This is a genomic window from Vreelandella titanicae BH1, assembly GCF_000336575.1.
In the GTDB taxonomy this organism is placed as follows: Bacteria; Pseudomonadota; Gammaproteobacteria; order Pseudomonadales; family Halomonadaceae; genus Vreelandella; species Vreelandella titanicae.
In genome coordinates this window covers 1-57,671 of sequence record NZ_AOPO01000001.1, presented here as the reverse complement: position 1 = coordinate 57,671, position 57,671 = coordinate 1, and the positions used below count along the sequence as shown (strand labels likewise).

General features: G+C 54.9%; 43 protein-coding genes (1 of these 43 running past the window's edge). 16 read left to right on the top strand and 27 right to left on the bottom strand.

The genetic code is table 11. From position 1 onward, the window contains the following. The 7 genes from HALTITAN_RS00215 to moaB all read left to right on the top strand — a co-directional run. Nucleotides 1-522: the 3' portion of a TorD/DmsD family molecular chaperone gene (locus tag HALTITAN_RS00215; protein WP_009285877.1), read on the top strand. 93 nt of this gene lie to the left of the window's left edge; 522 of the gene's 615 nt are visible here — the last part of the coding sequence; its start codon lies off the left edge, out of view; the stop codon is at nucleotides 520-522. Between the two features lie 66 nt (nucleotides 523-588). Beyond that, nucleotides 589-789 (top strand): twin-arginine translocation signal domain-containing protein, encoded by a 201-nt coding sequence (locus tag HALTITAN_RS00210; RefSeq protein WP_022521831.1) that lies wholly within the window; start codon nucleotides 589-591, stop codon nucleotides 787-789. 24 nt (nucleotides 790-813) lie between these two features. Then, the gene (locus HALTITAN_RS00205) at nucleotides 814-3,666 is read left to right on the top strand and encodes a molybdopterin-dependent oxidoreductase (RefSeq protein WP_009285876.1); all 2,853 of its coding nucleotides are present in this window, start codon (nucleotides 814-816) and stop codon (nucleotides 3,664-3,666) included. Between the two features lie 64 nt (nucleotides 3,667-3,730). Beyond that, nucleotides 3,731-4,345 carry a formate dehydrogenase FDH3 subunit beta gene (gene fdh3B, locus HALTITAN_RS00200; protein WP_022521832.1) on the top strand — a complete coding sequence of 205 codons (615 nt, stop codon included), beginning with the start codon at nucleotides 3,731-3,733 and terminating at the stop codon, nucleotides 4,343-4,345. Nucleotides 4,346-4,356: 11 nt separating this feature from the next. Next, nucleotides 4,357-5,457 (top strand): formate dehydrogenase subunit gamma, encoded by a 1,101-nt coding sequence (locus tag HALTITAN_RS00195; protein ID WP_009285875.1) that lies wholly within the window; start codon nucleotides 4,357-4,359, stop codon nucleotides 5,455-5,457. 103 nt (nucleotides 5,458-5,560) lie between these two features. Continuing rightward, the gene (locus HALTITAN_RS00190; RefSeq protein ID WP_022521834.1) at nucleotides 5,561-5,893 is read left to right on the top strand and encodes a DUF1244 domain-containing protein; all 333 of its coding nucleotides are present in this window, start codon (nucleotides 5,561-5,563) and stop codon (nucleotides 5,891-5,893) included. Nucleotides 5,894-5,898: 5 nt separating this feature from the next. Next, the gene (gene moaB / locus HALTITAN_RS00185) at nucleotides 5,899-6,420 is read left to right on the top strand and encodes a molybdenum cofactor biosynthesis protein B (protein WP_039857287.1); all 522 of its coding nucleotides are present in this window, start codon (nucleotides 5,899-5,901) and stop codon (nucleotides 6,418-6,420) included. 131 nt (nucleotides 6,421-6,551) lie between these two features. Here the strand turns inward: moaB and HALTITAN_RS00180 are convergent, their stop codons facing one another. Continuing rightward, nucleotides 6,552-7,934: an aminotransferase-like domain-containing protein gene (locus HALTITAN_RS00180; RefSeq protein ID WP_035538766.1), complete on the bottom strand. Its 1,383-nt coding sequence runs from the start codon at nucleotides 7,932-7,934 to the stop codon at nucleotides 6,552-6,554. A 187-nt stretch (nucleotides 7,935-8,121) separates the two neighbouring features. Between HALTITAN_RS00180 and dctP (HALTITAN_RS00175) the strand changes: the two genes are divergently transcribed. The 5 genes from dctP (HALTITAN_RS00175) to HALTITAN_RS00155 all read left to right on the top strand — a co-directional run bounded on the left by dctP (HALTITAN_RS00175) (nucleotide 8,122) and on the right by HALTITAN_RS00155 (nucleotide 13,788). Next, the gene (gene dctP, locus HALTITAN_RS00175; RefSeq protein ID WP_022521837.1) at nucleotides 8,122-9,177 is read left to right on the top strand and encodes a TRAP transporter substrate-binding protein DctP; all 1,056 of its coding nucleotides are present in this window, start codon (nucleotides 8,122-8,124) and stop codon (nucleotides 9,175-9,177) included. A gap of 72 nt (nucleotides 9,178-9,249) precedes the next feature. Continuing rightward, complete coding sequence (locus HALTITAN_RS00170) at nucleotides 9,250-9,762, top strand: TRAP transporter small permease subunit (RefSeq protein ID WP_039857284.1); 513 nt, start codon at nucleotides 9,250-9,252, stop codon at nucleotides 9,760-9,762. After that, a complete protein-coding gene (locus tag HALTITAN_RS00165) occupies nucleotides 9,759-11,081 on the top strand; it encodes a TRAP transporter large permease (protein WP_009285872.1) in 1,323 nt (440 codons plus the stop codon). The genes HALTITAN_RS00170 and HALTITAN_RS00165 overlap by 4 nt, the downstream gene beginning before the upstream one ends. An 8-nt stretch (nucleotides 11,082-11,089) precedes the next feature. Further along, on the top strand, nucleotides 11,090-12,367 hold the full coding sequence (locus tag HALTITAN_RS00160; RefSeq protein ID WP_268871410.1) for a hydroxymethylglutaryl-CoA reductase, degradative: 1,278 nt from the start codon (nucleotides 11,090-11,092) through the stop codon (nucleotides 12,365-12,367). Between the two features lie 215 nt (nucleotides 12,368-12,582). Further along, the gene (locus HALTITAN_RS00155; protein ID WP_039857282.1) at nucleotides 12,583-13,788 is read left to right on the top strand and encodes a molybdopterin molybdotransferase MoeA; all 1,206 of its coding nucleotides are present in this window, start codon (nucleotides 12,583-12,585) and stop codon (nucleotides 13,786-13,788) included. Nucleotides 13,789-13,806: 18 nt separating this feature from the next. Here HALTITAN_RS00155 and HALTITAN_RS00150 read toward each other — a convergent pair whose 3' ends face one another. From HALTITAN_RS00150 to dctP (HALTITAN_RS00060), 19 genes are all read right to left on the bottom strand, one after another. Beyond that, on the bottom strand, nucleotides 13,807-14,214 hold the full coding sequence (locus tag HALTITAN_RS00150; protein WP_027957015.1) for a hypothetical protein: 408 nt from the start codon (nucleotides 14,212-14,214) through the stop codon (nucleotides 13,807-13,809). A 1-nt stretch (nucleotide 14,215) separates the two neighbouring features. Then, the gene (locus HALTITAN_RS00145) at nucleotides 14,216-14,776 is read right to left on the bottom strand and encodes a chemotaxis protein CheW (RefSeq protein ID WP_009285870.1); all 561 of its coding nucleotides are present in this window, start codon (nucleotides 14,774-14,776) and stop codon (nucleotides 14,216-14,218) included. Continuing rightward, nucleotides 14,766-16,445 (bottom strand): diguanylate cyclase, encoded by a 1,680-nt coding sequence (locus HALTITAN_RS00140; protein WP_039857280.1) that lies wholly within the window; start codon nucleotides 16,443-16,445, stop codon nucleotides 14,766-14,768. The genes HALTITAN_RS00145 and HALTITAN_RS00140 overlap by 11 nt, the downstream gene beginning before the upstream one ends. 69 nt (nucleotides 16,446-16,514) lie before the next feature. Further along, the gene (locus tag HALTITAN_RS00135; RefSeq protein ID WP_027957013.1) at nucleotides 16,515-16,871 is read right to left on the bottom strand and encodes a response regulator; all 357 of its coding nucleotides are present in this window, start codon (nucleotides 16,869-16,871) and stop codon (nucleotides 16,515-16,517) included. Nucleotides 16,872-16,940: 69 nt separating this feature from the next. Further along, on the bottom strand, nucleotides 16,941-19,070 hold the full coding sequence (locus HALTITAN_RS00130; RefSeq protein ID WP_009285868.1) for a hybrid sensor histidine kinase/response regulator: 2,130 nt from the start codon (nucleotides 19,068-19,070) through the stop codon (nucleotides 16,941-16,943). Between the two features lie 2 nt (nucleotides 19,071-19,072). Then, the gene (locus HALTITAN_RS00125) at nucleotides 19,073-20,515 is read right to left on the bottom strand and encodes a CheR family methyltransferase (protein ID WP_009285867.1); all 1,443 of its coding nucleotides are present in this window, start codon (nucleotides 20,513-20,515) and stop codon (nucleotides 19,073-19,075) included. Beyond that, nucleotides 20,512-21,579, bottom strand: a complete 1,068-nt coding sequence (cheB, locus tag HALTITAN_RS00120; RefSeq protein ID WP_009285866.1) for a chemotaxis-specific protein-glutamate methyltransferase CheB — start codon at nucleotides 21,577-21,579, stop codon at nucleotides 20,512-20,514. Before cheB ends, HALTITAN_RS00125 begins: the two co-directional genes overlap by 4 nt. Nucleotides 21,580-21,591: 12 nt before the next feature. Then, nucleotides 21,592-23,634: a methyl-accepting chemotaxis protein gene (locus tag HALTITAN_RS00115; protein WP_039857278.1), complete on the bottom strand. Its 2,043-nt coding sequence runs from the start codon at nucleotides 23,632-23,634 to the stop codon at nucleotides 21,592-21,594. Nucleotides 23,635-23,801: 167 nt separating this feature from the next. Beyond that, nucleotides 23,802-24,968 carry a glutathionylspermidine synthase family protein gene (locus HALTITAN_RS00110; protein ID WP_039857276.1) on the bottom strand — a complete coding sequence of 389 codons (1,167 nt, stop codon included), beginning with the start codon at nucleotides 24,966-24,968 and terminating at the stop codon, nucleotides 23,802-23,804. A gap of 19 nt (nucleotides 24,969-24,987) precedes the next feature. Then, nucleotides 24,988-25,611, bottom strand: coding sequence for a DUF1190 domain-containing protein (locus HALTITAN_RS00105; RefSeq protein WP_027957008.1), 624 nt, complete (start codon nucleotides 25,609-25,611; stop codon nucleotides 24,988-24,990). 26 nt (nucleotides 25,612-25,637) lie between these two features. Next, nucleotides 25,638-26,051: a DUF350 domain-containing protein gene (locus tag HALTITAN_RS00100; protein ID WP_022521852.1), complete on the bottom strand. Its 414-nt coding sequence runs from the start codon at nucleotides 26,049-26,051 to the stop codon at nucleotides 25,638-25,640. Nucleotides 26,052-26,094: 43 nt separating this feature from the next. Continuing rightward, on the bottom strand, nucleotides 26,095-26,817 hold the full coding sequence (locus HALTITAN_RS00095) for a DUF2491 family protein (RefSeq protein WP_009285864.1): 723 nt from the start codon (nucleotides 26,815-26,817) through the stop codon (nucleotides 26,095-26,097). A gap of 45 nt (nucleotides 26,818-26,862) precedes the next feature. Continuing rightward, entirely contained in the window at nucleotides 26,863-27,558 is a 696-nt protein-coding gene (locus HALTITAN_RS00090; RefSeq protein WP_009285863.1) for a PspA/IM30 family protein, read from the bottom strand. 107 nt (nucleotides 27,559-27,665) lie between these two features. Beyond that, nucleotides 27,666-28,124: a DUF2170 family protein gene (locus HALTITAN_RS00085; RefSeq protein WP_230803468.1), complete on the bottom strand. Its 459-nt coding sequence runs from the start codon at nucleotides 28,122-28,124 to the stop codon at nucleotides 27,666-27,668. Nucleotides 28,125-28,282: 158 nt separating this feature from the next. Beyond that, nucleotides 28,283-29,821 (bottom strand): malonate--CoA ligase, encoded by a 1,539-nt coding sequence (locus HALTITAN_RS00080; RefSeq protein WP_009285862.1) that lies wholly within the window; start codon nucleotides 29,819-29,821, stop codon nucleotides 28,283-28,285. Then, the gene (locus HALTITAN_RS00075; protein ID WP_009285861.1) at nucleotides 29,818-31,209 is read right to left on the bottom strand and encodes a malonyl-CoA decarboxylase; all 1,392 of its coding nucleotides are present in this window, start codon (nucleotides 31,207-31,209) and stop codon (nucleotides 29,818-29,820) included. The genes HALTITAN_RS00080 and HALTITAN_RS00075 overlap by 4 nt, the downstream gene beginning before the upstream one ends. An 11-nt stretch (nucleotides 31,210-31,220) precedes the next feature. Continuing rightward, nucleotides 31,221-32,555, bottom strand: coding sequence for a TRAP transporter large permease (locus tag HALTITAN_RS00070; RefSeq protein WP_009285860.1), 1,335 nt, complete (start codon nucleotides 32,553-32,555; stop codon nucleotides 31,221-31,223). A gap of 2 nt (nucleotides 32,556-32,557) precedes the next feature. Further along, nucleotides 32,558-33,079: a TRAP transporter small permease subunit gene (locus HALTITAN_RS00065; RefSeq protein WP_027957005.1), complete on the bottom strand. Its 522-nt coding sequence runs from the start codon at nucleotides 33,077-33,079 to the stop codon at nucleotides 32,558-32,560. A 100-nt stretch (nucleotides 33,080-33,179) separates the two neighbouring features. After that, entirely contained in the window at nucleotides 33,180-34,175 is a 996-nt protein-coding gene (dctP, locus tag HALTITAN_RS00060; protein WP_009285859.1) for a TRAP transporter substrate-binding protein DctP, read from the bottom strand. 156 nt (nucleotides 34,176-34,331) lie between these two features. Between dctP (HALTITAN_RS00060) and HALTITAN_RS00055 the strand changes: the two genes are divergently transcribed. Further along, nucleotides 34,332-35,015: a GntR family transcriptional regulator gene (locus HALTITAN_RS00055; protein ID WP_039857271.1), complete on the top strand. Its 684-nt coding sequence runs from the start codon at nucleotides 34,332-34,334 to the stop codon at nucleotides 35,013-35,015. A gap of 78 nt (nucleotides 35,016-35,093) precedes the next feature. Here HALTITAN_RS00055 and HALTITAN_RS00050 read toward each other — a convergent pair whose 3' ends face one another. The 5 genes from HALTITAN_RS00050 to HALTITAN_RS00030 all read right to left on the bottom strand — a co-directional run bounded on the left by HALTITAN_RS00050 (nucleotide 35,094) and on the right by HALTITAN_RS00030 (nucleotide 52,126). Then, on the bottom strand, nucleotides 35,094-45,854 hold the full coding sequence (locus HALTITAN_RS00050) for a LysM peptidoglycan-binding domain-containing protein (protein ID WP_039857269.1): 10,761 nt from the start codon (nucleotides 45,852-45,854) through the stop codon (nucleotides 35,094-35,096). Nucleotides 45,855-45,864: 10 nt separating this feature from the next. Next, a complete protein-coding gene (locus HALTITAN_RS00045) occupies nucleotides 45,865-47,283 on the bottom strand; it encodes a hypothetical protein (RefSeq protein WP_039857268.1) in 1,419 nt (472 codons plus the stop codon). Continuing rightward, nucleotides 47,280-50,876: a hypothetical protein gene (locus HALTITAN_RS00040; RefSeq protein WP_009285858.1), complete on the bottom strand. Its 3,597-nt coding sequence runs from the start codon at nucleotides 50,874-50,876 to the stop codon at nucleotides 47,280-47,282. The genes HALTITAN_RS00045 and HALTITAN_RS00040 overlap by 4 nt, the downstream gene beginning before the upstream one ends. Beyond that, complete coding sequence (locus tag HALTITAN_RS00035) at nucleotides 50,869-51,639, bottom strand: hypothetical protein (protein ID WP_039857263.1); 771 nt, start codon at nucleotides 51,637-51,639, stop codon at nucleotides 50,869-50,871. Before HALTITAN_RS00035 ends, HALTITAN_RS00040 begins: the two co-directional genes overlap by 8 nt. A gap of 118 nt (nucleotides 51,640-51,757) precedes the next feature. Then, a complete protein-coding gene (locus HALTITAN_RS00030) occupies nucleotides 51,758-52,126 on the bottom strand; it encodes a hypothetical protein (RefSeq protein ID WP_039857262.1) in 369 nt (122 codons plus the stop codon). A gap of 462 nt (nucleotides 52,127-52,588) precedes the next feature. On the opposite strand from HALTITAN_RS00030, the gene HALTITAN_RS00025 reads away from it, so the two are divergent. Beyond that, a complete protein-coding gene (locus HALTITAN_RS00025) occupies nucleotides 52,589-53,089 on the top strand; it encodes a GNAT family N-acetyltransferase (RefSeq protein WP_039857261.1) in 501 nt (166 codons plus the stop codon). Between the two features lie 23 nt (nucleotides 53,090-53,112). Here HALTITAN_RS00025 and HALTITAN_RS00020 read toward each other — a convergent pair whose 3' ends face one another. Both HALTITAN_RS00020 and HALTITAN_RS00015 read right to left on the bottom strand, forming a co-directional pair. Continuing rightward, nucleotides 53,113-53,433: a DUF6916 family protein gene (locus tag HALTITAN_RS00020; protein ID WP_039857260.1), complete on the bottom strand. Its 321-nt coding sequence runs from the start codon at nucleotides 53,431-53,433 to the stop codon at nucleotides 53,113-53,115. A 63-nt stretch (nucleotides 53,434-53,496) separates the two neighbouring features. Continuing rightward, on the bottom strand, nucleotides 53,497-54,042 hold the full coding sequence (locus HALTITAN_RS00015; RefSeq protein WP_039857258.1) for a phage tail protein: 546 nt from the start codon (nucleotides 54,040-54,042) through the stop codon (nucleotides 53,497-53,499). Between the two features lie 899 nt (nucleotides 54,043-54,941). Here HALTITAN_RS00015 and HALTITAN_RS00010 point away from each other — a divergent pair. Further along, on the top strand, nucleotides 54,942-56,177 hold the full coding sequence (locus HALTITAN_RS00010; protein WP_039857257.1) for a DUF4347 domain-containing protein: 1,236 nt from the start codon (nucleotides 54,942-54,944) through the stop codon (nucleotides 56,175-56,177). Between the two features lie 93 nt (nucleotides 56,178-56,270). Further along, a partial coding sequence (locus HALTITAN_RS00005) for a cadherin domain-containing protein (protein WP_161609170.1) occupies nucleotides 56,271-57,671 on the top strand: 1,401 nt, incomplete at its 3' end.

Here is a 57,671-nt window from a genome sequence, read left to right as displayed (position 1 = left end):
CCAGAACTACTCGACTGGTTGGCTGAGCTAACTATCGAGCAAGATGGTAGCCGCCTGGCAGAGTGCTGGCAGTCGTTGGCGGTAGCGGCCAACGGTGCGGATGCTGAGAGACTGCAGCGAGCTCACTTTCGCCACTTGGTCGGTGTGATTCAAGGTGAGGTGGTGCCCTACGCCTCCTGGTACCGCAACGGCGAATTGATGGAGGCGTCGCTGGTGGCGCTGCGCCAAGACCTAAAAGTGCTTGGCTTTGAACGCAGTGAGCATACCCGGGATCCGGAAGATCATCTGGCTGCCCTGTGTGAAGTGATGGCGATGCTGATCGACGCCGAAAGCTCTGAACAGGGTTATTTCTTTAGCCAACATTTAGCCCCCTGGGCGGCCAGCTGTTTTGCCGACCTGGGGCAGGTAGACACCGCTTTCTATGCAGCGTTGGGGCAGTTGGGTAGCGCTTTTATGGAGAGCGAACAGGCTCGCTTGAGGGTTGATGCGGGCCATACGCCAGTGCGTATTCTTGAGCCTTAACGCAGGCTTCATAAAAGAAACAGCAAAAAAAGACCCGCATAAAAAAGCATGCAAGAGGAGAAACCCATGCAACCGTCACACAACGCTGAGCGCCGTCGGTTTATGAAAACCGTTGGGTTGGGAACCGCCGCTGCTGGCGCCGCGGCGGCAGTCGGTCATGTCACTCTGGCACAGGCTGACACTGCCCCGGTGAAAAACGAAAAACCAACGGTTAACTACCGTGAGACTGATCACGTCCGTGCTTATTACGCCTCGCTGCGTGACTGACGGCGGAATGCCAGGAGATTTGCCATGCGCTTAACTCGCAAAACAGACACCCCCAAGGCCTCAGGGCTGGGTATTTCCCGTCGCCAGTTCCTCAAACGCAGCGGTGCAGCCACTGGCGGTATGGCCGCCGTTGGCTTTATGAGTGCGCCCATGATGCAGCGCTCAGAAGCAGCCGATAAAACCCCCGTGCTGGACTCGCCGGTCGAGACCAAACGCACCATCTGCTCCCACTGTTCAGTAGGTTGTGGCGTGTATGCCGAAGTTCAAGAGGGCATTTGGACTAAGCAGGAACCCGCTTTTGATCACCCTATCAACCGTGGCGCGCACTGTGCGAAAGGTGCTTCGCTGCGCCAGCACGGCCACTCCACGCGGCGTCTCAAGTACCCAATGAAGTTAGTCGCGGGTGAGTGGGAGCGTATGAGCTGGGATGACGCCATTAACGAGATTGGCGACAAACTGCTTGAGCTGCGCGAAGAGCACGGCCCGGACAGCGTTTACTGGTTGGGCTCGGCTAAGTTCAGCAACGAGCAGGCGTATTTAATGCGCAAGCTTGCCTCGCTGTGGGGCACCAACAATACCGACCACCAGGCGCGTATCTGCCACTCCACCACCGTGGCCGGCGTGGCGAATACCTGGGGTTATGGAGCGATGACCAACTCGCTCAACGACATGCATAACAGCAAGGCGATTCTGTTCATTGGCTCCAACCCCAGTGAAGCGCACCCGGTGGCGATGCAGCATATCCTGATCGCTAAAGAGCGCAACAATTGCGACATTATCGTCGCTGACCCTCGCTTTACCCGTACTGCCGCCAAGGCCAACAAATACGTGCGTCTACGTCCCGGTTCGGACGTCGCCTATATTTGGGGCTTGTTATGGCACATTTTTGAAAATGGCTGGGAAGACAACGAGTACATCAATCAGCGCGTTTACGGTATGGATGAAGTGCGCGCTGAAGTCGCCAACTTCCCGCCCAGCGTTGTAGAAGAAGTCACCGGTGTCCCCGAAGCCGAGATGTACGATGTCGCTAAACGCCTCTCCGACAACCGGCCTGGCTGTGTGGTCTGGTGTATGGGCGGCACCCAGCACACCACCGGCAACAACAATACCCGCGCTTACTGCATTCTTGAGCTGGCGCTGGGGAATATCGGTGTGGCGGGCGGCGGCGCTAACATCCTGCGTGGCCATGATAACGTACAGGGGGCGACCGACCTGGGCCTTGGCTGCGATTCATTGCCTGGTTACTACGGTTTGGCGGAAGGTGCCTGGCAGCACTGGGCGCAGGTGTGGGATCTCGACTACGAGTGGCTTAAAGGCCGCTATGACGATACCGAGTATGCCGATGGTAAGCCCATGTACACTGCCGGTATTACCGTATCGCGCTGGGTCGATGGCGTGCTCGAAGAGGACGAGAATATCTCCCAGCGTACCGCGCTGAAAGCAATGTTCTACTGGGGCCACGCGGTTAACTCCCAGACTCGCGGCGTCGAGATGCAAAAAGCGATGCAGAAGCTTGAGATGATGGTCATCGTTGACCCTTATCCTACCGTTGCTTCGGTTATGCATGATCGCAGCGACGGCGTGTATCTGCTGCCAGCGGCCACCCAGTTCGAAACCACAGGCAGTGTCACCGCGACTAACCGCTCGATTCAGTGGCGTGACCGCGTGATTGAGCCGCTGTTTGAGTCCAAGCCCGACCACGAAATCATGTACCTGTTTGCTCGTAAGCTGGGCTTCGGTAATGAGTTGGTCAAGAACTACCAGATGAACGGCGACGAGCCGCTCATCGATGACATTCTGCGCGAAATCAACAGCGGTATGTGGACGGTCGGTTACACCGGGCAAAGCCCCGAACGCCTCAAAGAGCACCAGAAAAACTGGCACACGTTCAGCTTCGAGAATCTGCGCGCAGAGGGCGGCCCGGCGGACGGTGATTACTACGGCTTGCCGTGGCCCTGCTGGGGCACGCCAGAGTTCGGCCACCCAGGCTCGCCTAACCTTTACGACACCAGCGTGCCGGTGATGGAAGGTGGCATGGGCTTCCGTGCCCGTTTTGGTATCGAGCGTGACGGCGTCAACCTTCTGGCGGAAGGTTCAGCGCCGGTAGGTGGCGATATCGACGACGGCTATCCAGAGTTCAACGACCAACTGCTCAAAGACCTAGGCTGGTGGGACGACCTGACCGCCGAAGAGAAACAGGCGGCGGAAGGCAAAAACTGGAAAACCGACCTCTCTGGCGGTATCCAGCGTGTCACCATTGAGCATGGCTGCGCGCCTTACGGCAACGCCAAGGCACGCGCTGTGGTCTGGACTTTCCCCGACCAAGTGCCGAAGCACCGTGAGCCGCTCTACACCACGCGTCGCGATTTGGTTGAACGCTTCCCTACTTGGGACGACTTCGACTCCATCATGCGCCTGCCGACCATGTACAAAACCATTCAGGATCGCGACAACACTGGCGAGTATCCAATGATTCTCACCTCTGGGCGCCTGGTTGAGTATGAAGGTGGCGGTGAAGAGACGCGCTCCATGTCGTGGCTTGCCGAGCTGCAGCAGGAGATGTTTGTCGAAATTAACCCGGCGGACGCCAACGACCTCAGCATCAAAGATGGTGACGATGTTTGGGTAGAAGGGGCAGAAGGGGGCCGTGTGAAGGTCAAAGCCCTGGTCACTCCTCGCGTCGATCGTAACGTAGCGTTTATGCCGTTCCACTTTGGCGGCATGTTCCAGGGCGAAAGCCTGCGTGACCGTTACCCGGATGGGTCTGATCCGTACATCATTGGTGAGGCGGCCAATACCGCCACCACCTACGGCTATGACCCGGTGACACTGATGCAAGAGACCAAGTGCACCATCTGCCGCATTGAGCGGGCTTAAGCTTCGACCGACCTGACAGCACGGCGGTGCGGGAGCCATCCCGCACCGGCATGAGGAGAACACCATGGCTCAAATGAAATTTATGTGTGACGCCGAACGCTGCATTGAGTGCAACGGCTGCGTCACCGCCTGTAAAAATGCCAACGATGTCGAGTGGGGCATTCAGCGCCGTCGCGTGGTCACGCTCAACGACGGTGAAGCGGATGAAATGTCCATCTCCGTCGCCTGCATGCACTGTGACGACGCCCCTTGCATGGCGGTGTGCCCCACCGACTGCTTCTACAAAACCGATGACGGCATCGTGCTGCACGACAAAGACCTCTGCATCGGCTGTGGTTACTGCCTCTACGCCTGCCCGTTTGGCGCCCCGCAGTTTCCCCAGCAGGATGCCTTTGGTGAGCGCGGCAAGATGGACAAATGTACCTTCTGCGCGGGCGGCCCGGCCGAAAGCAAAGAAGAGGAGTACGAGAAGTACGGTTCCAACCGTATTGCCGAAGGTAAACTGCCGCTGTGTGCTGAGATGTGCTCCACCAAAGCGCTGCTTGCCGGTGATGCCCAAGACGTGGCCGATATCTTCCGTCAGCGTGTTGTCCATCGCGGGCACAAAGATGGCGCCTGGTCTAATAACCCTCAGGCCAGTGCCGACAACCTAGCCTATGATGCTGCCCATAAAGGGTAAGGAGGCGTGTCATGAACCTGTTGACTGCACAGGCATCCGGTGGGGTGCCACGCTCAGGTAAAGGGCTCGCCCTGGGTATTTGGCGCTTTATGTTGGTGGCGTTTGCTCTGGTGCTTAGCCTCGGCTTCACGCAAGTGGCGTTGGCTCAAGCGGATCCTGACCGTGAAATGAACACCGCTGCCCCCGGCATTACCGCCGACCAGTGGCGTCAGGTACGCAGTGGAGAGACCGGGCCTAACTACCGTGACTCGCGTTATGAAAGCGACTACAGCTTGATCAATGCAAGCGGTGAAACCTGGCGGCAGATTCGCAACCGCTGGGTGTCGCCGTTTGGTTTGATTGCGGTATTTGGCATGGCGGCGCTGATCGCGCTGTTCTACTTCATTGTCGGGCGTAAAGAGCTTGAGGCGCCGCGCACGGGGCGTCTACTTTTGCGTTGGACGCTGATGAAACGCGCGCTGCACTGGACGGTAGCAACGCTGTTTATCATTCTGGCGCTGACCGGGATGACGCTGCTGTTCGGTAAATTCGTGTTCCGCCCACTGTTTGGCGATGGGATTTGGGCCTGGATGATTGCGGCGACAAAAGTGCTGCATAACTACCTGGGGCCGATCTTTGGCATTCTGCTGGTGATCCTGCTGGTCAGCTTGATCAAAGACAATATTCCCAAAAAGCACGACTGGGTATGGTTCAAGAAAGGCGGCGGTATGATTGGCAAAAAGCATGTGGATGCTGGTTTTGCCAACGGTGGTGAAAAAGCCTGGTACTGGCTGTTAGCGACGGTGGGAATCTTAGTGGTTGCCAGTGGCTTCGTGCTCGACTTCCCCAACTTCGACCAGGGCCGTGACACCATGCAGTGGGCCAATATTATCCACGCAGTGGGCGCATTGGGGCTTACGGCGGTTTCCCTCGGCCATATCTATATCGGCACGTTGGGTACCGAAGGCGCGCTAGAAGGTATGACCACGGGCTATGTGGATGAGACCTGGGCCAAAGAGCACCATAATCTTTGGTACGAAGAGGTCAAAGACCAAACGCTATCGGAACAAGAGGTGGCGGCCCGCAAGTCATCTGGCGGCAGCAGTGAACCGTCGGCAACGCGAACCAGTTAATAAGCATTTAATGGTCGCTAAGACACCGCCTTTCGGCGGTGTCTTTTGTTATGCTTCACCTTAAGTTATTAAATAACCCAAGCCATGTATGAGAGGAACGGTTATGTCAGCGTTTGATGAGTTAGACCCAACCACGCGCACCGAGCTTGAAGCCGCCGCGTTTCGCCGCTTGCTACAGCATCTGGACGATAACAAAGATGTCCAGAATATCGACCTGATGATCCTGGCGGACTTTTGCCGCAACTGCTTATCGAAATGGCTGGTTAGCGCCGCGGAAGCGCGGGATGAAAGCCTCAGTTACGAAGAGGCACGTGAGTACGTTTACGGTATGCCTTACAGCGAGTGGAAGGAGCTTTACCAGCCGCCCGCTACGCCTGAGCAAATGGCGGCCTGGGAAGCTCACCACGCCAAAAAGAAAGCAGCCAAACAAGGGTGACGTCAATGAGTGAGCCAATGGTGCCCCTCAACATAGCCGTACTCACGGTCTCGGATACCCGCACGGAAGAGATGGATCGGAGCGGTCAAGCCTTGGTCGAGCGGCTAACCAACGCCGGTCATACTCTCGTTGAAAAGCGCATAGTGCCTGACGATGTCTATCGTATTCGTGCGGTGGTCGCGAACTGGATCGCCGAGGCGGATGTGCAGGTAGTCATCACCACCGGAGGCACTGGCTTCACTGGGCGTGACTCTACCCCTGAAGCCATCTCGGTGCTGCTGGATAAGCGCATCGAAGGCTTTGGAGAACGCTTTCGTCAGCTAAGTGGTGAGGAAATTGGCAGTTCCACCATCCAGAGCCGCTGCCTCGGCGGCTTAGCCAACGCCACGGTAGTGTTCTGCCTGCCTGGCTCAACCGGCGCCTGCCGCACCGGCTGGGACGGCATTCTGGCAGAGCAATTGGATAGCCGCCACAAACCCTGCAACTTCGCTAATCTGGTCATCCCAGGTCGAGGCCAGCATGGTTGAATGAGTGGCATATTTTCCAGGCTGCCGCTTGCTGTAGCAACAAGTTTGCGTGGCGACTTGTATTGGGGTTGCGCTGTCGTCGCGCTCTTAAAAGTTAGTGTCAATGCAATAGCTGCATTGGTTTTAACCGGCTAGCTCAGTGCTTCTTCCTTTAGAAAGTTTAGTAATAAAGGGTGATTCGCTAGAGCAATATTGATTCGAAGAGCTGACCCTGACTCGTCATTGCCTAAAGTAAACAAATTTCCAGGTGCTAGGAAAATCCCCTGTGCAGAGGCTTTTTTTGCTAGCTCAAGGCCGTCTACGCTTTTTGGTAAAGGGCACCAAATGTAGTAACTCCCGGTGGGTGGCTGAATTTGCTTGAAACCAATATTTTTCAACGAGGAGATCGCTGCTGCGCTAGCCTTGGCCACTCTCTCGCGTAAACGAGTCATTTGGCGACGATAGCGACCATGAATGATCATTTCATGGATCATCCTTTCAATAATGCTTGAACTGGTAACCACCGTGAGCATTTTAATATCAATCAGTGACCGAACCAGCGTCTGATTAGCTGCAATGTAGCCACAACGCATACTGGCAGATAGCGTTTTGGAAAAAGTGCCAACGTATATGACTCGGTTAAGGCCATCGAGCGAAGCAAGGTGAGGCGTTGATCGGGGGAGAATATCACCAAAAGGATCGTCTTCAATGATGGTTAAATCATGCTGTTCAGCGATACGTAATAAGGCATGCATATTCTGGAGAGACATGGATGTGCCGGTAGGGTTGTGAGCCATAGGCTGAACAAACAAAAGCCTTGGCCGGTATTCCCGGATACTCTGTTCCAGCATATCGAGATCCAGCCCTTGAGGTCCTCTAGTGATGCCGATGGTTTTGGCACGCTGTAGGCGTAATTTACCAAACATTGGGTAATAACCAGGGCTTTCAACTAGCACCACTTCACCGGGCTCTACAAAATGCCTAACAATCAGGTCGAGTGCATGGTTGGCGCCGAACGTCATCAAGATTTGATTTGGATGAACGCTAATTGCACGATCGTTTAGCGTTCTGGCGATATCTTCTCGCAGGCCGATCAATCCCTGAGGGTTGCCGTATTCGAACTCATCTCTGGCGTCATGATCCTGATTGCTGCGTTTGAAATAGCGGCGTATGTCCGAGCTTTCCATCCAACTTGCCGGCAGGCGTCCATCTCCGGCTCTGACTTCATAATGCTGATTCAATTGTTCTCTTAATAGAGAAACCAAGTCGACCGCTTCAGTAAAATGTTCAGGCTTGATAGCTGGGTGAGCTGGTCTGGTTGCTTCCACATAAAAGCCAGAACCGCGCCGAGGGCTGATATATCCAGTCGCGACTAAGCGGTCATAAGCATCAATTATAGTATTTTTTGAAACCCCAAAGCTCAGGGTTGCATTGCGAATGGAGGGTAATCTTGTCCCCGCCGTTAGCTGTCCCTGCTCAATGCGCTCAATAACTGTATTGGCGACTTGTTGTGCTCGAGGTGGTTTTTGCTTCATAAAAGGCTCAATTGTACCCATTAAGGAAAGGGTACAGTACATGGGTCAATTTTGAATATTGTACCTTGTCCAGCTTTCTCTATCACCCTAACTTAAGATAAGAGTATGTTTTATTTCTAACAATAATCGGTGATGCAGCGGTCTCTAGTTCGCGCTAATAGCACTGCCATTCACCATGGAGAACATCGTGAACTTAACAACCATAAATAAAAGCTGGTTCTTTTTAAAAACGGTCGCAGCTGTGTCCACTGTGACAGCCTGTGTGGCTCCTTCTATTGCTATTGCCGAGGATCTGCCCAGCGTAAACTGGCGAATGCAGGCGCTTTGGGATGCGGGGACGACGCCCTATGAATACGAAGAAAAATTTGTAGAGCGGGTGTCCGAATTAACTGATGGGAAGTTTGAAATTCGATTGTTTGCCGGTGGACAATTAGTGCCAGCGGCCCAAGCATTTGAAGCTGTACGTGCAGGTGCCTTCCAGATGATGAAGACATTTGACGGCTATGAAGCAGGTTCTATACCTGCTTTCGCGTTCACCAGCACAGTACCGTTTGGTTTTCCTGAATCTGACCAGTACGAAGCTTGGTTCTATGAGAAAGGGGGAATTGAGCTGGCTCGTCAGGCCTATGCGTCAGCTGGTCTCTATTACATTGCACCTACGGTTTATGGGCAAGAACCCATCCATTCTAAATTTCCTATCGAATCTCTGGATGATCTGGATGGCAAAAAAGGCCGTTTCGTTGGCTTGGCCAGCACGGTGATGAGCGAATTTGGTGTGTCTACGACAGGGTTGCCTACGGCAGAGGTGTATCAAGCACTTGAAAAAGGGGTCATTGATCTTGCCGATCGCGGCGACCTGACCGCTAATTTTGAAGCAGGCTTGGGAGAAGTGGCCGGATATATAGCTGTACCTGGCTTTCACCAACCCACGACAGCTACCAGTTATGTAGCGAACCAAGCGGCTTACGATAGTTTACCTGACTCTTACAAAGCGGCCTTGGAAGTGGCTGCCCGTGAGATTTCGTCTTCTTTACGGCAGCACATCCTTGCCCAGGATACTGTTGCTCTCGAAGAGTTCGAAGCGCAAGGCGTACAGATCACCCATTTGAGCCCCGACCTCATTGCAGAAGGGCGCCCGACCGCGATGAATGCATGGAGGAGAGCGGCTGGAGATGACGAATTGGCTAACGAAATTCTCAATAGCCAAATCGAATTCATGCAAGAACTTGGCTTGATTGACTGAGTTCCTACCTTACGGTTCCGCGCGCTGGCAATCCGGTAATAGGCCGGATTGCCTTCCCATCGAGGTTCAATTATGGTTGTTCTTCTTGGCTACTGCCGCCTTATAACGGCTCTTAACCGTTGGGTGGCCACGGTTGTATCGGCTTTTGTCTTCATTATGGTGGCCGTCATCAGCTACGAAGTAGTGTCCCGCTATTTTTTCAATGCACCCACTACCTGGGCTATGGAGCTTGCGACACTATTATTTGGCCCTTACTTCTTACTGGCTGGCCCTTATATTCTACATACTGCTGGACACGTCAACGTTGACATACTTTACCGTAAACTGCCGTTTAAGTTGGCAGGCTTAGTAGACTGTCTAACATATGCGCTGATTGTTGTAGTAACGGTGATTTTTATAGATCAGAGCCTACCTATAGCGCTGAATGCCTACGCAAGTGGTGAAACTTCATTTACCTCTTGGAATCCCCCCGTCTGGCCGGTGAAAGCGCTTATTCCGATCGCTTTTTTATTGCTTCTCATGCAAGCGCTGGCTGAAATTATTTGGGCAGTTAAGCGTATTCAAGGTCAAGAGGTGAAAGCATGAGTTCTACTCTTGTCCTTTCAATGATGTTTGTCTCACTGTTGGTATTGTTGCTCAGCGGGATGCCTTTAGCATTTGTACTGGCATTTTTGGCAATTTTATTCACAGTCATACTGTGGGGAGCTGATGCACTAGTGCTGACCGTTCTCCAAACCTTTGATGCAATGACATCAGACATCTTGCTGGCTATCCCACTCTATGTGCTGATGGCAAGCGTGCTTCAGCGCTCAGGTATTATTGAAGCGTTATATCGTGCAATGGAGCTCTGGTTCCGACGTTTGCCGGGAGGATTGGCCGTCGGTACCGTGGCGATCTGTACGGTGATGGCGGCGATGACCGGCATTGTTGGGGCGGCTGTTGCGGCAATGGGCATCCTCGCATTGCCATCTATGCTACAGCGCGGTTATGACCAGCGATTAGCACTGGGCACAATCTGTGCAGGAGGTACATTAGGCATTCTGATTCCTCCCTCAATTATTACGATTGTATATGCTTCTACTGCCCAGATATCAGTTGGCAAAATGTTTGCTGCCGGTATTGTTCCAGGAATAATACTGGCAGGACTGTATATTTTTTATATTATTCTGAGAGCAATTATCCAGCCAAACCTAGCTCCTCGGCAGTCTGGAGAGCAGACAAACCTAGGGGAGATGTTGAGTTCTCTTAAAGCTCTGATACTACCAGTACTGATTGTTTTATCCGTGCTGGGTAGTATCTATGCAGGTATTGCCACGCCCACCGAGGCAGCAGCAGTGGGTGTTGTTGGGGCGTTGATTTCAGCGGCCTTTCAGAAGCAGCTGACATTTAAAAACTTATCTGCTGCATCTATGGATACCTTGCGTGTGACCACTATGATTATGTGGATCACGATTGGGGCGAAGATATTTGTATCCATCTTCACCGGCACTGGCGGGGCGGACTCGCTTCTACAATTCATTCAAGACCTTGAAATGAATCGCTGGTTAGTACTGCTTTCCATGATGCTGGTTTTAGTCTTCCTTGGGTTATTCCTGGATGAAATTGGCATCATCCTTTTATGTGTGCCTGTCTTCTTACCTATCATAAACGCCTTTCAATTTGATCCGGTCTGGTTCGGAGTGCTTTTCCTTATTACTGCTCAGATGGGTTATATCACCCCTCCTTTTGGCTACACGCTTTTTTACATAAAGGGAGTACTGCCACCTGATATTGGTATGGGAACTGTATACCGGGCCATCGTACCCTTCTTAGTTTTGCAGCTCATTGCATTAATTTTATTTATGCTTTTTCCCGAAATCGTTACTTGGCTGCCTGAACAACTTTCACAGAAAGTACGCTCTTAAAAAAGGAGATAAAAACAATGACTACAACGACTTCTCGTATTCCAGGGTTGCACAAAATGTCACCTGAAGAGCGGCTACAAAAGGTAGTGGAAGTCACTGGGTTGAGCGAGGATGTTGTCAGGCACCTGGGTAACACGGGCAACCTGGATTCAGCCACAGCCGACTCCATGATCGAGAATGTCATTGGCACCATGAACATTCCTTTGGGTGTGGCGACCAATATGCTGGTAGATGGGCATGATGTCCTAGTGCCCATGGCGACAGAGGAGTCTTCGGTGGTAGCTGCTGTCTGTAACGCAGCCCGTCAGTGCCGTTCAACCGGCGGTTTTAAGACAGACATGTCGAATTCTCACATGATTGCCCAGGTTCAGTTGCTGGGTGTTCCGAATCCTGAATTCGCTCGTTTGCAGATACTAGAGCATAAGTCGGACGTTCAGTTGATATGTGATGAAACAGATCCGGTCTTGCTTAAACACGGCGGCGGGTTCCGTGATATGGAGGTGCGTGTTCTGAAAGGACGCACTGGGCCAATGGTGGTCACCCATCTGATTGTCGATACTCGTGATGCAATGGGCGCTAACGCAGTGAATTCCATGGCGGAAGCCGTAGCCCCCCATATTGCAAAATGGACGGGAGGGAAGACCTATCTGCGTATTTTGTCCAACTTGGCGGATCGTCGGTTAGCGAGAGCACGGGCTACTTGGGCTTTGGACGAAATTGGTGGTGCAGAGGTTCGTGATGGCATATTGGCCGCCTATGACTTCGCCGATATTGACCCTTATCGCGCAGCCACGCATAACAAAGGCATCATGAATGGGGTAAGTGCTGTGGTACTGGCAACTGGAAATGATTGTCGGGCCGTAGAGGCGGGAGCCCATGCTTATGCTGCCCGTACAGGGCAGTACAGCTCATTAACACGATGGGAAGCCGATGCTGACGGAAACCTGACCGGCACTATTGAAATGCCTTTGGCGGTAGGCTTAATTGGTGGAGCCACGCGCTCTCACCCTACAGCGCGTATTGCGCTGGATATAATGAACATAACGACTGCCGAACGGCTTGCCTGCACTATTGCTGCAGTCGGTTTGGCTCAGAACTTCGCTGCACTCAAAGCACTAGCGACGACGGGCATCCAAAAGGGTCATATGGCACTCCATGCGAAAAATATTGCGGTCATGGCAGGTGCGGTTGGTGACGAGATTGAGAAAGTAGCCGACGCGTTGGTGAAGCTTGGTAAGGTAAGGGTCGATGTAGCAGAAGAAATTCTCAACGAGGTGCGACAGTAACGCCTTAGCCAGCTTATATAGAACTGACTAGTCGTCTAGCTAGATGTAACCACTACGGGCTGTTTCTGAACGTTGATCGTGGCATTCTATCTACAGCGCTAATCTACTCTTTAAGGTTAACGACCCCGATTTTTCTGTTTTAGAGACGACTATGCCATCACTTCATAATACCCAGTTCATGCTCGCCAACCTGGTCATCCCTGGCCGAGGTCAGCATGAGTGACTTGCAGCCAATATCAGCCGCGCTTGAGGCGCTACTGGCAGACGTCAGCGTAATAGGCGTCGAGAGTGTTCCGCTGGAAGCCGCTGCCGGGCGTGTGTTGGCCCAAGCCGTCACCGCACAGCTGGATGTACCACCCTTCGATAATAGCGCGATGGATGGCTACGCCTTGCGCGCTGCTGATGCGGGGCAGTGGCTGCCGGTGAGTCAACGCATTGCCGCCGGCACACAGGCGAAAGCGCTTGCGCCAGGAAGCTGCGCACGTATTTTTACCGGCGGTGAGATTCCTCCCGGTGCCGACTGCGTGGTGATGCAGGAGCGCGTACAAGTTGACGGTGATCGTGCGCTGATGCCTGCGGATATTCCCGCAGGTGATAATGTCCGCCGCCAAGGGCGTGACGTGCGCCAGGGCAGCGTACTGTTAGACGCTGGTGAGCGGCTCGAAGCAGCGGCCCTTGGCCACTTGGCAGGTCAGGGGATTACTCAGGTCAGCGTGCGCCGGCGCCCCTGTGTGGCGCTGCTTTCGACGGGCGATGAGATTATTGATCCGGGTACGCCACTAAAGCCGGGGCAGCTTTACAACTCAAACCGGCCGATGCTTAGGCGCCTGTTAGAGAACTTTGGCGCCGAGGTGGTGAGTACCGTTAGTGTTCCGGATGACTATGCCCGCACTGTGGCACTGTTAACGGCCGCCGCTGCTGAGGCAGACCTGGTGGTCACCACTGGCGGCGTCAGCGTCGGCGAAGAGGATCATGTCAAAGCTGCGCTGGAAGCGATTGGCCAGCTCGATATGTGGAAGCTGGCGATCCGCCCCGGTAAGCCGCTAGCACTGGGTCGTTTGCCTCGCGATGACGGCAGCCAGGTGCGGTTTGTCGGTTTGCCAGGCAATCCGGTCTCGGGGTTTGTTGGTGCCTGGTTGTTTTTGCGTCCCTTACTGGGCGCAATGCTTGGTTGTCCAGCGCTAACATCGCTGCCAGCGGTGACCGCGAAAGCGGGGTTTGCTACCTCCACCGGCCCACGTGAGCACTATATGCGTGTAACGCTTGAGTTCACGCCAAGCGGGGTGACGGCGACGGCCTTTGAGGATCAGAATTCCGGGGTGCTTTCATCCTGTATTAACGCCGATGCTTTTGCAGTGATTCCGGCCAATAGCGACATAGCCGAGGGCGATGCCATTAGCTGTTTGTGGTTGGCTGGCTAAGAGCAGGGGCTGAGAAAGCTAAGGATTAAGCTTGCGGGCATCCAGTAGCAGTACTAGCTGTTGCTGGACGAAGGTTAACCCGCATAGCGCCGTGGAAAATCGGCGGGAAAGCAGCAGTTTAGGCAGCGGGTAGAGGGTGTTGGCCGGCAGTTGCTGAAGCGTTATGTCACCGCTCACGCCCAGTTGCCAAGTGCTGTTGTTGTCGCTGGCTGCTTGAGCGTCGCGTAGGGTGAGCCAGCGGTTAGGTGGGGAGCCATGGTCACCACCTTCATAAAGCAACGTTTGAGCATTGGCAGTGCGCGGTGCCGTGGGGTGATCGGTCATGGCCAGCACATGGCGCGCTTCCAAGGCGGTACGGTAAGGCCCTACGCAAAACAGCACCAAGGCAACCTGGGCCTGTTCATGATGGCCGCGATGCAAGGGCACTTTAACCGAGCCCCTGCTGGTAGGCGTCGAAGAGCGCCTCTGGGTCAAGCAGGGCAAGCGCTTCTTGCTCATCTATCTGCCATAGCGCGCTGACATAAGGGCGCAACGTGCCGGAAAGCGTCTCTGGCGGCGCTTGCAGCATACTTTGAGTGACCTCGCACACATCATCAAGCTGTTCAATACGCACACCGCTAGTAATCCCTGCCGCGCTCACTAACAGAATCATCCCCTTACTGTTACCTTCCGGTGCAGGTAAACCGAGTAGTCGATGCAGGCTAATGACGGACTCGATTGTGCCCCGCAGGTGCAGCACACCTTCGGTAGAGGAAGGCAGTCCCGGCACGTAATAGACGGGTTGGTCGCTGGATAGAATTTCACTCACCGCGCTGCCGGGTAGTGCAAAAGGCTGGCCGTTGAGCCGGAAGAGCACTAGCTGTTGGGTAGGCTCATCAATATCTACCGCCGCCTCAGCATCGCCGTGTGCTGCTAATGCCTCGTCAAGGGTTTGGGTAGCGGGCGGCTGGTCATTTGCCTCGCCGTTGCGGGGAAATTCAGCGGTCATCGGCCAGCTCCGGCGATATCACTACCTGATTGCGACCTTGGTGTTTGGCGCGGTAGAGCGCTTGGTCGGCGCTTAAACGCAGCGGCTCGGTAGAAGGTTGTGAGGGGAAGCTGCTAATGCCTGCACTGAAGGTGCAGCGAAAGCGAACCTCACCGGTGTGAAAATCAATCAGTGCAAAATCCTCGCGCAGGCTATCGATCAATGTGGCGGCTTTCTCGGCATTAATGCCCTTTAGCAGCACAACAAACTCTTCTCCGCCGTAGCGGCCGATAATATCGGAGAGACGCAGGCGACTCTTTAATAGTCTTGCCAGGGTGATAATTACCTGGTCACCCGCCAAATGACCGTGGGTGTCGTTGACGTGCTTGAAGTGATCAATGTCGATCATCGCCATGGCGTGCTGGCTATTATCACGGTGCGCCTGAGCGAGGTTTTTATTGATCAGTTCAGTGGTGGTGCTGTGGTTATACAGCCCGGTCATGCTGTCGCGGGTCATTAATGAGCGCAGCAGACGCAGGCGTTCGGCGCGCAGTTGCACGGCAGAGACCAGCTCTTCGGGCTGAACGGGTTTGGTGAGAAAGGCTTCAACCCCCGCAGACATAGCGGATATCTGCTTTTGGCTGTCGGTTTCACTGGAGAGATAGATAATCGGTAGACCCAGGTGTTCCGGCTGCTGGCGAATAATCGATGCCAGCTCTTCCCCAGAACACACCGGCATATACACATCGACCAACAGTAAATCGGGGCTAAAGCGCTCCATTACCGTGAGCGCATCGGCGGGATGGTGAACCTGATGAGTCAGCATTCCGCTCTCTTCAAGCAACAGAGCGTGGTAAGCGGCTGCTTCGGGCTCATCATCCACCACTAGCACCTTGAGTGGCTCTTCTGCCGCCGGAGCGGTCAGTTCATCCACTGCCAGCATCAGATCCAGCGGTTTTACCGGTTTGGTAAAGTAGCCGCCGCAGCCTGCACGAACGGCACTCAGGCGCGAATGAAAGTCGCTGTGGGCCGACAAAACGATGGCAGGAAGCGGTTGGCCTGTCAGCTTGTTCAAGCTGGTCAGGGTTTCAGTGCCTGCCGTCTGGCCTTGGGGGAACTGCACATCCATGATGACCGCGTCAGGGCGACGAGTGAGCACAGCGTTAAAGAATGTGTCTGTATCGATAAACTGAACGACTTCGTGACCAAAGCAGCGTAGGTGATGGATTAATTGATCGACCTGCTCGGGCTCATCGTCGCACAGATAAATTAACCGCTGGCGCTTATTGCGCAGTGGCTCAACCTGGCTGGAAAGCTCGAAGCTGTTTACGGCCGCCAGCGCTTGCTGTTGACCCTGGTGGGAGCGCAGGTGCTGCTGCTCGTGACCCATCAGGAGAAGCAATTGACTGATAAACGTATCGATATCGGCGCGGGCGGGAGAGGTAGTGAGCGCCTCCTGCGCCTGATCCGCCAGCTGGGCAAGCCGCTCAAATCCCAGCGACCTCCCGGTTCCTTTCAAACTATGAAAGAAACGGTGCAGCTCTGGCGCGAGTCGCGCCTGTTCTTCGCTCGTCGTGCGACTCTGCTGCCACAGCTCGGCGGTTTGCGCTAAGCGGGACGGAAGCTGCTCAATAAAACGCTCACGCAGCTGGTTCAGCTTATCGTGCAGCGAAGGGGCGGGCTTAGACATCAAACTACCTACGTAAGTGAACGAAAGCGGCGATCCATTCCATCAGTGATCCATTCCCTCTAGCGATGGTTACTCATCAAGCGCCTGTTTTACTGCGGCTTCCAGGTTGGATGCCAGCTCGGCATCTTTACGCAAACAGGCATCCAGGCCTGGTGTTTGCTGAAGCGTTATGTCCGGCGTGTCTCCGGTGAGTAAAATAAACGGTAGGTGATTAGCCTGCTCGCGCAGCATCGCCAGCAGTGCTACCCCACTGATGAGGGGCATGTGCATATCGCTGATAATCAGCTTGATATCGCTGCGATTATCTAGCTGCTCAACGGCTTCCATCGCGTCAATGGCCAGCAGCGTCTCATGGCCCTGATGCTCAAGCAGTGCCGCCGTCATTTCCCCGGCAAGCGGATCGTCGTCTACGACCAGGATAGGCATTCCATGACCTCATGGTAGTTGTGTCTTTAATGGCTATGTCATTAACCGTCGTGTCAGTATCACTCGTGATTAACCCAGTAGGGCCTGGAGTGTCTCAACTAAATTGTTTTGGTCAAAGCTACCTTTGACGATATAAGCGTCAGCACCGACTTCAATACCGCGTCGCCGATCAGCCTCCTTTTCCCGCGAGGTGATAATAATAATTGGCCGATAACGATAAACCTCATTTTCGCGCAGTCGGGCAGTCAGCGCAAAGCCATCCATTACCGGCATTTCAACATCGGTAAGTACGGCATCAAACGGCTCTGCCAGTGCTTTGGCTAATCCGTCGCGACCATTTTCGGCCAGGGTAACGTGGTAGCCCCACGCTTCGAGTACATCTTTCTCTATTTCGCGGGTATTCAGTGAGTCGTCGACCACCAAAATGCGTTTCGCGAGAGCGGAGGATGCACGCTCTTCGTTAGCACGTTGGGCACTGTGTCGGGTGACTTCCAGTAAAGCGGGTACGTGGAGTAGGCTTACCAGCGCATTGCGTCCCATGGAAACCATGCCCGAGACCAGCGGTAAATAACGCAGATGTACGGGCAGTGGCTTGATGATCATATCGCGTTCATCAATCAGGGAGTCAATAATCAGAGCAAGCTTCTGGTGCCGCTGGTGGACGACCAGCAGTAGGGTGGTATCAGTACCGGACTCCGTCTCTGGTAGCTCAAGCAGTTGGGCTAGCGATACCACCGGCACAAATTCATTGCGTAAAATCAGCGTGCGCTGACCCGCAGCATCAATAAATGATTGTGATGAGCACTCTACCAACTCTGATACGTAAGGCGCCGTTACCCCTAGGTTGACGCCGCCGACGCTGACCAGCAGTACCCGCATCATCGCCAACGAGAGTGGCAGGCGCAGAGTAAAGCGGGTGCCGTTACCGCGTTCGCTGGCAAGCTGCAGGTCGCCGTTAAGCTCATCCACCACGGTGCGCTTGACCACATCCATGCCCACACCGCGGCCAGAAAAGTCGGTAATCATGCTCTTGGTAGAGAAGCCCGGCAGGAATATAAGCTCTAGCGTTTCCTGTTCGCTCAGTGCATGGAGCTGCTCTTCGCTCACCAACTGCTTGGCGAGCGCTTTTTGACGTACCGCTTCAAGCGAAATACCCGCGCCGTCGTCACGCATCTCTACCACCACCCAGCCAGCATCCTGCCAGGCTTCGATAATCAACTGCCCACGGGGAGGTTTACCCGCTACCTGGCGCTCGGCAGGCAGCTCTAAGCCGTGATCCAAGGCATTGCGCAGCAGGTGAATAAGCGGATCCGACAGGCGATCAATCATCTGGCGATCAAGTTCGATTTCGCTGCCTCGCACCCGGCAGTCGACCTGTTTGCCGAGTGACTGGGCCAATTCCCGGGACATATGCGCGAGTGGATCAAACACCACGCTTAGCGGCAGCATGCGCATTTGCAGTGCGCGGTCGTGTAGGTCGCTCATCAGCGAATCGTGGCTTAACACGCTATCTTTCAGCTCACGGTGAAAGGCGTGAAAAGGCCCCTGCTGTTCGGCAGGAGGTGTGATGCTTAGCTCACGGGCTTGGTCAACCAGGGTATGTAAATGATGATGGCCGGAAAGCACTTCGCCCATCAAACGAATAACATCGTCCAGTCGATCCAGGCGAACCCGCACAGTATCGCTGAGCCGCAGTTCGCTCTCCGCCACCAGCGCAGCGGAGGAAGGCGGTGTTGAGGAGGACGGTAGCGCAGGCACAGAGGATGGCGCCGCCTCAGCGGGAGTAATGGGCGGGGGTGGGGCCTGACCGAGGGCAGCCGCTTCCAGGGCGCTACATAGCGCCTCATCAGCCGCGGGTAGGTCGTCACCTGTCGCTCCTTCGGCGAGTCGACTGACTAAGTCAGCAAGACCGTCAACCGCCTGGCTGAGCAGGCTGGTCACCGTTGGCGTTGCGGTTAGGGTGCCGTCGCGCAGAGCGCTGAGCAGCTCTTCAGTGCTATGTGCCAGCGCCGTAATTGGCACCAGTTTAAGCATTCGCGACGAGCCTTTCAGCGTATGCGCTGCGCGGAACAGGTCGTTGATCTGTTCGCGATCAGCATGGCCCTGCTCCAGTGCGCTAATTCCTTCTCGCAAGCGGGGCAGGTGGTCGGCTGCCTCTTCCACAAAGCGTTGTATAAAGCGGCGAATATCCAGCGCCATAATTAACCCACTCCCTGGGTGGTACTGGTTGATGCCAGTGTTAGGTTCACCGCGTCTAAATAACGTTCGGCTAGAAAGCGCGCATCGCCTGGCGGTAGTGGTGGGGTGATGGTGTCTAGCCCTCCATCAGAGGTGGGCGCAGTGGTCAGCAAACGAACCACCGCAGCATAGCGCTGCTTGCGCTGTAATGGCTTGTCGGCCAGTTCGCCTTGGCGATAAAGTTCAGCTAAGTAGAAATGGGCCGGCCAACACTCCGGGGCGACGTAAATGGCCCGCTTAAAATGCTCGTAGGCGAGCTGGGGCCGCTGCTGCCAGCGGGCGACCAACCCGGCCAGCACCAGCGCATCGATCGACCACGGCTGTTGCTTAAGCAGCACCTCAAGCAGCGTAGCGGCGTCGTCAAACGCATTTTGGTTAAGCAACCGATGGGCGGTGTGCAGTTGGTGGCTAATGCTGTCCGTTGGCTCTTTTTCCGTTGCATGCTGACGTGGCGCCTGGGGTGTCACATCAGTGCAGTTGTCTAACGCTAGCTGTTTATTTGCGCTCTCAGCAACGCTAAGACTGTCTTCAGTAATACTGTCTTCAGCCATGTTGTCCATCGCAAGTAATGAGGGCTGAAGGGGCGTCTCTGGCACTATCGCGGGTTGCTCTGCATGGCGAAAGTAAAATACGCCCTGAGCTTCGGTCAATTCAAACACGCCGAGATCGTTACCCAGGGTTTCGGTGACGCCGCAGAGTAAAATGCCATTGGGGGCCAGCAACTGGCTAAGTTGCTGATGGATATGGCGCCGCGTCTGCTGGTCAAAGTAGATCGAGACATTGCGAAACAGAATTACATCAAAGGGGCCGACGGGGCTGTCTTCGTTGGCGTTTAACAGGTTAAACGGCCGAAAGGTTACCCATTGGCGCAGCGGTTCGTGAAGCTTGTAGCGCCCCTTGTGGGGGCTGAAGTAACGCTTTTTGAAGGCGGGGGAGAGGGCGCGAAACGCCATGCCGCCATAAACTGCCTGGCGTGCCTTGGCGAGAACTTGGTGATCCAGGTCGCCGCCGGTAAGAGTAAACAGCGCTTTGGCCCGCTCGCCAAAGCGCTCAAACAGCATCATCGCTACGCTATAGGGCTCCTCACCGGAAGAGCAGCCCGCGCTGAAGATAGAGAGCGGCGGCTGCTCTGTCGTTAGGCGTTGCGGTAAATAGGTGTTGACCAGCCAGTCCAGGGCGTCAGGTTCGCGAAAAAAATAGGTTTCGTTGACCGTTAACTGGCTGACAAATTGATCGAATAGCGCCGTGTCACAGCTTAATTGCGTGAGGAGCTGAGTGATGTCGGTTAGCCCCGTGGAGGCCTGTAAGCTGGCTACTGCTCGGAATAGCCGGGCTTCGGCCAAGCCATCTAGGTGTAAACCGCAGCGTTGATGCACCAGAGCTTTGAAGGGAGCAAACGCACTCATGCCAGAGGCTCCGGTCGGCTATCCATGCAGCCATGGACATCGCGTAGCAGCCGATCCGGAAGGCTGTCGAGCGGTAATTCATACTGTATGACGCCTGCTTTGACGGCTTCTTGATTCATGCCATAAATCACCGAGCTGGCTTCATCTTGCGCGAAGGTGGTTCCGCCTGCGCGATGTATCGCCCGCATGCCATTTACTCCATCGCGGCCCATGCCGGTCAAAATAATACCAATCGCATCGCTGCCGTAGACCTCCGCGACACTGTGCAGCAGCACATCGCAACAGGGGTGGTACAGGGAGCATTCAGGACTGGGTTGAAGCTGGAAGCGGTGGCGGGAGGATACGCATAAATCACGCTCGGAAGGTGATAGGTAAATATGTCCAGGGCGTAGCCGTTCGCCCTCTTGGCCCACGCTAACCGGCATAGTGCAAAGGGATGCCAGCCATTGCGCCATGCCATCAATAAATCCATGACTGATGTGCTGGGCGATCACAATGGGGGCTGGAAACCCGCTGGGTAGCCTCCGCAGCACCCGCACTAAAGCTTGCGGGCCACCGGTTGAGCAGGCGATCGCGACCACGTGCTGGAAGTTACGCGGCACCCCCCGTGGCGTTACAGCAAATGTCGCTATTGGAGGAGAGGGGGTGGGTGCTAAGCCGCGTCGACGTAGACGAGTGATGACCGCCACACCGGAAAGCAGGCGTACACGCTCCAGCAAGCGTTCGGCATCGGCTCCTTCCAGAGTGGGTTTAGGCATGACCTCCAACGCGCCTACCTCAAGGGCTTGATAGGCGGTTTGCGCATCGGAGCGGTCACTAACTACCAGAATGGGCACCCCTTTGCTGTACATGATCTCTTCGATCGCGGTCAAGCCGTCCATCACCGGCATGTTGAGATCCATGGTGATCAGATGCGGCGCAAGGCGCTTGGCCAGCTCCACCGCTTCGCGGCCATTCGCGGCTTCCCCCACGATCTCAATATCATCGTCCCGGCTGAGGATATCGCGTAGCACGTCGCGGGCTACTTGGCTGTCGTCGGCAATGACTACCCGAATTACACTCATCCGGTATCCTTATCAGCGATTTTTATTTGTTAGGGTGAACTCCTGCACCAGCGCGTTAAGCTCAGCCGACATATGGATCATGTCCTGGCTAATATCGGTAATACTGCGCACTGAGTGTGCGTTGCGAGAACTGGCCGTATCGATATCGCGTAGGGCCATCACCACCTGGCTGCTGGCGGTTTTTTGCTGCTGTGTGGAGAGCGATATCTGCTGGGCCGCGCTGCTGGTTTGACTCGCTGCCTTGAGCAGCGCCTCCAGATCCTGGGCGGTACTCATGCTTGCCTCAACGCCCTGCTCGATTGAGGAGGCACCTTTTTCAGAGGCCACCACCAAGCGATTAATCGCCGTCTGAATATCATCGGTATGCGCTTCAATCTCTTGGGTTGAGTCGGTCACGCTGTCAGCCAAGCGGCGTATCTCACTGGCGACAACCGAAAAGCGGCGGCCCGATTCCCCTGCGCTTGAAGCTTCCAAGGCGGCATTAAAAGCGATCAGCTTGGTCTGAGCGGCCAGGGTGTTGATCAGCTCCATAACCTTGTTGATCTGTTTGGATTTCGCCCCCAGTGTCATGATCTCTGTCAGGCTCTGTTCGCTGTCGCTACGGATATCCTGCATTTTTGACTGTAGCAGCTGCATGGCCGAACTGCCTTTCCGGCTGCGCTCCAGCGTCTGATTGGCAACGTCGACCACCGACTGAGAGTGATCGGCAATTTGGGTTGATGAGGTAGAGAGTTCTTCCATGGTGGAAGTTATTTCCGCTACCGAAGAGGCCATTTCCTCGACCGCTGCGGCCATGGTTTGGCTTGCTTCATGATCGATATCGCTACCGTGCACACCGGAAAGCCCGGCGGTTTTCGCCAGCCGGTCAGCGACTTGCGTTAGTGCCTGAGCGTTTTTGGCCACTGCCGCAATAGCGCGGGAGAGGCGCTCAAGGAGCTCGTTGGTTTGGTTGGCTAAGTCGCCAAGTTCGGCTTTGTCATCGGTGCTGACCCGCCGCGAAAGATCCAGGCTGTAGGTGATGTCTTTCAACTGGCGCTGGAAATCAATCAGCGGGCGGATGAGGCTGCCAGTCAGCGGGTAGAGTACCAGCAGCCCAACGAGCAGAATGAGCAGCCCTATACCGCTGGACTCCAGGAAGCGCTCGTGGGTGGACGCCAGGTACGCCTTTTTATCGACTTCCACCATTAGGTAGCGCTGCAGCTCGGGGAGCCAGATCGTGCTGACCAACACTTCTTGACCGTCACGGGTCGCTTCATGCACCTGTAGCTGCTCGTTTTGCAGCAAACGCTGCGACGCTTGCTCTGGTAAGGCCTCGGTGGCTGTTGCGACAGTAGGAGCTGATTCATCACTACGATTGGCTTCGCCGCTGCGAACAAGCAGCTCACCCTCGGCGCTGAGCAGCGAAGCGTGTCCGCTACCGCCTAAGCGAAAGTCATCAATCAAACTGGCCATTTGGGAGAGATCAAGCCCCGCACCGGCCACGACCAGCGGTCGACCGTTGGCGGCATTTACCGTGCTGCGATAATTGACGTACACAAAGGCATCGTCGGGTGAGAAGGTGTCGCTATCTAAATTTAGCTCGTAAGCGTTGTCGCTGTCAGTAAAGTGGTAGTACCAGTCATCTTCGCTGCCGGGGGGCTGGATAATGCGCTGCAGAAATTCACCGTTGCGCAGCTGGAAATAGTAGCCCCGACCCTGGTGTTGAGCGGCGATAAACAGCAGCTCGGTGTCTAACTGCTCCATAAGACGCGCTAGATACGCCGCAATGTCGTTTTGTCGCTCTTCCGGTAGGCCTTCGCGAACCCACTGCTCAATAAAGTAGCTATTGGCCAAGCTTTCGGAAATGGCAAGATCCTGGCTAAGGCTGAGGTTTATATGCGCTGCCAGCCCTTTGACCTGTGCCGGTAGCTCTTGATTAAGCAGGTTATCCAGCCGCGCTTGGCTGTGTGAACGCGCTTGAAGATAGAGCGCCAAAAGCATCGCGAATGCTAAGACTGTCCCAAAAGAGAGAAATAGACGAAGCCGTAAAGGTAGGGATTTCCAGCGCGCCATCATGTTCGCCGTTGCTCCAAAGTAGACGGTGGCCCTAACGACGCTGCTCAATAGCGCTCAGGGTTAGAAGTAGAGTGATACTTACCACTCTACTTAGGGTAGTGGCAACGATTTCAGCTTTTTTTGTGAGGACTGGCTAGCCTGTAATAAGTGTATTTTGGTACTTGCGCTTACACGATCGCGTGGGGCACAAAGCAGGAGGAGTCTTTGGTGATGCGACCAACGTCTTCACGAATGCCCATGCCGCAGGCGCGGTCGCCCACTACCCAACTGCCAATTAAGGCGTGGTTATTACCAAAGCGCGGCATCGGGTGGTAAGCCTGCCGAATCCATGGGCTGTCGGTATAGGGGCCGTCCACGGCCTCCCGCTGGCCAGTTGGAGTGATTAGCTCCACATTGCTGCCTTCCCGGGAGAAGAACGGTTTACGCACCCAGCCCGCAGGCAGTGGTGGGCTATTGGCATCCTCAAAAAACGCCGGTAGTAGATTGGGGTGGCCTTTAAAGTGTTCCCATAAAAGGGGCAGAATCCCCTTGTTGGAGAGAATGGCTTTCCAGGGCGGCTCAAACCAGTGGGTGTTTAGCTGTGGGATATATTCGCCAAACGCATCGTCGGCCATCTCTTCCCAGGGGTAGAGTTTGAACAGGGCGTGGATAGGCTGGTCATCAAGGTCAACAAAGTGCTCTGCCCCGGTTTGTAGGCCAATATCCTCGGTGTAGATAAAAGGCGCCTTGAGCCCCGCCTGCACCGCCACATCCTGCAGGTAGTGCACGGTGGCGCGCTCTTCAGCATTATCTTTGATGCAGGAGAAATAGAGTGTACGCGCTTCAATGCGATCGCCAAGGTGCGCCATGGCATTGATCAGGCGCTCTTGAATAGAGTTGTACTGATCCGCATGGCGCGGCAGGATGCCTTGCTGGATGGCTTGCTCAAGCCACACCCACTGAAAAAAGCCCGCTTCGTAGAGCGAGGTAGGGGTGTCGTAGTTGAGCTCCAGCAGTTTCGCCGGGCCATCGCCTGAATAGGCAAAATCCATTCGTCCGTAGAGGTGCGGTTGGCCCGACTTCCAGGAATTATGGATGCTGTCCCACATGTGTTCAGGCAACGCCAGACGCTGCATAAGCGCATTGGAGTGGCAAACCTTGTCCACCAGCTCCATGCACATCTCATGCACTTCCTCGGTAGGCGCTTCGATATCTCGCTCTACCTGCTCTAGGCTGAACTGGTAGTAGGCATCCTCTTTCCAGTAAGGCTCCCCGTCGATGGTATGAAAATGAAAGCCCAGCTCGTGGGCCAGGGCTTTCCACTCTTTCCTTTCAGGGATATCGATTCGCAGCATAGTAATGTTTGCCTGGGGGTTATGAGCCCCAGCCGCCGCGGGCAGAAGAGCGTGAGCCAAAGCCTCGGCGCTGAGACGCGGCTTGGCGGTTCTGAGCCACTGAGCTACGCATGGCATCGTTACGCTGAGTGACGCGCTGAGTCGCCTGGCTAGAGGCCGTGTTCCAGTTGCCCTGGTTCTGGCGATTGCGGTACACCGGCTCCTGATACACCCGCTCGAAGGAGCGTCCACGATTGGTGTTGGACATCATGCTGCCGACCATATAACCCATCATGGCAGGCATGAACCAGCTGCCGCCGGTGCTACCCGTAGCCGCTTGAGACTGCTCTTCGGTCGGCGCGGTACAAGCGCCTTCACCATTCTCCGCTTCGCACTCCTCCAGGGTGCTATAGCGCGGCACCTCTTTTAATGAGGCTTCGTAAGCATCTTCGCAGGCGCTACGGGTATAGACATTCTCCGCAACGCAATCTTCAACGCTTTGAAAGCTGCGCGGCTGGTCGAATTCTATATCGGTGATTTGCTCTTCCTGGGGCGGTTGACCACAGGCGGTAAGACCAAAGGCGCTGGCGCCCATCATCGCCAGTGACAAGCGCCCGCTGCGCTTGCGGCGCGGCAAATGAGGGGTACTATCGTGTTTTGACATGCAGGCTCTCCTTTACCACGTCGTCGTTACCAAGTCATCGAAGCGGCGTTGAGTAAGCCGACTGCCACGGCCACGCTGGCCATCAAAATGCCGTAGGCCTGGTGGCCTTCGGTAATGTGCTGGGACAGGCTTTCACCCTGCTTGCGCAGAAACAACTTAACGCCAAAGAAGGTGGCCAGTTGAACGATAAAGGCGACAATGCCCCAGAGCACAAAATCGATGAAGCTAATGGAGTTTGCCATCGCACTGTACAGCGGAATGGTGAAGCCTAAAATGGAGCCGCCATAGGCAGAAGCAGCGGCCGCATTACCTTCGCGAATCAGCGTCCACTCGTGGTGCGGGGTAATCCGGCTGTAGCAGTACATAAAGGCGGCGAGCAGGATAATCGCCGTGACTAGATAGGCGATAAATGATGGCAGGCCGTAGAGGTAATTCACCATGGTGGTTGCTTCCTTTTCAGTAGCTTAAAAATAGACTTGCGGGTCAAACAGCGTCGATATCGACGGAGGCCACATCTACCCCCACGTTGTGCACCGCCATAAAGCTGCCTTCGCCATCGCTTTCTGCGCTCAGCAGTAAGTACTCCATACGCTCAGCGCCTTCGATGGTACGCTCATAGAGCATGGCATGGTGGGTCACATGGCGCGCCGACACGCTCTCGGTGGTCATTACCTGCTCTTCGAAAACCACCGGCGGCGACCACAGGCTGTCACCATTCCCCCACACTCGCTGATAGGTGCAACTGCGCGCCTCCTCAGTGGTTGAGGTGAGCGCGATGGTTTGGGCGCCGATGCTGTCGGGCTGTTTATCTTCACCGTTTATCAAATGATCAAATTCGACATCCGAGAGATGGGCAACACGGTAAAAGTCGAACAGCTTATATTCAAGCACCTGACCGTTCTCAATATTGGCCTGCAGCCAGGTGTCGTTATCCAGATAGAAGCGCACCAGGTACGCTCCTTGGCCAATATCGACGTGCCCCACGGCAGCTATATGATGGTAGGCATCGTCGTTCCAGCGAAACAGTGCATCGGGGTGGGCGCGCAGGCCGATCAGCTTAATATTGACGCGCCCATCCAGGCGTAGGCCCTCAAGGTCTTCCTGGCTGATACTCATAGGCAGGCCAGCGGCCACCGGGCGGCCTTCGTTAGGCTCGGGTGGCTTCTCCGTAGTAGCGCGAAAAAGTGCCTTGAGGGTGTTAAACATGGCCTGGCTCCCTAATAAATTTAAACGCTGATTTGCTCTTAACGCTTATTCCTGTGCGGCGTTTTTCTTCGCTTTCAGGCGCGCTAACACGTCGTCTGCTTTGCGATTCTGGCCACCCACCCCGGCTGCTTTCAGGCGTGCTTCAAGCGAGCTGCCGCTCTCTTCTGCGGCCATGTCGTCAGCGGCTTGCATTTGCGCTGAATTAAGCTGCTGGCGCTCTTTGATGCGCTCCAGTGACTCCATGGCGCTGCTCATGGCGCTGTTCTGGCCTGAGTGGCGAGCCGCGACGGCAGATTGGGCTTTTTGTGCTGACTCAGTCGCCTTAACGACGCTCACCTGCTGCTTGAGTTGGCGAAGCTGATTGTCGGTGCCGCGAATCGCGCCGCGTAGTTTTTCGATGCTGGCGTCGTACTCGCTGACAATAGCGCGCTCCGCTTCCAGGTCATCCTGCAGCGCCACCATGCGTTCAGCCACTTCCACGGCTAGCGCTTCTTCACCTTTATCCAGCGCGGCCTCAGCGCTTTTTTCCAGTTCGGCGATTTTGCTTTCCAGGGCGTCAGCTTTATTGCTGTTTAGCTGGCGCTGGCCCATCAGGCGGGTGAGTTCGGTTTTAGATTGGCTCAGGTGATTTTCCGAGTCGCGGATTTCCTGGTCTAAAATGCGCAGTGCTTGGGAATCCACCACGGCTTGACCGGTTTCATTCGCTTTGCCACGCAGGGCAGTCATAATTTTGCTTAACATATAAGTGTCTCTTCTTTAAGAATATCTTTAAATAAAGCGCCACTGTTTCAGTGTGCATGTCAGTGGCGATGACCGATTAACTCTGTTTTCGATAACCCCTGTTAGGCTTAGGCAAAGTGCGTTTGAATCAGTTCGGCGACGTCCATGGCCGCGCTGGCCGTGGCGTGTAGCTCGGCACAAATCGATTCAAGCTTTGAGTCGCCAAACAGCTGTCCGTAAGCCACATAAAAGTCGTGACCGTCGATTTCGACAATGCCCACGGAAGCCAGCGGTAACGAAATGCCCTGGCGCAACAGCACTTCGTTGAGTTCAGCGGTATTGTTGACGCTATCAACGGCCACAATGGGCGCCATGGCGACCCACTCATTTTCGCTGCGCGAGAGGGTAATCGGCAAGTTGCCGTAGTCGTTAAGCTCCCAGATCAGGGTCTGATTCGTCTCATCCAGGCTGATCGTGCCCTCGGGCCACTCAAGGGGGGCCTCTGTAGCGTTGTTGGATGCCGGCTGGCGGACTAATTTATATAGCTCGCTGGCGGTGATGCCGTTGGTAACGGTAGGCGTAGTCAAGGCGATCTGCTCCATCGTTCGTTAAGTGACCTTACCTTAACATTTAGTAGAGCAAATGGTTCCTTTTCGCAAAAAAACGCCCCGCCTCTTTCCCTTATCGTGTCAGGTGAAAGAGTTGGGGCAAACATTTAGGGGTGGGTAACGCTTAGGAATGGCGACTAAGGCGTTTGGTAGGTGTCGTTGAACCGTTTGCGCAGTTCATTTTTCTGTACTTTGCCCATCGTATTGCGCGGCAGTTCATCGACAAAGAAGACCCGCTTGGGCTGCTTATACTTAGCTAGCCGACCATCTAAATGGGTGATTACTTTCTCCTCTTCAAGCTGGTTTTCTCCAAGATCAGCGCCTTGCTGGCGAACCACCACTGCGGTAACGCCCTCGCCAAAGTCAGGGTGCGGTAGACCGATCACTGCGGATTCGGCGACTTGATCAAGCTCGTCGATCACCTGCTCCACCTCTTTGGGGTAAACGTTGTAGCCGCCGGAAATCACCAGATCCTTGTCACGGCCAACAATATGCACATAGCCCTGCTCGTCGACCATGGCGAGATCGCCGGTAATAAAAAAGCCGTCGTCTAACAGCTCTTCGCGGGTCTTTTCGGGCATTCGCCAGTAGCCGATAAAGACATTCGGGCCGCGAATCTGCAGCATGCCAATCTCACCAAACGGCACCTCCGCGCCAGTTTCTCGGTTGGTAATGCGCATCTCCACACCGGGTAGTGGCATGCCCACAGTGCCTGCTCGGCGGGCACCGTCATAGGGGTTGGAGAGGTTCATATTGGTTTCAGTCATGCCGTAGCGCTCAAGAATCGCATGCCCCGTTTTGGCTTCAAATGCCTCGTGGGTCTCGGCGGTGAGCGGAGCGGAGCCGGAAACGAACAGCCGCATGTTGGCGGTAGCTTCTGGGGTCAGTCGTTCGTCCTGAACCAAGCGCGTATAGAAGGTAGGAACGCCCATCATCACAGTGCCACGGGGCAACTCTTCAAAAATGACATCGGCATCGAACTTAGGCAGGAAGAGCATGCTGGCGCCCGCCATCAAAGTGACGTTGCAGGCGACGAATAAGCCGTGGGTGTGGAAGATCGGCAGCGCATGAATCAGCCGGTCATCAGCGCTGAAGTGCCACGCTTTGGCCAGGGTCTTGGCGTTAGAGGCGAGGTTTTTGTGCGTTAGCATGGCGCCTTTGGAGCGCCCAGTGGTGCCTGAGGTATAGAGAATCGCGGCCAGGTCGCGTTCGCCAAGTGCCACGATGTCTTCTCTTGGTACTGCCGCTTGGGCGGTTTCCATCAGGCTACCATCGGCGGCGCCGCCCAGGGTGACCACCGCCGGACAGCCGGTTTCAGCAGCAAGCGACAGTGCTTGCTCTTCTATCTTGGGGCGACAAACGAACAGCGCGGGCTCGGCGTCATTTAAAAAGTAGCGAATCTCATCGCCGGTATAGCCCGTATTGAGGGGCAAATAGACGCCGCCGATGCGCAGGCAGGCCAGGTAAAGCAGTATCGCCTCAGGACTTTTATCCACCTGCACGGCAACGCGGTCGCCTTGCTTAACGCCTAGCTCGGTTAGTGCGCCGGCAAGCTGCGCACTGATGGTCAGCGCATCGGCGTAGCGATAGCGGCGGCCATCGCGGGTAGTAATAAAATCGGCCTCTGCGCGCTCGCGCATTTTGGCAGCAAAGGTTTCAAATAGGTTGTGGCTCATTTGGTGGTCTCTCCTTTGGCCAGCTTGCGAGCGCGTTTGGCGAGGTCGCGCACCTCATTCGAGCAAGCAACGGTCGCCTTGGCGGTATAGTTTTCGTGATTGCGCTCGATATCGTCCAGCACATACAGATAGTTAACCATCAGTCCTGCGGCTTGTTTAAAGCCCTTCTCGGAGATATCGCCCAACCAATTAATACGGTGGAGTTCAGCGCCGTTGCCGAGGTGAAAGCGGGCCACCGGGTTGAGCGGCAGGCCGTGGCGGTTCTTCTCTTCGACCAAGTAACGGGCGGCCAGTGGGCGAATCGCGGCTTTAAGCTGCTCTTCAAACGCTTTGTCCTGATGCCATCCTGGGGTTTCAAGCCCTTTGAGTGATTTACGCAGCGACGAGGGAAGCTGCTCATCCTCACGCTGCTCCTGCAGCCACTGGGCGAAGCCAGGCACCGGCGAGAGGGTGACGAAGTATTTAAGCTGCGGCAGCTCCTGGGAGAGCTCTTGCACCACCTGCTTGATCAAAAAATTACCGAAGGAGATGCCGCGCAGGCCGGTCTGGCAGTTGCTGATACCAAAGAATGCCGCAGTATCGGCATCCTCGGGCTCATCGATGGCTTTTTTAGTATGACGACTCTCTCCAGAACCCTCTCCAGAACTTTCCCCCGACAAGATGGGCTGTATACGGCTTGGCAAGCCCTTGTGGAGGGCCACTTCCACAAAGATCAGCGGCTCGTCGCCAATGGCGGGGTGGAAGAAGGCGAAACAGCGGCGATCGCGGGCATCCAGGCGCCGGCGCAGATCATCCCAATCCTGTATTTCGTGTACCGCTTCGTAGCGGATGATCTTCTCTAGAATCGAAGCGGGAGTGTTCCAGTCAATGCGCTTGAGCATCAAAAAACCGCGGTTGAACCAGGAGCCGAACAGATGGGCGAAATCGTCGTCGATGGGCGCTAATTCCGGCTGTTCGCGTAGTAGCCCCAGCAGGTCTTCACGCATTTTAACCAGCTCATAGGTGCCGTCGCTGGCCAGGTTTAAACGCCGAAAAAGCTCTTGGCGCCGGGGCTCGCAGGCTTCAAACAGGCGCTGTAGCGATTGGTTGTCGCGCACCTCTTGATACGCCAGATAGGCCGCGTCAATGGGGCCGGGCTCGGCCGCAAAGTCAGCCGTTAGACGGGCAAAAAAGCTGCTTTTTTCAGCTGCCGAAAGGCGCTGATAAATCGCCAAGGCGCGGCTTGCCAGCGCGATGCTGGAGGCTTCGCCATCGCTTTCCAACAGCTTGTGGCAGGCGTTAACCAACTGCCCATGGTCGGGCGTTAAAGTCTCGGGATGGCGCCGCCGCAACAGCGCATCACGCTGGGTGATGTTGTTGAACAGCTCCTGCAAAAACAGCATGTTCATGGTCGAACTCCTTAACCCATGATCAAGTTAGGTAGCCAAAGCGCGATGCCTGGGAAGAGACACAGCAGCAAGATACCCAGCACCATACATAGCGCGTAGGGCAAGCTTCCCATCAGAATGTCGCGCAGCGAAATATCCGGTGCGATACCTTTAATAATGAACAAATTGAGACCCACTGGCGGTGTGATCAGACCGATCTCCAGGTTGATGGTCAAAATCACCGCAAACCAGTAGGGGTCGAAATTAGCCGCCAGGATGATAGGTAACAGAATGGGCGCGGTCATCACGATCACGGCCACGGGGGGTAGGAAGAAACCGGCCACCAGCAGGAAGAGGTTAATCACCCCCATCAGCGCCCAGCGGTTGATCTCCAGATCAGCAATCGCGGCGGCGACGGTTTGGGTGATAAACATCGAGGAGAGCGCATAGGCGAACACTTCGGCGGTGGCGATCACCAGCATGATCATCACGCTTTCGCGCAGCGAGTCGCGCATAATCAGTTTTATTGGGCCCAACTGCCACATGCGGTAGATCAAAATAGCCAGCGCCAAACACAGAAATGCACCCACTCCCGCCGCCTCTGACGGTGTTGCCACCCCGCCGTACAAGGCAAACAGGATACCCGCGACCACGCCCAGGAAAGGCAGAACACGCACTAGCGCTTTCAGGTTGGTATCAACATTCTGCTTAACGTTCTGCTTTAGCCGTTCGACGGACTCCGCCATCGGGTTGTTATAGCCACCGGCCATCTTACAGGCGATCATCGTCCAGATCATAAACAGGCCTGCAAGCATAAAGCCTGGCACCACCCCGGCAATAAACAGTCGACCAATAGAGGTTTCGGTGGAGATGCCGTAGATAATCATGGTGACCGACGGCGGAATCAGGATGCCCAGGGTGCCACCCGCGGCAATACAGCCCGCCGCCACGCCATCCGGGTAGCCGCGCATGCGCATTTCGGGAATGCCCATTTTACCAATTGCCGCACAGGTGGCTGGTGACGATCCCGAGAGCGCAGCAAAGATAGAGCAGGCGCCGATATTGGAAACCGCCAAGCCGCCGGGCAGCTTGCCCATCCATAGATCCAGCGAGCGATACAGATCGCGCCCGGTGGGGGAGGAGGCCACCGCGGCGCCCATCAGAATAAACATCGGAATGGCGACAAAACCAAACTCGGCGATGCGGTCAAAAAAGGTTTCCCCGAAGTAGGTGAGCTCAGCAAGACCACGGTCGTAGATCAGCGCCAGCAGTGATACACCGCCCAGGGCGAAAGCGATAGGGGTGCCAATGGCCATCAGCGCAATCAGCGCGATGGCGACAATAATGCCTAAGGTAATGGGATCCATGCTTAGCTCTCCCCACGCAGAATTTCAGCTACATATTGCAGCGACAGCAGGGTGGCGCCGACGGCCATGGGCAGCAGGGCGGGCCACAGCGGTGGATTCCAGACGGAACCCGTCGTCCACTCACCGTGAAGTGCCTCAAAAACATAGACCCAGCTGGCATACGCCAGGGCGGCACAGAAACCTAATCCAAACAGCGAAGCGATCAAACGCATGATGGTGCGGGTAATACCACCCAGCGCATCGGGCACAATAGTGATAGCCACGTGCCCGCCGGTCATCAGTACATAAGGGCTACCCATCAACATCGCTGCCGTTACTGAAAAGATGGTGAATTCGGTCTGCCAACTGGTGCTCATTCCAAGCAAGTAACGAATAAATACCATCTGGCAAATCACTAATACGCCAGCGATAAACATGGCGCAGGCTAAATAGGCGGAAAGCCGCGAAAGCTTATCCATGACGCGAATGTAGCCGCCGATGATGCCCCCACGCGCCAGGGCATTGTGAGTCGTTGCAGGTGCCATATTTCCCTCGTCAAGCTGGTTATTTCGCCAAGCTAAGCAAGCATCAGTTGAAAACGGCCACCCCGAAGGGCAGCCGAGCCGTTAGGCGTTTATGGGTTGCTTACTCGACGGCCAGCGCTGCATCGATAATGGCCTGGCCATTGGGAACATTGTCGGCAAAGTTTTTGTAGGAGGTTTCCTTGGCGATATCGAGCCAGGCGTTGTAGTCGTCTTCGCTCATGCTGACCACCTCAACGCCGTTCTCCTCGTAAAGATCGACCATTTCCTGATCAATGGCGGCGGCCTCTTCAGCAAAGAAGGCTTCTGCGGCTTCACCGGCTTCTATCAGCGCTGCTTGCTGTTCCTCGTTAAGCTCTTGCCATACCTGCTCAGAAATAAGAATGGGTTCGTACATGTACCAGAGCGCGAAGTCACCCGGCTCGGTCAAGCATTCAACCTGTTCATAAAGCCGGAAAGAGATAAACGACATCGACGAGGTATTGGCGGCATCCAGCACACCTGTTTGCATGGCGGTATACACCTCGGAAGAGGGCATGGAGGCAATGGAGGCGCCAGCGGCCTCAAGCATTTGTTCAAATGCAGGTCCGGCAGCACGGAAATTTTGGCCCTCGACGGTATCCGGGGAGGTAACGCACTGTTCGCTAGATGCAAAGCCACCGGATAACCAGGCATCTGCAAGTACTCGAGCGCCGCCTTCGCGAATGACTTCTTTAATCATGTCCATATATTCAGAGTCATTCAGGCGTTGGGCATGTGCCTGATTACGCACTAAGCCCGGCATCAACGTAGCCGAAAATTCCGGATGCCGACCACTAGCGTAGTCCAGCGGTAGAGAGGTGATATCGAGGCGACCACGAGCGATAGCGCCCCACTGTTCACGCGCTTTGAACAGCGATTGGCCCGGATAAACTTCTATGGTCAGCCCTACATCCGCATCGGCTACTTTGCGGGCCATCATTTGCACCATTTCGTCGCGAACGTCTCCCTGCCCCCCGGGGAATTGATGCGACGCGCGTAGCACGGTATCGGCTGAGGCGTGGGAAGCGGCAATGGCGAGACCGAGAGCGGCAGCAGTTGAGATCAAATAGCGTTGCATGAGGCGTCTCCAACAGTTGTTGTTGTGTGTTTGGATGGGCTATATGTATCTATCAGTCGAGCTGATATATATATCAATAGGCGCTATGTATGCTAATGTCAACTGTATGACAGCATTAAAACGGCTAAGAAGAGCCGCGATCCAAGGAGGTAAAAGATGACCGGCACCAAGCGATCCAATGCTCAACGATTAAGAGATTCTCTTGAGGATGACATCATCAATGGCCGCCGTTTACCGGGAGAGCGCCTGGATCCAGAGGCCTTGGGGCGCGAGTTTCAGGTTTCGCGAACGCCTGTGCGCGAAGCCTTTCAACAGTTGGTCGCCAGCGGCTTGGTCACCGTTTCCCCGAAGAAGGGCACCTTCGTTGCGAAAGTGGGGATTGATCAACTGATCGAGATGTTCGAGGTGATGGCGGAGCTTGAAGGCATGTGCGGCCGCCTGGCGGCACGCCGGATTACCGAACCAGAGCTGGCCGCGTTACGCGAAGCGCATCAGCGCTGCGAAGCAGCGGCCCTAGCCGGCGACAGCGACGAGTATTACTACGAAAACGAAGGCTTTCACGACTGTATCTACACCGCTAGCCACAACACTTTTTTGGCCAGCGAAGCGCGCCAACTTAAACAACGTTTAAAGCCTTACCGGCGCTTGCAGCTCCAAGTGCGCCAGCGGGTCAATAATTCCCTCAGCGAGCACCAAACCATCGTCGAGGCTATTGAGCGGGGTGACTCTGTGGCGGCTCAGCAAGCACTGAGCGACCATGTATTGATTCAAGGCGAGCGCTTTAGCGATTTCGTTTCCAGTGTACGCAGGATGGAGTCACCGTTAGAGAGAACGGGCTGATTTGGGTTGCTAACCAGCCTCGGCAGTAGCTCTCCTGCTTGCGGAAGGGCTAGCCAACTTTTATCTGTGTGCCGTTAATCATTTGTCGGGTTTCACGAGGCTTGCTGCCAGCGATAGGTTAGAAATTCTCAACAATGGCAGGCTAGCGCTGCTGGCCGCTGAGAAAACGGTAATATCGAAGCTGAAACCAGCGCTTGCGTTGACTAGTGGCTTTGTGTCGTTGAACCAGCTTTGAGCATAGTCTCCGACCGTAGCGATGAAACTCGGGTCGGTCTTTCCTTCGGTCGAGGTTGGCGCCAAAAGCGACAGCGGCAAGACCGTGTCTGGGATATGTTGTTCGCCAACCAGATTGTAGCGGTAGGTGGTCTCAATCCGTACCAGTAACGGCTCCTGAATAGGTACTTGGGGTAGCGGCGCGAGCAGTTGATTGAAAAAAGGCTCAAGCCATTGGGTCACTGTGCGCGGAGTATCCCCGTCCAGGGTGTAGTTCGGAATACTGATCAGCGGTACCAGAGGGTTGGCGAATTTCGCTGGTGCCGTGGTGAATTCAAACGCTGGCGTGGTTTTTACACCAAGGTCTGGTGACAGATGCCGGTTACGCATAACCTGAATGGAAGCCCACCCGCTTTGCAATGCGAACAGATCGAGGTCGCTGAAGCCGACCTGACGTTCGGAGTTGGTGCGGGCGGTCTCGTAAGCAAGCCATTCGGGCAGGTCCTGGCTTGCCCCTTCGCGTCGCTTGTACTGCCACACCACGGCGCCTGTTTCGGGCGTGCTGCGGATTTCGTGTGGCTCGTAGCTCTGCGAGTTGATAAGTACTTGGGCCAGGGAGAGGAAATTGTCTTTGCTCTCCTGGCTGATCTCAAAACGCTGCGGAATGATCTCGACCTGGGCGTGGCCTTCGTCGGAAGGTGTCAGCAGTATCTCGAAGGTGTATTCAACGCGCGGTGCGGCCTTGGCGAACTGGGCGGTCAGTTTGCCCCTGGCCCACTCATCGTAGGCCGTGGCGACATTCGACGTCACGGCTTCGAAGGCTGCAATGGCGTCCTTGGCTAAAGTGACCGATGGATCCGAGGAAGACGTCTCACCGCTGATTGGTCGCAGGTAGGACTCCAGATCGCGCGCTACCGCTGGATAAATCGCTACAAACTGGGCCAGGGCATCGAAAAGTGCCTTATCCTTGCTTGCACTGACCAGGTCATCGCCGGAGATGCTGGCATCTTGGTTAAAGATGACATCGGCCATGACTGAATCCTGGGCCGCCTGCTGTAGCAGATACGTGAAGTCGTAGCGCCAGGATTTAAGTTCGGCTGGGCTCTGCGGTGTAGCCATACTTGGAATGCCGGTCTGCGCTTCAACCGTAGCGGGTTGTGGCAAGGCACGTAACGCTACCGGAATGGAGAAGCTATCCCCCTTGGCAGGTTTAATGGGTGTGGTGATCGGCCCGGTAAGCAGAGAGATCCAGCTCGACTGTTCATAGTTCTCGATCCCTTGTACACCACGGATGTCATACTCAATGTGGGTGAGCGTGTAATCGAGTTTCAACTCTACATAGCTCTCTGAGTCGGCCGACCGGGAGGTGGCAAGAAAGGCCAGAGTGCTGGTGTCTTCACCCTGGGTCAGCGGGATCTTGCCGGTGGTTAGGGAGAAGTTGTCGTTAGGTAGCTCTGTGCTGGCTCCTGTCAGTGTTGCACTGGGTTGGCCGAACAAGCGCGGTGGCACATCGGCGCGTCCCAGAGGAGGGGCGTATGAAGTACCCGTTACTGGTAGAACCGCCACTGCCGTCAGCGAGTTTGCGCTGCTGAGCCGGTTCAAAAGAGCCTGTTTTAGTTTCTCAATTGCAGCCGGTTGCAAGCTGTCGTCACCGCCAACAAGTACCGAGGTGGCGGTTGATGAAATGGCATGCGCGAGGGTTTTCTTATGCTCAAGCAGGCGCCACAGATATCCTGTTTTTTCGGGCTCGATGGGCAAGCCATCCTGCGTAGTTTCGGGGGCGTCGGTCAACCCGAGCAGTCGGTCCAGTTGATAGAGCGGGGTTGAAAAGGACGCTGCCAGTACATCATCGACCGCTGTTAACGCCTCTTCCAGCCAAACATTTGGATCTACGCTGGTGAAAGTAGTGAGCGTACCAGAATCGGAAGCCGAATAGGGCGTGCCTGTTTCGTAAGGGCGCAAGTCGACCTCGATGGTGACCAAGTTCGACGCGATAGGTAACGGTGCAAAATAGCTTGCCGTGTTACCAATCTTGTAGCCGATACCTGCCGGCGTTGCTGCATCAGGCTTAGCCATGCGCACCGCCCAGACGGTCGAGCCGCGGCTAGTGCTGGACGCACTTGGGTCAGGTGAACCGATACCGACTCGCATCTGCCAGTTCTCAGTCTGGAAGGTCTTTTCAAAACGCAGCGCGAACTCGGTCAGTGCCACTGGATAGGTTTGCGTCTCGTCCTTTGCCTGGAGGTTTGGCTGCGGCAGTTCGATGAGCCCATTGGCGGGAATGTTGGAGATCGCTCGCAATCCTCCACGCACGGCGCGCAGGTTAGGTGCCACCCATTCGGCCTGACGGGTAAAGCTGAGGCCGAGCTCAAGCTGATGGATGTCTGCCGTGGTGTCGAGCTCATTGAGGTCTATGCTGCGGGTAATCGTCGTTTTGTTGGGTGGCGTTGCCGTGTGGCCATCCGCCCGTGCGCTGAGATAGGTAATCGCCGTGCTCAGATAGGTTAGGATCTGTTCACGTTCGGCTGTCGTCAGCGGTTGGGTCTTCTCGGCCATCAGCGAGTTTTCGAAGGCCATGGTGACCACTGGGCCGTCCAGCCCCATCATCCCGAGCGATGTATAGTCCTGAATGAGTTGGAAGTAGACCCGCGTCAGTTGGGATAGATCACTACGCGCGGTGCGTTGCCATATCGGTAGTGTGTCACCAGCACGGACTATATGCAGGTCACTGGCGCGGCTGAGTTGGGTATCAGGCTCGTAGGGTGTCGGGTCGAACACCAGTTCGACGCTAAGCTGGGGCGCTCCAGCATCGCCGGAGTACATATAGGCCCGGGTAGTCGAGGGCCAGGCATCGATAGGAATCAGCGCATCGGAACAGGTTAGCATTGTCCCCAGGGTGCCATAAGGCGGGGTTGTTTCCTGCTCAACCGTGTTAAAGGGGTTGGGGATCCGATTGCCGAACAGGTCTAGCCAGTCTAGCGCCAGCGTTAGCGGCGTTCCGATACCAAGGTAAGGATTGCCAGAAGGATCAAGCAGGCTGGTATCGCCCGGTACGGCATTGGTCAATGCCTTACCGGTGAAGCCGAGGGTCTGGCTGTAGTGATAAGGCGTATCCTCTGCCAACACTTGTCGCTTTAGAATCCGCGAGCGTGGCGTAGAACTCGGTTCGGCCGGTGGATCCTTCGGACCGAAGGAGGCGCCCATCTGACTGGCATCGAAATAGGGCGTAGCGACGATCTGTGCACTGAGCAACTGATAAAGTTGCAGTAACGTGTCTTGGGTATAGGTTTTCAGGTCTGCTGTTGTCGGGTTTTCCGGGAGCTGCGGTATCGCACCGCGCTCGCGTTGTAGACTGAAGCCAGCATTACCGAGACCAAGGTTGGGTTTGGCCGCTAAGGCTAGAGGGTCGATGTTAACCACATCTCCAAAGAGCCCCGCCGTATTGCGCGCGCCGTAAATCAATGAGACCAATGAAGTGTTGAAATAGCGTGCTATGTCGGTGAGCGTCGAGCCTGGGGCACCACCAATCTGGTAAGTGAAAGGTGGAAGGCGGAAAATCGACAGGGGAGCCACCGAAACGCCTGGATTCCAAGCCATAATGTCGGCCTTGGACACGCCTTGGCCTGGAACGCAGCCAGCAGAGTAATAGTCGGCAAGCGTCTGTAGCGGGTCGGCAGTGGCCGCCTGTTGTGGTGTCAATTGGGCAATAAGACCGGAGACGGGGATATGGGCGCCAGCGGTAAGCGTCGCGCCGGGGTTGGCCTTGGCCAGACCCGCCAAGTCGAGCCCATAGGCTGCAGTAATTTCGGCGGGAGTCTGGCCGGAGACATCGCCGCTGGGGGCTGGTGCCGAAGTACCGGTTAGCTGCACCACCGAGGATTTTGGATCGATCGGCGCCGAGGTCACCAGGGCGTTCACTGCGTTGAAGACCCTTGTCGCCGATTGCAACGCAGCATCACGGCGTAAGGTGATCACCAGTGTCAGCGTCGCTGTACCGTCGTTATCGAATAAGCCCGTTGGCAGGCCAGAGCCGGTGACGAGGTTTTGATAGAACAGGAAACTACCACCTGAATTGACGGTACTTAGTTCCCACAGCAGCTTGATGAACTCCGCTGGGGCCATAGCGATCCCCGTCGGTGGTTCTTCGGCCAACAGGGCATTGGCCCGGAATGCTCCTGCCGGTGGATTGGTCTCGGTCGAAAGGTTCGACTGTACGATGTAGGACAGGAAGTCAGACGGCGCCTGGCTGGTTAGCCCCGGTACGCCGTTGTTGATGTCGGCATAGGTCAGGAACAAGCCACTGACAAGGTCTTCGCCGATGCTTGCCATGGAGGTCAGCAATCGCTCCAACAGTACCGACTCCCCTGGGTTGGGGCCAATAATCTCATAGGCATAAGGCGCGAAGTCCTGTGCTGGCGAGCCGCTATTCCCCGGCCCCGGCGGTACGATGTCATTGGCGTCAGGCCGCTGCGGTGCCTGATCAGCTGTTTGTGCTAATGCCTTGATGCGGAAGTCGATCCGTGTCGCGAAACTGTAGTCATCAATCGGTTGGAAGGCGGTCTTCTGCGTGGCCGGGTCTGTGGTGCCGACTTCCGGAATCAGCGGCGGCAGATAAGGCTGCATCTCGCTGAAGGACAAGCCCTGGGCTGCGAGCGCGGCCTGGTTTGCCTCAATGATCTGTTGTAGCGCTGGTGACAGTTCGAAAAGGATCGGGCTTGCCTGGGGCGCACTGGCTTGGTCGGCGACTTTGCTTTGTCCCGCCGGAGGCGCACAAACCGCTGCAAGCCCCGCGCTATCGGCGGTCTTCCATGGTACATAGGTCGCCATACCATAGCTGCGCGGTTCCAGTTCTGTCTCCGGTGTTATCATCAGCGCCTCGACGCGTGGCTTGTAGCCATTGGTGCGGGCGGTATCGACTACCTGGGTTAGCAAACCGGCTTGGGAAATGTTATCGAAACTTGCTGACGTGCTGCTGCCAATACTGATCCAATCGTAATCTGGCGTATCGGGGCGGCTAAGGGTGATCGTATAGTCGTCACTGCGGTTCGCCAGTGGTACCTGCTGGCCGGTCAACTGATAGAGGCTGTAAGCGGTTTGAGTATCCCAATAGGGTGCGCCGTAGAGAAAATCTTTTGGTAACGTGAGTCCTGGTGCCACCGGAAGCCGCATACCGTGCAACATATAGCGCGCAGCCATGCCGGCGGTTTGGCCGAGTGAGCCGGTGGCGACGATGGACGGCCAAAGGCTGTCCTCGGGGAGCACAGAGAGCCGCGGTACGGCGAAGGCTAGATCCGTGTCGGTTCGGAACAGATTCGCTTTGGCCATGGTACTGGCGGTCAAGAAGCTTTCCTTCGGCACATGGTAGCGTGCCAGGATCGTCGCGATGGTATCTTCATCCCTGGTCGTATAGGCAACATCGGGAACACAAGTCTGTACGGCTGCGGCGAGCAGTCCTGCTTGGGTGTAAAGCTGCGTCTCCTGAGCAAGCGCCTTGAGCGTTAGGCCCACACCTGCGGCGATAGCATTGAAGTCGTCGCCGGGCTGAGTGCTATAGACCTTATCGTTGAGCTCGACAGTGATTCTGGAGGCGATCAGGTTATTTTGGCTCCGGTTCTCAGTGATCAGGCTCGCCGGCTCAATGCCATAACGGTCAGCAATGGCTTGCAGCGTGTCACCCGACTGCACCATATAGTGGATACTCGCCAGCTTAAGTGTCAGCCCCGCCGTCAGTGGATAGGTCATATTGGACGCGATCAAGTCTGCGGCATTGAGTTGATCAGCCAGCAGGCCATTCGCCCAGTCCACAATCGTATTGATCGAAGTCTTGTCAGTCAGCGGATAGGGGTAATCATCGAAGACGTCGAGTGCCCGCTGAACCAGCTGCCTGGCCAGCAAGACAATGTAGTCGGTGAGTATCGTGGCTGCCATCGGCACTGAAGGGCTAGCGCTCTGGTCGAGTGTTTGTGTGCCATCGCCATCGGTCTCGCTATCAACATTGGCGGCTGTTTCGGCAAAAATCTGACGTACTAACATCTGATAGTCGGTGTCAGCGCTAACATAGGCACTTAGGTCGATCGTTACTTCGCCAGTGTCCTGGGTAGGATCCGGCACGCTGAGGCGCAAAAATGGCAACGCCGGGAACAGCGTAGCGCCAGCATTGAGTGCCGCTCGTCGCTCCTCGCTCAGATTGGCGTCGGGCAAGTTGATCTTCACGGTGAAGTTTTCTGCCAGAAAAGCCTCAATCTGTGCAGGGGTGAAGGGTTCAATGTCAGGATCCGACAGGGTTTGCAGGATACCCTCAACCGCCGCACGTGACAGGGTGCCGGTGGCCGTGCTCGGCAGTGGCAGTCCGGTCTCATGCGTTACGCTATGCAGGATCCATGGCAATAGTTGGGCACAGAGCTTACCAAAGGAGGTGTCGGCGCCATCTCCCGCTGGGGATGTACCCTCAGTGGGTTGCTCTGGTGCATCCATTGAGAACAGTACAACAAGGGCACCTTCTTGCTGAGTGTAGCCAGCATTTTCCGCACCGAGAACCGTCATCTGGGTCGCTAGGGTGATCTCCAGAGTGTCCGGGCGCGCGGTGAGGCTTTGCTTGCGCTTCAGACGCGCCAACCCTTGCGTGGCATCGAGGCGGAAAGCTCGGTGATAAATGCCGTAGTCGAATAGCGTGCGGGGCACAGGCAAACGACGCTGGCGCTGATAAGCGCCATCTGCAGTCACGCCAATAAACACTGCCTCGGGCAGTTGGCGTGATGGATCGTCCCATGGCGCCTGGCTATCACTGCCAATTGTCAGCTCTTCGCGAATCGTAGCCGCAAATGACAGGCTGATAGAGATAGAGAAGAGCCCGAGGTCGATTTTAACTTTGACCGAGACGTTAACCTCGGCGGCCAACATCAAGGGGATCTTACGGAAGCTTTCGTAGGTGATCTGGATATACACCTTCACCGTGATATCCAAATCAGCCTTGATAATTGCAAAGTTGATCGATCCATAGAGTCGGCCGATTAATCCGAAGGTGCCTGTCAGCTTGAAATAATAGTCACCCTGCACCTCGTTTGAGCTGCTGGAGCGGGTTAGTTGATAGGGTTGGGTTAGTTGATAGGGGTGCCAGGCCGCAAGCGTGCCCTCAATGATGCCGAAGATAGTGATTGAGAAACCGGCCTTCAGAATGCCGTACTCAACCGAGCGCCCGAGACCAATTTCTGCACCGAAGCCGAAGACGATGACCGGGTGGAAGGTACCTCTCGTCGTTACCGGTAGGTTCGGTGCGGTAGCGTTGGACAGCTTGCCGAAATAAAAGCCAGCAGAACCCAACACCGGAACACCATAGATGATTGCTTCAACTCTGAAAGATCGGCTGAAGTCCATATTCTTCGGGAAACCGAAGTCGATTAGGAAATCACCATTGGTGTAGATCTGGATGCCGATAACTGGCAGGGTGACCTTAAAGGCGCCAAAATCGAGGTTACGCAGAACCCCTGGCAGCGTGAACTCAATTTGATAAAGCCCGATATCGTCGGTGATACGTTTGTAGAGAACGTCGATCTCAAGACCATCTAAGACCTTGACCTTTTCCCCGTTGAGAGCAATGCGCAGGCCGTAAAGATTGGGATCGTTAAAGACGATCTGCATATCAACCGAATAGATGCTAGTGGCCGGAATCTTGAGCACACCGAAGTGGAGCGCCGCCAACCAGTTGGAAGAGGGATTGTAGTAGGGCTGTCCGCTCTTTTGCTGGCTTGGATCGAAAGGCATTCCAGGGCCGTCGGAGGGTGGAATATCCGCCAGTGCTTCAATCACGGCTTTGGTGGAATCGAAAGCCCCTGGATCATAGATAGCCACCCGCTGGCCGAGTGCCATCATATAAAGATGGAAGTAGCTGTTGCCGCGCCCGGGAACATCCGGCATGTTCTTGACGTCCTGTCCTTCGCTCTCTTTGTTAAACAGCGGTTCATTCTCAAGACCGGGGATCTGCGTCTTACCATCGATCACCAGTGTGGTCTTGCCGTCGACCTGGCGGAAGACGAGACCATGGACAGTAAGGAAGCCCAGGTTGATCGATGATGGTAGCTTATAATGAGCGCTAATCCGGTTCTTGACGCCACTCTTCAGATCAAAGCTGATCGATAGCCCATCGAGTGAGATCGTATTGAGCATATCCCAGGGGCTCGACAGGGTGAAATAGGGGTCGCCCAACATCTCCATCAGCGCTGCCACCAGACCGCCAACAGTCCAGCCGTTCATCGAAAAGGTGATGGTCTCTTCCGTGAAGGAATACTCGGCGCGAAAGCCCTTCCAAGCCATCCACAGTACTTGACTGTACTGTTCGGCCGCGACGGCGGCACGCATCGTCTGCGTCATTGGCATCACAAGGCTCTGGACATCATTTTTGGCTGGGCCGAAACGGTAGCCGATCTCGACTGTGGCTCCAATGGTGTCGAGAGTGATGGTGCCAATAATCTGGCCGGAAAACTGTGCTCCCGCCTGGCGGTTGCCGTCATATTGCAAGCCGATGTCTGCCAGCGTTGCCACCGGGAAGTCTGGGGTCAGTTGGAAGTTCCAGCTAAGTTTGCCAGAGATTTTGTAAGACGATTGCTGCTGCTTTTCGGCAAGTATGGGAAGCGCTGCACGATACTGGGCATTGGTCAGTGCCCCGACCGGGCGCACGTGGCTTGTCCAGCCAGCGCCCAGGTGGCGGCCCGCCACATGCCTGGCGGGACGAATAAGCGCAGTGCTAGCCTTGTTGTCTTTGGGCTTGGAAGAGACCACTGGGATTTCTGCATTCATTGCAAATGCCTCGACGGTCAGATCACCGGGGATAAAATCTGGCAGTTGGTAGGCATCAAAAAATTGCCTCAGCAAATCGCTGATTGAGACCGGCTCCAAAAGAGCAGTGTCGAGACTCCAGACCGGCGGTTGTGCAGTACCGTCGTAGTCGACGCGCATAGCAGCAGAGAGCGGCCCAACCCGGACTTGGCCGTCGATAGCGCCGGTGTAGACAGTTGCTCCCTTTTGATTCTCCGTGCGGCTTGGTGTGCTGGCGCCGAGTTTAAAGGCCATGTTGCTGATTTCGATCAGCTTCTGCCCATCCGGTGTTTGGATAAAAGGCACGTCCAGCGAGGCATCGACGGTAAAGCCCAACTGGTAGGCTTTTTCACTGGTCTGTACGGCGATAATAATGTCGGAAAATTCTACTTCTACGCCTTGAGGCATACCGATGGCGCCACCGGTGACACCCATCAGGACGTCATTCATGGACGCCTTGCCATCGAAGTTGCCGTTAAAATTAAGATCCTGGTCGATCTGAATGCGGAATTCACCACCCGGCGAGCCATCCTTCTGGCGGAAAATGTCGGGAAATAACGTAAAGCTGGCGGAGAAATTGGCGAAGGTCTTACTGGGTTTGTCATTCGCCATCTGCATACGCCAGTTGAACGAGAATGCTTGGATCTCGAACTGCTCGCCGGATGTGGGATCAATAAACAGCGGAATCGGTTTGCCCTGCACCGAGCCAAGCTGGGCGGCGAGGCTTGTCACTCTCATTGTCGGGCTGGCTGGTCCGGCAATCTGAAAGCCCTGCATCTGTACGCTGGCAAGATACTCCTGCAGTACCGGCGGCACCGAGCGGAAATAGCTCTGGCCAGCCATCAGCGCGATAACTGCGCTCGGTGTAATCGGCTTGTCACTGTCGGCAGCCGCAATCGAGAAGGCGTAACTGTAACGGGCGCTGGTTCCTGACGGTGATTCGGCGGCTTTGGGAATCAGGCTACGCAGCAGCACCGGAATCTCTGTCCCCTCGTCGACGGACTGCAGCGTGACGACGGCTTCGACAAAATATTGCGGATTCTGGTTGTAGGTCTTTTCGGCAGCTTCCCCTTCTTCTGCCGGCAGCTCGCCTTCCACTGTTTTGACGACAAAGCCGATGCGGGGCAGTGACACATCAATGAAAAACAGCTTGAGGTCGCCTGCCGAAGGAATGCCAGCTGAGACATCCATTTCTGGAACGAAGGTGTTTTTAAGATCAGCCGAACTAAGCCTGATTGGTCCCGATAGCACTAGATCGGACGGGTTCGGCAGGCCCTGGATCAGGTCGAGGATAAGCTTGACCGTGCTGGGTACCACAAAGTTGCCATACAGGTTCTGGCCCGTGGCCATGGGTATAGATGCCCCATTGAAGTCTAAGGGCTGTTCCGCCGTGGTATAGAAAAACCGTTGTTCGATCTGCTCCAATACGCTGTAGGGGTAGCCACTCATAGCGGTGAAGAAATCCTTCAACTGCCATTCTTGTGGCGCGACATCGATACCGAGAATCGGTGTATCGCTGTCGTTATCCTTGCCTATGATATAAGTCTGACTGGTCGGCGCGTTAAGGAAGGTCAGGGAGACCTCCGGGATAGAGAAGCTCCCGCTGGTTACTTCGCTGACCGAGGCGCGGCTGTAGGTGATCTCCAACCCGTTGGTATCGTCGCTAAGTCGGAAGGCAGCTTTTATGTCAGCCGTAAAGTTCTCCGGTGGCACCAACCCGGCGTTGATCCAGAAGGTGTCGTTGAGAATCACTGGGCCGTCTGGCGCATTGGCGAAGGCGTCGCGCAGCTTTTGGATCGGAGTTGGGTCAGCCATGGGGGAGCTCCTAAATCGTCGCGATCAGCGCCATGTGGTCGGAGGTGGTGAAGATGCGGCCGTAGTTGTTCCACTGGCGAAACACATCCAATGCTGGCAGTGGAGCATCGTTTCCATTTCGATTGGTATTCGTGATTTGCGGCGGTGGTGCCTGATATTCTGGCGCTGCCATCTGCATCGGCCAGGTGTAGAAACCTTTGGGCGGATTGTACGGTGGTGCCGGAACCACATCATAGGGCTGGGGAACTGTACCGTTCATGATGCTGATTTCGGCCATTGGACCATTAGCAGCGGTGCCATAGCGAGCCAGGATATTGTCGAGACTGTAGTTCTTGACCGAGGACTGGGAGGACCCGGTTATACCGAAGCAGGGGTAGTAATCAGCGATTGTTCCCGCATAGCGATAGGTGGCTCTTCTCACCGGTTTGAGGTGTGTCGCCAGATAACCGGTATAGCCGTTAAATGTTGCCGGATTAAGAGAGCCAAACGGAACCGGAGTTGGCGAGGTGAGCGCCATGTCGTAGCCTAGATCAGTCAACGGCTCATAGGCGCCGGTTTGCACCAGCACAGCAGGATCCCTGGTCTGATCATAATCGGTCAGATTCAGGTTGAAGTCCCCCAGCACCGCTTTGACTTCGTTTATAGCGGGAGCGGAAGAAATTTCCTCAGTTCCAGCCATAGTCCTCATGAACTGAATGGCATCGTTCGTATTGGCTGGAGAATGCACGATGAAGAAGTTAAGCATGCGCACTACCGCGCCACTGCCATCTATCTCGCCAAAGGTCACTTGATAGGGTGTTCGCTGACTGTCGAAATCCATTTCGTGCCCTGCATAGGGAGCTCCAACCTTCATGTGAAAGACAGTGTTCGCAGCACAGATGTCTTCCTGAGTACCTGCGTTTGGCAATCCTGCGGGGACTTGCCGGTTGGGTAGCACACCAGCAAACATACCTGGGTAGGCTGCAGTGGCTGGAGCCGGCACTTGGTTTGGATCTGCGGCAGGGCCCTGAGCTCCGGGCCAGACCCTAGGGCCTGTGAAGACGAGATTACTGCTGTCGTAGAACACAGCGACGGAATCGAAGGCACCAGTCTGGAGGGGAGGTACCAACATCCAGTTCGGATTGCCACTGGCTTCGCGCAGGCCCTCCAGTAAATAGAGGCAACCTTCGCCACCGAGCCCAGTGTCGAGAAGGCCTGGTGTCAGGTTGTTTGCGTTGAACTCAGTCGACACTTCAATGACAACGAAGATGTCGGGAAAGATGCGGCTTCCATCGGGAAGTGTCAGCGACAGGTTGTCGATAATGTAGCCGAATATCCCCGTGGAAACTTCCCACTCGCTCAGCCCGAACGCCGGGTTTGCACTTAAGCTTAACTGGTTGATTTTGTGAATATCAAACTTGTCGATATTCCAGACCATTACCCGGGTCATGACGATGTCTCCTTGTCCTGCGGCTGATCAGGTGCGTGACCTATTTGCTTTGCTGGAGCCAACAATTTTTTCTGAGCCGCATCCTTGTCGATATAGGCGGCGTACCACCCCAAGGCACCGCTGCCTGTTGGGTCACCGAATAGGAAGAAGTTAATTGGGCTGGAGGGCAACTTCGCCAACCCGAGGAAGGAGAGTGCGATATTGTTGAGCCGCAATACGAAAGCCCGTTGGTCAGCGGTTATGGCCTCCTGACGCAGCAGTAAGCTATCGATGGAAAGCTTCATGACTCCCTGAATGGAGAGAAGCTTGGCACCGGGCGCTGCGCCCGGCAGTTGCAGACCGACGAAGACCGCAGGGGCCGCCGCACCTTTGCCCGAGCTCGGCGCCCAGGCCAGTAGCATCTTTGAGGAGAAACCGGCAGCGGAGACTAGAGCTCCCGGCGTACCCATGCTCACCGTATAGCTGATGCCGTACCAGGGGCCGGAGATTGCCTGAACTTTCGGCTCGATGCCCACGGGAAGGTAGCCAAAGTCGATTGGTCGCTTGTCTTCCGCACCGGCGATAAAGCCTGAGACGCTGAGGGCAAGATCCTTGAACAGGCTATGGTCGCGCGCCTTGCTAGCACCCGCATCCAACCCGAGCCGTTCGGTCTCAAAGGTAAAGGTCACCGCATTGGGCGCATCAAGCGGCGAGCTCATAGCGATTTCCAGGCCCGAGAAGGCGAGGCCGCTCGGTGGGTCGTTGACCTTGGCACCCTCAGGCAGGCCGAAGGAGAGGAGGTCGACGTGACGAGTGGTATCGTTGTCGGCCACTGAAAGCTGGGCGAACTCGAAAATACCGTTCATTATAAAGCGGCTGCGGATAGTGCCGCTTTTATCCGTCGATAAGGTATTGAATACCACCCGCTGTAGCGCCAGGCTTGGCAATGCGCTGTTGTTCAGCTCGAACACATTGGTGTTGTTTTGTTCGAACACATAGACGGGAGTTGCCCCTTGGCGCTGGTAGCTGCCACGTAGCACCACCGCCGTCGCAGGCAGTTTACCAATTGAGCCGTAACCTTTGGTAACCGGCGACATAAACAACTGATTCATGGTGATCTGAATACGGCTACGAAAGTCAGTCTGCGCGGCATTCTCGAACAGCGTCTGTAACTGCAGCACGGTGAAGCCAAAGTCACCTTGGGTAGCCAGCGCCTGGGGCATCTCCGGATTGCCACCCGCAGCAACATAAGCTTGGTACTGGGGCAGTTGATAATCGATCAGGCCGAACAGGCTGCTTGGCACCTGCATGGTCACCTGGGTGCCGTCGACGCTCACCCGGCTGGCAGTAGCGCCGAAGTGATGCGCTTCGAAGCGAGAAAAATCGATGCCTGCCGTTAGTCCCTTGATTTGGTCGGGAAAGCCTGATGGGTCTACCTTTGCCTTGAGGACGATAAAGCCTTGCCAGTTTGGATCCTGCACAATCCGGGCGAAGTTAGCGTAAAGCGTGTTGCCCCTTTCTTCTGCCTCTTTGATTCCTTCGTTTAGATAGGTTTGCAGATAGGACGAAAGCCCAGCCAGTGCAGTAGCGGCATCCCCCTGGCCAGTTAGCGAGAAGTCATCCACTCCGACCCACTGATTAGGATTTTTGACCCTTTCGGTCAATGCCCCATCGCAGTATTTTAGAATCAGAATATTGCTGTAGGCGGTGGTGTTGAGGCTATCGCCAACCGCTGCTGTCATGCCCCAGTCTGCGATGACCACCTCACGCTCAAAGATAGCGGTGGCATCGGCTGGAGAAGGTTCACCAAGGTGCTTTGGATTGACGATCACGGCCAGCAGTTGGTTGGTTTGGAAGAGATTCTGTAAATCGGCATCGGGCTCGATAAAGCCAAAATCCACTTCGCCGGTTGTCGGCTTCTTCGCGTTCGACTTGGCCAAAAATATCTTCTGGTAGAGCGCCTCGGCCCCTCCCGTTGAAGCTGTGGCGATCTCGGCGTAAAGCCCCTGGGGGGTAGTCGATTGATGTGTCACATCGTGGGTTTTAGGTATCGCGCTGTTTTCCTTCGCCGCTCTAAGCTCGGCCACGGCGCGGATACTGGACACTCCTAGTAGGGCTTTACGCTCCGCGCTGAGAATTTGGCTTTCGAAAGTACCGACCAAATCGTGAGGAAAACCGTCGTCGACCCTGGATAGTCCGGCATAAGGTACGAAGGGCAGCAGTAACTTTTTATTCGCTGGCTGAGCGATTGGTGACGGGGTCGGCAGCGGTGGAAGTACCGCAAGGTCGTTCGTTTTAGCACCTACGCCCGGAGCATATAGCGGGCTGCCTTGTGGCTGCGCTAGATAGGCTGCTGCACCTCTCGGACCATTGATAATAGCGCCATGGCTGGTGGTATAGTCTGTGGTGAGCCGCTGCTTGGGAACGGCCGCACCTGGATCGTCGAGACTGGCACTGGGGAAGGGGAAAACCGGCGCGTAAGCTGAGCAATTGGGTTGGAATTGTACCCGTTCGTAGGAGGCGTTAGCCTTGTAAGGGGCAATTTGAAACAGTTCCGAGCCGAACAGCCCAGGCAGCACCAGACCGGTACCGCCAGTACTGAAGGCGTAGTCGCCAGCTGGCGCGAAATAGACCTGCGCAAGTGGGCCATCAGCTCTATCCCGAGATTGAAATACCAGCGCCCCGCAGTTTCTCACGGGTAAGCCATCTTCTCCGTAGCCACCTTGTGCCACCAGCCCGACCGGATTACCGTGCTTATCACGAAAGTGACTGGCGATATCGGCACCGTCGGCAAAGCCAAACAGGCTACGGTAAAGGCCAATGCCGGGGGCAGAGAGTGCGCCATTATTTAGCTTATCCAGGGGGTCTAGCGCAGCTGTAAAGCTGAGTGTAGGCAGTCCATTGGTTACCTCAAATAATGGGTATATTTGCCGCTGTTCCGTGTCCTTGTCATCCGTGTAGAGATAGTGAAAGCCCGTCTCGAAATAGCTGATTGGGCTCAACTTGCTCGTGCGCGTCATTAACCCCTGAACGGTTAAGCAGCCAGCGAGATCCCCCTGAAACGGAATGACCAGGTCGCTTTCGGCCTCCGGTGCACCGATGCCGTCGTCTGTGTTGAAAGCAATCTGCTGTGCTCCGGATTGCCGGAATAGCAGCCCTTCGTCTCGCATCGTTAGCGTGACTTGGCGAGGGATCGATAGGGTAAGTTGGCCGAAATGTAAATTGTAATTGCTGGCTGTGGAAGTGGTGCTGAGGCCCTGGAAAAATGTGATTGTGGTCTCGTCTGGCGCTCCAAATGTCGGCATTGCCGTGTCGGGCATCCACAACACCGCTGATCCGGTAAAGCGTTGCGGATTACCGATGCCGAACTTGTCGTTCAGCCAGTCCTGAACAGCAGAGATAAAGGTCTCGGCTTCAGCGTTGTTTGTTAGCTTTGGCGAGGTGGGAGAAAACAGAAAATAACCCGCGTTGAAGGCTTGTGAAAAATTCAATGTCGCAGGCGGGTTGCTGTCACAGCGGTAGATAAAGCCTACCCACCCAGCTGTCGCTTTAGTCGGTTTCAGCGTATAGAGTGCGCTATTGAAGTCCTGGGTAAACAGTGGTTCATCAGTCATGCGGATCTCCTTCGCGCGCTTCGTCGGACACCATTTTTGGGGTAGCGACCTGAGGCCAGGCGATGTTAGCTACCGAGGCTGAGACCTGTGTTTCTGGGGTGGTGGCGGTCTTAAAGAAACATTGTAGGAACAGCATCCCGGGCCCTATCTCGGTTGGCACAGCCAGGGTGATCTTCGCACCCTTGCATATGTGCAGGTCGCCGACGCTGATCTCATCTGGGTAGACTTGCACTGGGGCTAATTGGGTTGCTGTCATGGCGGCAACCGCGTCCCCTAGAGAGCGGAATTCGAAATTGGCCGTATTAGCGGAAACTCCACGCACAGTGGTACTGGCGGTGAGAGTGGCGTCGAGCTGGGTAACATAGTGGCCGACTACCGGCAAACCGTTAGCTTGCCAAGAGGCGATATCACCCTTGAAGCAAAAAGTTTGCCCTGACTGTTTGGCACTGACGTCGGCTCCCAGTGAGGAGAAATGTGGCGCGGCTCTAAGCTCAAGCTTGATTTTTCCCGTAGCAGTGGCTCCATTGTTGGCGAGATTCAGAATGAGCACCTGCTCTGTATAACCGAGCAGATGCCTGCCTATTTCTCTGCCAGCCAGTGCTAACTTAACAACGACCTGGCCCATGCCAGGGGAGACTTTTGCCTCAATGGTGAGAGGCCCCGCGGTGGCTTGATGCGGGGGCAGGGCGTTGAAAAATTCAATCACCTCATCTGTGCTGAGTGCACGAGGACGTCCATTGAGCAGTTGTTCGGCTTGCGTCATGACTGCAGATCCGATCATAGGTCGATGATAAACCCAGCCCGTGCGCCAGAATGACGACGGTGCTACACAAAGACTACGCTCTGGCATTTGAACCAAAGCGTAGGCGTTGTGGTCAGGATTAATTCGCTGAGGAGAGTGGCCAAGTGGCGACAAGGGCGTTGAAAGGCACCTTGCTCGTGGCCGTCGTGATCGTTAGGTCGGCCGCCACCGATCCGTTCTGCATTGATGTCGGTATTGTCAGTGTAAAGGTGCCACCTTCTTCGATGGTGATAGAGCCTGCCTTAATTTCGAAAGGGGTTGTAATCTCTGGAGCAAACTGAGTCATGGTGCCCGACCATAGCGTCATTGATCCATAAATAATCGATACTGTTGCATTCTGGCGGGAATCGCCGCTCACAGTGGTGTCGATTGAAACTTCTGGGGTGATGGGATAGCTGAATTTAAGCGGCGCGCTTGCCATTAATTCAGCTGTAAGAGTATCGCTCATAATGTATTCTCCCTAGATAGGCTTAAATTCTTAAATTAAAGAGCATTAATATGCAGAGCGGCGTACTACTTTATTTGTAGTATACCTAAGTAAGTATTGGCTCATGGAGTTGCAAGTGTCAACGACAATTTGATTAAAAAGTATGAGTTTTTAATGTTCTTTTTGTAAATTGAAGTTATCTTTTTGATTGCACTTGTTTTTTGTGTGGTGAATAAAGCATGCTGGTAATCTATAGTTATTACAGCTATTGGCTTAATTTTTCTGTGTAGGTTTTGTATATAATGTTAAGTTATTGATTTTATGGCTTAGGCTTTTTAGGCTGATAAGTGGTTAGCGTGTTAGGTAATCGTCTGGTTAAAGCGTTGGGGTTATTGAATAGATCCCTTGGCTGCGCAGTAAAAACTTGACACAAACTTGCAGTAGGCAGTTCAATCGTCCAAAAACTGAAAAAGGTGAAGCGGAATGTCAGGTATTGGCGGACACTTAAACGATGGGTTGCAACTTCGACCCTCCAGAGATTCGGATAATCTTTTTCTTGAAGCGCTTTATCGAGATATCCGGCAAGACCTGCAACTGGCGCTGGCTGATCAAGATATGATTGAGGCGCTGCTTGAGATGCAGGTTAAGGCCCAAGCAATCGGTTATGGAACCGCCTACCCCAATGCCTTGTATTATATCATCGAGAAACAGGGTGAGCGGATCGGCCGTGTCACCGTGGATTTCGGTGCTAATGAAGTACATATTCTCGACCTCGCTCTGATCAAGGGGGCACGTAATAAAGGCTATGGTGCTGTCGTTCTTAAGGCAGTCCAGTCAGCAGGGGCTCAAGTTATGAGCCCCGTTTCCCTCTCCGTCGATCCATTTAATGTGTATGCCAAACAGCTTTACCAGCAGCTAGGCTTCCGCTTTGAAAGGCTAATGGGGGCGGTAGAGCGCTGGGTCTGGTATCCGCAAACGCCCTAGTCAACTATTAGTTAGTAAAAATATTAGTTAAAAACCAGTTGATACCAGGGCCGTGGGTCGCCACCCATTGGGGGTAACACACGGTTAATGTAAACGCCTTCCAGCGTTGCCCCGTCGCCTAAGCGCAAGACCCCGGTGGCGCTGGTAAAATCAACCTCGTCTTGTTGCCCCGATAGAAGAACACCAAAAGGCTCCCGCGCCTCGCCTGCCCCCGGCACTTGGCAGTCGGGGCGGCTGGTGACTTGCTCGACCGTTAACTTCACCGAAAGCGCAGAGGTCGCCTCAAAGGTACACTCTTTTCCCTGTAGCGGCTGAAAATCCGCCGCCGTAATGGTGCCTAACATCGTGACTCCTACGATAAGAGGCCGAACCTCCAAACGTTCGGCCACCATCACTTGTTGCCCTACCTATTGGCGGGATGGATAGATACCCTGCAATGCAATACTGAAGTTCAGGGCGAGATAAGGGTTCATAACGTTAAACGGTTGGCTCCCTCCGCTAATGCCCGTTTGGCCATTGCCTAACTCAACCGTGCCAGAGGGGGTGCCACGGAAGTAATTACGTACAGAGTCACTTAGGCCCACTTTACCGCTGGCTAGATAATCCCCTGTGGCAGGCGTGGCTTGATTGGCGGCATCAGGTGTGGTCATTGCCCCTGCGGCATGGGTATGTTGAGGCATTTGATTGATAGTCAGTGTGCGGTTTTCCGCTCCAGCCTGCTCACCGATAGTGACATTTGGCATGCCCGCTCCCTGACCTTGCCCTCTGGGCATTCGCCCTCTCAGATCTGGCAGGTTAAAAACGGTTTGGCCATTGCCGCCATAAACGGTGCCGAGCAAAGAGAAGAGAGCCTGATACTGTGCAATAGATAGCTGGGCACCATTGCACAGAGCCCAGTCCACCGGTGCCCATGCAAAACCTAGCATTTTGATTTCCCCAACAAATGGATCCATAAAGCACTCCTTGTTAATGTTGTAATAAAAATGCCTTTAATAAGGCATCACTTTAATGCTTACGCTGGCTAACATTGTCCACTCGCTATAGGCCACTAACCGCTTTGCGTTAGTAGTGGTCAACCCTGCTGCGCGCTCTAGCACCATAGCCTCATTGAACCTAGCAGTAAAATCTTGCACACACTTAGGCCAACGACCATAATATTAATACTTATTTGGCAATTTTCTCAATAAACTTCAATGACTGTTTTTCGTTCAAGAAACCCAAAATTGTATAAGTGGTAAGTGGTAAGTGGTAAGAAAATCTAAACAATAAAAATCAAATAAAGATTCAGGACACTTCACAAAGCAGCGGGGCCCTTTGATGTAGCGAAGAGCGCGATCACGTGTTTCTGAACGTGGAAAGATGGGCCTAATAGAGCGACCAGATCATCCAGCAGTGTTGAAATAGGGAAATCCAATGTATGCATCTTTCACCCTGTGAGCGTCTTTATATTAATCACAGACAGTGTCGCTTACTCTGTGACGGCTGTCATACTCAGCATTTCAGCTTAAATGCCGCAGAATCACAGTATCAGTTGGGTATCACTGAAATTACTAGAACGGTCACCCACAGCACAACGGATCACTTCAGTATCAGCTTCTCACAACCCCTTGTCAGCGACGTGCTCTCGAAAGATCCTGGAGAAAAGAACTGCACTAGGAGCATTAAAATGGACATTACAGCGCTTCGGGTTGCTATCTTTGACGGCGACAGCTCCAGCCTGTCACTTGCCTATTGCCGGGTCGATGCCGTATAAGAAAAGCCATATAAAAAATACATATAAACAAATGCTTACAGATAAAATATACACAAACATACAACCAAATCTCTAGACAACTTAAAGAGTGTGCTCTTTATGAATACTCCCACCCGCCAAACGCCCCCAAGCCAATCGACTGGTCGTAACGAAGTCATCTTCGTCGACCCCCGAGTTGACGATTACCAAACACTGCTTAACGGCGTGGCCTACGATACCGAGGTCATACTCTTAAACTCTAACACCAGCGGCGTTGAACAAATCGCCCAGGCGTTAGCACAGCGCGGCGAATTTGACGCCATCCACCTGGTTTCCCACGGCAGTGAAGGGCGCCTAGCGCTTGGTAACAGCACGCTTGATAGCGAGACTCTGCCGGGTTATGCCAGCTTCCTGGAACAATGGGGCGAAGCATTGGGGCCAAACGGCGACATCCTTATTTACGGCTGTGATGTTGGCGCGGGCGAGCAGGGACTGCGGTATGTGGAGGCGCTAGCACGGGTAACTGGGGCGGATGTGGCCGCTTCCGATGACTTAACCGGTGCGAACAGCCTTGGCGGCAACTGGGTGTTAGAGCAGCAGTATGGTCAAGTGGAAACCAGCAGCTTAATAGGTATTGAGCAACAGAGCACTTGGCAGGGGCTGCTGGCGGCAGAATCTGTATTTAATTGGGATTCAGGCGACACCAGCCAAGTTGGAACTGGCAGCGACCGAGCAGTAAGAGAAACTGTTGATGGCGTTACCATGACGATCTCGGCGTCTGGCGTTGCCTACATGGAGTTTGATAACGTCGATGGGTTCAACCTAAACGGTCAAGTAGTAAGTTCCACGGAGTACGGTACTGTCAATGATATCGTTTATACGTTCACTTTCGATCAAGCCATCAATATGGGGGAGATTGAGCTTGTAACGACTACTACAACAGGAAGCGCCTATCCCCCTCCCACAGTAGTTACTTTTACTGCAAACGGTCAAGATATTAACGCTGATATCCCCAGCGCTATTGCTGGCGATAATGCTATAAAGGTCGGGCTTGATAGCTTTACCAACATAACCTCTTTTACTATGACGTCAGCTGATCCGGTACAGTTTTACTTCGACGAGATTAGCTTTACTACCGCGGTGGCAGACAATCCGCCAGTATTCACCACTGTTAATGGAGGCAATATCGATGAAACCTCCATCAGTGGCTTAGTGGTGCTGGCGGATAGCGATGTAGAAGCGAACGATGGCGATGGTGGCGGAATTGATTCGGTCACTTATTCGATTGTCGGTGGTACAGGGGAAGACTACTTTGATATCAATGCTTCCAACGGCGAAGTCACGTTAAATGCATGAGGTGAAGCAGCCCTCGACTTTGAAAACAACCAGAGTTACACCCTCACTCTACGTGCTAATGATGGTAATAGTTCTACCGATGAAACCGTTACCATAGCAGTTAACGATATCGCCCCGGCCATCACCACCGGCCAATCCTTTAGCGTTAACGAGAGCGATACCAACAGCACTTCCCTGGGCACTGTCGCCACTACCGGTGACGATAACTCGGTGAGCTACTCCATCAAGTCCGGCAACACTGGCAATGCCTTCACTATCGATGGCGCCACGGGCGAAATCACCCTGAGCGATACCAGCCAGCTCGATGCCAGTGCGACCGGCAGCTATACGCTCAGCGTACAAGCCACCGATGGCAATACCGCATCAACGCAAGATGTCACCATCAACGTCACCGACGATGTGGCTCCCAGCGTTACCAGTATTGCCCCCAGCGGTTCACCCGATGCCAATGCTGCATCCGTCGATTACACCGTTACCTTTAGCGAAAGCGTCAGCAATGTCTCTGCCGATGATTTCACCCTTACCTCCACCGGCACCGCCTCTGGCACGATTAGTGCGGTTGCTGGCAGCGGTGACAGCTATACGGTCAGCGTTACCGGTATTAGCGGTGAAGGCGACCTGCGCCTGGATCTTAACAGTGGCACCGATATCGACGATGGGGCCACCAATGCCCCGGCAGGCTACACCAGCGGTACGGCTCACAGCGTTGATCTGGTCAAGCCGAGCGTCACCAACGTCACTTCGCCGACGGCCGACGGGACTTATAAAGCGGGTGACACCGTTGATATTACGCTGACCTTTAGTGAAGTTGTGACCGTAACCGGGACGCCGCAGCTAACGCTGGAAACCGGGGCAACTGACCGAGTCATTGACTATACGGCGGGCTCCGGGACTAACACGCTGACGTTTGCGTATACCGTTCAAGCAGGCGATGAAACCAGCGATCTGGCGCTGGCGGGCAGCGAGATCCTGCTCAATGGCGGTACCCTTCAGGATGCCGAAGGCAACGACGCGGTGGTCACCCTACCCACACCGGGTGACGCGAACTCGCTAAGTGCTAACAAGGACATTGTCATCGATGCCGTCGCGCCCAGCGTTACGAGTATTGCGCCCAGTGGTTCACCTGCGGCCAATGCTTCCTCAGTGGATTACACCGTTACCTTTAGCGAAGACGTCGACGATGTTTCTATCGATGACTTCCTACTCAACACCACCGGCAGCGCTTCGGGTAATATCGCCTCCATTTCAGGTTCCGGCAGTAGCTACACCGTCACTGTGGATACCATTACTGGCGAAGGCGACTTGCGCCTTGACCTGAACGACGGCACCGACATCAATGATGGTGCAGGCAATGCCTCGGAGGGCTTCTCCAGCGGCACTGCACATACCGTTGACGTGATGAACCCGAGTGTAACCAATGTCACCTCGACGAATGCCAACGGTACTTATAAAGCGGGCGACACCGTTAACATCACCCTAGCGTTCAGCGAAGCA

Coding starts and splice junctions, on each gene's coding strand:
- HALTITAN_RS00210 (WP_022521831.1), top strand. CDS start 589: ATGCAACCGTCACACAACGCTGAGCGCCGTCGGTTTATGAAAACCGTT.
- HALTITAN_RS00205 (WP_009285876.1), top strand. CDS start 814: ATGCGCTTAACTCGCAAAACAGACACCCCCAAGGCCTCAGGGCTGGGT.
- fdh3B (WP_022521832.1), top strand. CDS start 3,731: ATGGCTCAAATGAAATTTATGTGTGACGCCGAACGCTGCATTGAGTGC.
- HALTITAN_RS00195 (WP_009285875.1), top strand. CDS start 4,357: ATGAACCTGTTGACTGCACAGGCATCCGGTGGGGTGCCACGCTCAGGT.
- HALTITAN_RS00190 (WP_022521834.1), top strand. CDS start 5,561: ATGTCAGCGTTTGATGAGTTAGACCCAACCACGCGCACCGAGCTTGAA.
- moaB (WP_039857287.1), top strand. CDS start 5,899: ATGAGTGAGCCAATGGTGCCCCTCAACATAGCCGTACTCACGGTCTCG.
- HALTITAN_RS00180 (WP_035538766.1), bottom strand. CDS start 7,934: ATGAAGCAAAAACCACCTCGAGCACAACAAGTCGCCAATACAGTTATT.
- HALTITAN_RS00170 (WP_039857284.1), top strand. CDS start 9,250: ATGGTTGTTCTTCTTGGCTACTGCCGCCTTATAACGGCTCTTAACCGT.
- HALTITAN_RS00165 (WP_009285872.1), top strand. CDS start 9,759: ATGAGTTCTACTCTTGTCCTTTCAATGATGTTTGTCTCACTGTTGGTA.
- HALTITAN_RS00155 (WP_039857282.1), top strand. CDS start 12,583: ATGAGTGACTTGCAGCCAATATCAGCCGCGCTTGAGGCGCTACTGGCA.
- HALTITAN_RS00145 (WP_009285870.1), bottom strand. CDS start 14,776: ATGACCGCTGAATTTCCCCGCAACGGCGAGGCAAATGACCAGCCGCCC.
- HALTITAN_RS00140 (WP_039857280.1), bottom strand. CDS start 16,445: ATGTCTAAGCCCGCCCCTTCGCTGCACGATAAGCTGAACCAGCTGCGT.
- HALTITAN_RS00135 (WP_027957013.1), bottom strand. CDS start 16,871: ATGCCTATCCTGGTCGTAGACGACGATCCGCTTGCCGGGGAAATGACG.
- HALTITAN_RS00130 (WP_009285868.1), bottom strand. CDS start 19,070: ATGGCGCTGGATATTCGCCGCTTTATACAACGCTTTGTGGAAGAGGCA.
- HALTITAN_RS00125 (WP_009285867.1), bottom strand. CDS start 20,515: ATGAGTGCGTTTGCTCCCTTCAAAGCTCTGGTGCATCAACGCTGCGGT.
- cheB (WP_009285866.1), bottom strand. CDS start 21,579: ATGAGTGTAATTCGGGTAGTCATTGCCGACGACAGCCAAGTAGCCCGC.
- HALTITAN_RS00115 (WP_039857278.1), bottom strand. CDS start 23,634: ATGATGGCGCGCTGGAAATCCCTACCTTTACGGCTTCGTCTATTTCTC.
- HALTITAN_RS00110 (WP_039857276.1), bottom strand. CDS start 24,968: ATGCTGCGAATCGATATCCCTGAAAGGAAAGAGTGGAAAGCCCTGGCC.
- HALTITAN_RS00105 (WP_027957008.1), bottom strand. CDS start 25,611: ATGTCAAAACACGATAGTACCCCTCATTTGCCGCGCCGCAAGCGCAGC.
- HALTITAN_RS00100 (WP_022521852.1), bottom strand. CDS start 26,051: ATGGTGAATTACCTCTACGGCCTGCCATCATTTATCGCCTATCTAGTC.
- HALTITAN_RS00095 (WP_009285864.1), bottom strand. CDS start 26,817: ATGTTTAACACCCTCAAGGCACTTTTTCGCGCTACTACGGAGAAGCCA.
- HALTITAN_RS00090 (WP_009285863.1), bottom strand. CDS start 27,558: ATGTTAAGCAAAATTATGACTGCCCTGCGTGGCAAAGCGAATGAAACC.
- HALTITAN_RS00080 (WP_009285862.1), bottom strand. CDS start 29,821: ATGAGCCACAACCTATTTGAAACCTTTGCTGCCAAAATGCGCGAGCGC.
- HALTITAN_RS00075 (WP_009285861.1), bottom strand. CDS start 31,209: ATGAACATGCTGTTTTTGCAGGAGCTGTTCAACAACATCACCCAGCGT.
- HALTITAN_RS00070 (WP_009285860.1), bottom strand. CDS start 32,555: ATGGATCCCATTACCTTAGGCATTATTGTCGCCATCGCGCTGATTGCG.
- HALTITAN_RS00065 (WP_027957005.1), bottom strand. CDS start 33,079: ATGGCACCTGCAACGACTCACAATGCCCTGGCGCGTGGGGGCATCATC.
- dctP (WP_009285859.1), bottom strand. CDS start 34,175: ATGCAACGCTATTTGATCTCAACTGCTGCCGCTCTCGGTCTCGCCATT.
- HALTITAN_RS00055 (WP_039857271.1), top strand. CDS start 34,332: ATGACCGGCACCAAGCGATCCAATGCTCAACGATTAAGAGATTCTCTT.
- HALTITAN_RS00050 (WP_039857269.1), bottom strand. CDS start 45,854: ATGGCTGACCCAACTCCGATCCAAAAGCTGCGCGACGCCTTCGCCAAT.
- HALTITAN_RS00045 (WP_039857268.1), bottom strand. CDS start 47,283: ATGACCCGGGTAATGGTCTGGAATATCGACAAGTTTGATATTCACAAA.
- HALTITAN_RS00040 (WP_009285858.1), bottom strand. CDS start 50,876: ATGACTGATGAACCACTGTTTACCCAGGACTTCAATAGCGCACTCTAT.
- HALTITAN_RS00035 (WP_039857263.1), bottom strand. CDS start 51,639: ATGACGCAAGCCGAACAACTGCTCAATGGACGTCCTCGTGCACTCAGC.
- HALTITAN_RS00030 (WP_039857262.1), bottom strand. CDS start 52,126: ATGAGCGATACTCTTACAGCTGAATTAATGGCAAGCGCGCCGCTTAAA.
- HALTITAN_RS00025 (WP_039857261.1), top strand. CDS start 52,589: ATGTCAGGTATTGGCGGACACTTAAACGATGGGTTGCAACTTCGACCC.
- HALTITAN_RS00020 (WP_039857260.1), bottom strand. CDS start 53,433: ATGTTAGGCACCATTACGGCGGCGGATTTTCAGCCGCTACAGGGAAAA.
- HALTITAN_RS00015 (WP_039857258.1), bottom strand. CDS start 54,042: ATGGATCCATTTGTTGGGGAAATCAAAATGCTAGGTTTTGCATGGGCA.
- HALTITAN_RS00010 (WP_039857257.1), top strand. CDS start 54,942: ATGAATACTCCCACCCGCCAAACGCCCCCAAGCCAATCGACTGGTCGT.